The organism is Antribacter sp. NEAU-D49 (genome assembly GCF_057158775.1).
On the sequence record NZ_JBXTSN010000019.1, the window covers coordinates 57,672 to 113,135 of the forward strand.

General features: G+C 73.0%; 50 protein-coding genes and 1 tRNA gene (1 of these 51 cut by a window edge). 22 read left to right on the plus strand and 29 right to left on the minus strand.

The genetic code is table 11. From position 1 onward, the window contains the following. Positions 1–1,615, minus strand: the 5' portion of a protein-coding gene (locus AC060K_RS15165) for a restriction system modified-DNA reader domain-containing protein (RefSeq protein WP_483766235.1). It extends 878 nt beyond the left edge of the window; the window shows 1,615 of its 2,493 coding nt (coding positions 1–1,615); it begins with the start codon at positions 1,613–1,615; the stop codon falls past the left edge of the window. Positions 1,616–1,788: 173 nt separating this feature from the next. Between AC060K_RS15165 and AC060K_RS15170 the strand changes: the two genes are divergently transcribed. Then, on the plus strand, positions 1,789–2,439 hold the full coding sequence (locus AC060K_RS15170; protein WP_483766236.1) for a LysE family transporter: 651 nt from the start codon (positions 1,789–1,791) through the stop codon (positions 2,437–2,439). 52 nt (positions 2,440–2,491) lie between these two features. Here AC060K_RS15170 and AC060K_RS15175 read toward each other — a convergent pair whose 3' ends face one another. Continuing rightward, the gene (locus AC060K_RS15175; protein WP_483766237.1) at positions 2,492–2,815 is read right to left on the minus strand and encodes a thiamine-binding protein; all 324 of its coding nucleotides are present in this window, start codon (positions 2,813–2,815) and stop codon (positions 2,492–2,494) included. 30 nt (positions 2,816–2,845) lie between these two features. Here AC060K_RS15175 and cofD point away from each other — a divergent pair, with 30 nt between their 5' ends. After that, on the plus strand, positions 2,846–3,772 hold the full coding sequence (cofD, locus tag AC060K_RS15180; RefSeq protein ID WP_483766238.1) for a 2-phospho-L-lactate transferase: 927 nt from the start codon (positions 2,846–2,848) through the stop codon (positions 3,770–3,772). Next, on the plus strand, positions 3,769–4,506 hold the full coding sequence (locus AC060K_RS15185) for a 2-phospho-L-lactate guanylyltransferase (protein ID WP_483766239.1): 738 nt from the start codon (positions 3,769–3,771) through the stop codon (positions 4,504–4,506). The genes cofD and AC060K_RS15185 overlap by 4 nt, the downstream gene beginning before the upstream one ends. A 236-nt stretch (positions 4,507–4,742) precedes the next feature. Here the strand turns inward: AC060K_RS15185 and AC060K_RS15190 are convergent, their stop codons facing one another. Together AC060K_RS15190 and AC060K_RS15195 are read right to left on the minus strand one after the other, a co-directional pair. Beyond that, positions 4,743–5,357, minus strand: coding sequence for a nitroreductase family protein (locus AC060K_RS15190; RefSeq protein WP_483766240.1), 615 nt, complete (start codon positions 5,355–5,357; stop codon positions 4,743–4,745). Positions 5,358–5,376: 19 nt separating this feature from the next. Beyond that, a complete protein-coding gene (locus AC060K_RS15195; protein WP_483766241.1) occupies positions 5,377–6,351 on the minus strand; it encodes an aldo/keto reductase in 975 nt (324 codons plus the stop codon). An 88-nt stretch (positions 6,352–6,439) separates the two neighbouring features. On the opposite strand from AC060K_RS15195, the gene pdxR reads away from it, so the two are divergent. The 3 genes from pdxR to AC060K_RS15210 all read left to right on the plus strand — a co-directional run bounded on the left by pdxR (position 6,440) and on the right by AC060K_RS15210 (position 10,500). Further along, positions 6,440–7,918 (plus strand): MocR-like pyridoxine biosynthesis transcription factor PdxR, encoded by a 1,479-nt coding sequence (gene pdxR / locus AC060K_RS15200; RefSeq protein WP_483766242.1) that lies wholly within the window; start codon positions 6,440–6,442, stop codon positions 7,916–7,918. A 93-nt stretch (positions 7,919–8,011) separates the two neighbouring features. Further along, positions 8,012–9,307 (plus strand): serine hydrolase domain-containing protein, encoded by a 1,296-nt coding sequence (locus tag AC060K_RS15205; protein ID WP_483766243.1) that lies wholly within the window; start codon positions 8,012–8,014, stop codon positions 9,305–9,307. 146 nt (positions 9,308–9,453) lie between these two features. After that, a complete protein-coding gene (locus AC060K_RS15210) occupies positions 9,454–10,500 on the plus strand; it encodes a PDDEXK nuclease domain-containing protein (RefSeq protein WP_483766244.1) in 1,047 nt (348 codons plus the stop codon). 59 nt (positions 10,501–10,559) lie between these two features. Here the strand turns inward: AC060K_RS15210 and AC060K_RS15215 are convergent, their stop codons facing one another. Beyond that, positions 10,560–13,481: an FAD-binding and (Fe-S)-binding domain-containing protein gene (locus tag AC060K_RS15215; RefSeq protein ID WP_483766281.1), complete on the minus strand. Its 2,922-nt coding sequence runs from the start codon at positions 13,479–13,481 to the stop codon at positions 10,560–10,562. Between the two features lie 280 nt (positions 13,482–13,761). Then, the gene (locus AC060K_RS15220; protein WP_483766245.1) at positions 13,762–17,067 is read right to left on the minus strand and encodes a S8 family peptidase; all 3,306 of its coding nucleotides are present in this window, start codon (positions 17,065–17,067) and stop codon (positions 13,762–13,764) included. A gap of 213 nt (positions 17,068–17,280) precedes the next feature. On the opposite strand from AC060K_RS15220, the gene AC060K_RS15225 reads away from it, so the two are divergent. Further along, entirely contained in the window at positions 17,281–17,724 is a 444-nt protein-coding gene (locus AC060K_RS15225) for an OsmC family peroxiredoxin (protein ID WP_483766246.1), read from the plus strand. Between the two features lie 66 nt (positions 17,725–17,790). Here the strand turns inward: AC060K_RS15225 and AC060K_RS15230 are convergent, their stop codons facing one another. Both AC060K_RS15230 and AC060K_RS15235 read right to left on the minus strand, forming a co-directional pair. Next, a complete protein-coding gene (locus AC060K_RS15230) occupies positions 17,791–19,287 on the minus strand; it encodes a hypothetical protein (RefSeq protein ID WP_483766247.1) in 1,497 nt (498 codons plus the stop codon). A gap of 106 nt (positions 19,288–19,393) precedes the next feature. Continuing rightward, entirely contained in the window at positions 19,394–19,981 is a 588-nt protein-coding gene (locus AC060K_RS15235; protein ID WP_483766248.1) for an RNA polymerase sigma factor, read from the minus strand. Positions 19,982–20,229: 248 nt separating this feature from the next. Here AC060K_RS15235 and AC060K_RS15240 point away from each other — a divergent pair, with 248 nt between their 5' ends. Next, positions 20,230–21,702: an endo-1,4-beta-xylanase gene (locus AC060K_RS15240; protein WP_483766249.1), complete on the plus strand. Its 1,473-nt coding sequence runs from the start codon at positions 20,230–20,232 to the stop codon at positions 21,700–21,702. Between the two features lie 86 nt (positions 21,703–21,788). On the opposite strand, the gene AC060K_RS15245 is transcribed toward AC060K_RS15240, so the two are convergent. The 11 genes from AC060K_RS15245 to AC060K_RS15295 all read right to left on the minus strand — a co-directional run bounded on the left by AC060K_RS15245 (position 21,789) and on the right by AC060K_RS15295 (position 35,408). After that, complete coding sequence (locus AC060K_RS15245) at positions 21,789–23,759, minus strand: glycosyl hydrolase family 18 protein (protein ID WP_483766250.1); 1,971 nt, start codon at positions 23,757–23,759, stop codon at positions 21,789–21,791. 109 nt (positions 23,760–23,868) lie between these two features. Further along, positions 23,869–26,490: a glycosyl hydrolase family 18 protein gene (locus AC060K_RS15250; protein WP_483766251.1), complete on the minus strand. Its 2,622-nt coding sequence runs from the start codon at positions 26,488–26,490 to the stop codon at positions 23,869–23,871. Positions 26,491–26,627: 137 nt separating this feature from the next. Further along, positions 26,628–28,901 carry a LuxR C-terminal-related transcriptional regulator gene (locus AC060K_RS15255; protein ID WP_483766252.1) on the minus strand — a complete coding sequence of 758 codons (2,274 nt, stop codon included), beginning with the start codon at positions 28,899–28,901 and terminating at the stop codon, positions 26,628–26,630. A 168-nt stretch (positions 28,902–29,069) separates the two neighbouring features. Then, positions 29,070–29,495, minus strand: a complete 426-nt coding sequence (gene dtd / locus AC060K_RS15260; protein ID WP_483766253.1) for a D-aminoacyl-tRNA deacylase — start codon at positions 29,493–29,495, stop codon at positions 29,070–29,072. Next, positions 29,492–30,601 (minus strand): asparaginase, encoded by a 1,110-nt coding sequence (locus AC060K_RS15265; protein ID WP_483766254.1) that lies wholly within the window; start codon positions 30,599–30,601, stop codon positions 29,492–29,494. The genes dtd and AC060K_RS15265 overlap by 4 nt, the downstream gene beginning before the upstream one ends. Positions 30,602–30,603: 2 nt before the next feature. After that, entirely contained in the window at positions 30,604–30,930 is a 327-nt protein-coding gene (locus AC060K_RS15270; protein ID WP_483766255.1) for a DUF2516 family protein, read from the minus strand. Positions 30,931–30,945: 15 nt separating this feature from the next. Next, positions 30,946–31,923, minus strand: a complete 978-nt coding sequence (locus AC060K_RS15275; protein WP_483766256.1) for a permease prefix domain 1-containing protein — start codon at positions 31,921–31,923, stop codon at positions 30,946–30,948. Continuing rightward, entirely contained in the window at positions 31,923–32,330 is a 408-nt protein-coding gene (locus tag AC060K_RS15280; protein ID WP_483766257.1) for a PadR family transcriptional regulator, read from the minus strand. Before AC060K_RS15280 ends, AC060K_RS15275 begins: the two co-directional genes overlap by 1 nt. Positions 32,331–32,394: 64 nt before the next feature. Continuing rightward, positions 32,395–33,513: an FUSC family protein gene (locus AC060K_RS15285; protein ID WP_483766258.1), complete on the minus strand. Its 1,119-nt coding sequence runs from the start codon at positions 33,511–33,513 to the stop codon at positions 32,395–32,397. Between the two features lie 64 nt (positions 33,514–33,577). Next, on the minus strand, positions 33,578–34,738 hold the full coding sequence (ygfZ, locus tag AC060K_RS15290) for a CAF17-like 4Fe-4S cluster assembly/insertion protein YgfZ (protein ID WP_483766259.1): 1,161 nt from the start codon (positions 34,736–34,738) through the stop codon (positions 33,578–33,580). Positions 34,739–34,793: 55 nt separating this feature from the next. Next, positions 34,794–35,408, minus strand: a complete 615-nt coding sequence (locus AC060K_RS15295) for a heme-binding beta-barrel domain-containing protein (RefSeq protein ID WP_483766260.1) — start codon at positions 35,406–35,408, stop codon at positions 34,794–34,796. A 147-nt stretch (positions 35,409–35,555) separates the two neighbouring features. On the opposite strand from AC060K_RS15295, the gene AC060K_RS15300 reads away from it, so the two are divergent. After that, entirely contained in the window at positions 35,556–35,927 is a 372-nt protein-coding gene (locus AC060K_RS15300) for a DsrE family protein (protein WP_483766261.1), read from the plus strand. Here AC060K_RS15300 and AC060K_RS15305 read toward each other — a convergent pair. Both AC060K_RS15305 and AC060K_RS15310 read right to left on the minus strand, forming a co-directional pair. Further along, entirely contained in the window at positions 35,921–36,397 is a 477-nt protein-coding gene (locus tag AC060K_RS15305) for a DUF4395 domain-containing protein (protein WP_483766262.1), read from the minus strand. The genes AC060K_RS15300 and AC060K_RS15305 overlap by 7 nt on opposite strands. After that, a complete protein-coding gene (locus AC060K_RS15310; RefSeq protein WP_483766263.1) occupies positions 36,394–36,852 on the minus strand; it encodes a thioredoxin family protein in 459 nt (152 codons plus the stop codon). The genes AC060K_RS15305 and AC060K_RS15310 overlap by 4 nt, the downstream gene beginning before the upstream one ends. Before the next feature lie 178 nt (positions 36,853–37,030). On the opposite strand from AC060K_RS15310, the gene AC060K_RS15315 reads away from it, so the two are divergent. Continuing rightward, positions 37,031–37,690 (plus strand): YceI family protein, encoded by a 660-nt coding sequence (locus AC060K_RS15315; protein ID WP_483766264.1) that lies wholly within the window; start codon positions 37,031–37,033, stop codon positions 37,688–37,690. Between the two features lie 7 nt (positions 37,691–37,697). On the opposite strand, the gene AC060K_RS15320 is transcribed toward AC060K_RS15315, so the two are convergent. Continuing rightward, positions 37,698–38,432, minus strand: a complete 735-nt coding sequence (locus AC060K_RS15320; RefSeq protein ID WP_483766265.1) for a hypothetical protein — start codon at positions 38,430–38,432, stop codon at positions 37,698–37,700. Between the two features lie 291 nt (positions 38,433–38,723). Between AC060K_RS15320 and AC060K_RS15325 the strand changes: the two genes are divergently transcribed. Together AC060K_RS15325 and AC060K_RS15330 are read left to right on the plus strand one after the other, a co-directional pair. Beyond that, complete coding sequence (locus tag AC060K_RS15325; RefSeq protein ID WP_483766266.1) at positions 38,724–39,527, plus strand: winged helix-turn-helix transcriptional regulator; 804 nt, start codon at positions 38,724–38,726, stop codon at positions 39,525–39,527. A 140-nt stretch (positions 39,528–39,667) separates the two neighbouring features. Beyond that, positions 39,668–40,582: an alpha/beta fold hydrolase gene (locus tag AC060K_RS15330; protein WP_483766282.1), complete on the plus strand. Its 915-nt coding sequence runs from the start codon at positions 39,668–39,670 to the stop codon at positions 40,580–40,582. Here the strand turns inward: AC060K_RS15330 and nth are convergent. Beyond that, positions 40,533–41,381: an endonuclease III gene (gene nth / locus AC060K_RS15335; protein WP_483766267.1), complete on the minus strand. Its 849-nt coding sequence runs from the start codon at positions 41,379–41,381 to the stop codon at positions 40,533–40,535. The genes AC060K_RS15330 and nth overlap by 50 nt on opposite strands. Positions 41,382–41,465: 84 nt before the next feature. On the opposite strand from nth, the gene AC060K_RS15340 reads away from it, so the two are divergent. The 5 genes from AC060K_RS15340 (at position 41,466) to AC060K_RS15360 (ending at position 46,669) form a co-directional block, all read left to right on the plus strand. Next, entirely contained in the window at positions 41,466–42,155 is a 690-nt protein-coding gene (locus AC060K_RS15340; RefSeq protein WP_483766268.1) for a GntR family transcriptional regulator, read from the plus strand. A 30-nt stretch (positions 42,156–42,185) separates the two neighbouring features. Beyond that, positions 42,186–43,718: an MmgE/PrpD family protein gene (locus AC060K_RS15345; RefSeq protein ID WP_483766269.1), complete on the plus strand. Its 1,533-nt coding sequence runs from the start codon at positions 42,186–42,188 to the stop codon at positions 43,716–43,718. Continuing rightward, positions 43,718–44,623 carry a methylisocitrate lyase gene (gene prpB / locus AC060K_RS15350; protein ID WP_483766283.1) on the plus strand — a complete coding sequence of 302 codons (906 nt, stop codon included), beginning with the start codon at positions 43,718–43,720 and terminating at the stop codon, positions 44,621–44,623. Before AC060K_RS15345 ends, prpB begins: the two co-directional genes overlap by 1 nt. 60 nt (positions 44,624–44,683) lie before the next feature. Beyond that, on the plus strand, positions 44,684–45,808 hold the full coding sequence (locus tag AC060K_RS15355; RefSeq protein ID WP_483766270.1) for a bifunctional 2-methylcitrate synthase/citrate synthase: 1,125 nt from the start codon (positions 44,684–44,686) through the stop codon (positions 45,806–45,808). A gap of 183 nt (positions 45,809–45,991) precedes the next feature. Then, positions 45,992–46,669, plus strand: coding sequence for a Crp/Fnr family transcriptional regulator (locus AC060K_RS15360; protein ID WP_125776348.1), 678 nt, complete (start codon positions 45,992–45,994; stop codon positions 46,667–46,669). Between the two features lie 76 nt (positions 46,670–46,745). Here AC060K_RS15360 and AC060K_RS15365 read toward each other — a convergent pair whose 3' ends face one another. The 3 genes from AC060K_RS15365 to sp36 are packed head-to-tail and all read right to left on the minus strand — an operon-like array spanning position 46,746 to position 47,579. Then, positions 46,746–46,910 (minus strand): hypothetical protein, encoded by a 165-nt coding sequence (locus AC060K_RS15365; protein ID WP_483766271.1) that lies wholly within the window; start codon positions 46,908–46,910, stop codon positions 46,746–46,748. Between the two features lie 28 nt (positions 46,911–46,938). Beyond that, on the minus strand, positions 46,939–47,406 hold the full coding sequence (locus AC060K_RS15370; RefSeq protein ID WP_483766272.1) for a RidA family protein: 468 nt from the start codon (positions 47,404–47,406) through the stop codon (positions 46,939–46,941). 5 nt (positions 47,407–47,411) lie between these two features. Then, positions 47,412–47,579 carry a Sp36 family protein gene (gene sp36 / locus AC060K_RS15375; protein WP_483766273.1) on the minus strand — a complete coding sequence of 56 codons (168 nt, stop codon included), beginning with the start codon at positions 47,577–47,579 and terminating at the stop codon, positions 47,412–47,414. 96 nt (positions 47,580–47,675) lie between these two features. Here sp36 and AC060K_RS15380 point away from each other — a divergent pair, with 96 nt between their 5' ends. The 3 genes from AC060K_RS15380 (at position 47,676) to AC060K_RS15390 (ending at position 51,172) form a co-directional block, all read left to right on the plus strand. Continuing rightward, the gene (locus AC060K_RS15380) at positions 47,676–50,042 is read left to right on the plus strand and encodes a transglycosylase domain-containing protein (protein WP_483766274.1); all 2,367 of its coding nucleotides are present in this window, start codon (positions 47,676–47,678) and stop codon (positions 50,040–50,042) included. Next, positions 50,039–50,974: a metallophosphoesterase gene (locus AC060K_RS15385; RefSeq protein WP_483766284.1), complete on the plus strand. Its 936-nt coding sequence runs from the start codon at positions 50,039–50,041 to the stop codon at positions 50,972–50,974. Before AC060K_RS15380 ends, AC060K_RS15385 begins: the two co-directional genes overlap by 4 nt. A 121-nt stretch (positions 50,975–51,095) precedes the next feature. Beyond that, positions 51,096–51,172: transfer RNA gene (locus tag AC060K_RS15390), tRNA-Pro, on the plus strand. Between the two features lie 110 nt (positions 51,173–51,282). Here the strand turns inward: AC060K_RS15390 and AC060K_RS15395 are convergent. Then, positions 51,283–52,605, minus strand: a complete 1,323-nt coding sequence (locus tag AC060K_RS15395; RefSeq protein WP_483766275.1) for a serine hydrolase domain-containing protein — start codon at positions 52,603–52,605, stop codon at positions 51,283–51,285. 277 nt (positions 52,606–52,882) lie between these two features. On the opposite strand from AC060K_RS15395, the gene AC060K_RS15400 reads away from it, so the two are divergent. Then, positions 52,883–54,019, plus strand: coding sequence for a sensor histidine kinase (locus AC060K_RS15400; protein ID WP_483766276.1), 1,137 nt, complete (start codon positions 52,883–52,885; stop codon positions 54,017–54,019). Next, positions 54,016–54,696 (plus strand): response regulator, encoded by a 681-nt coding sequence (locus AC060K_RS15405; protein ID WP_483766277.1) that lies wholly within the window; start codon positions 54,016–54,018, stop codon positions 54,694–54,696. The genes AC060K_RS15400 and AC060K_RS15405 overlap by 4 nt, the downstream gene beginning before the upstream one ends. On the opposite strand, the gene AC060K_RS15410 is transcribed toward AC060K_RS15405, so the two are convergent. Further along, on the minus strand, positions 54,693–55,166 hold the full coding sequence (locus tag AC060K_RS15410) for an IS5 family transposase (RefSeq protein ID WP_483766285.1): 474 nt from the start codon (positions 55,164–55,166) through the stop codon (positions 54,693–54,695). The genes AC060K_RS15405 and AC060K_RS15410 overlap by 4 nt on opposite strands. After that, on the minus strand, positions 55,163–55,464 hold a 302-nt coding region (locus AC060K_RS15415), incomplete at its 5' end, for a transposase (RefSeq protein ID WP_483764950.1). The genes AC060K_RS15415 and AC060K_RS15410, both read right to left, overlap by 4 nt.

Below are 55,464 nucleotides of genomic sequence, written 5' to 3' on the forward strand. Positions count from 1 at the left end.
CGGGCGCAGGGGGAACCTGGTCCACGAGCGGAGGCGGCGGCACCGGGGCATGCTGCACGGCGGCGGGCGGCGGGACGACCGAGTCGAACGGCTCGGGCGACGCGAATCCGCCCGACGGCGTGTCGGACGATCCCGAGAACCGGTCCGAGCGCGACCGGCGGCGCGGTGCGGGCTCCGGCTGCGGCTCCACCGCCCGGGCAGGCGGGGCGGGGCGCGGCTCGAGCGCGGGGCGCGGTTCGACTGCCGGGCGCGGTTCGGGGGCGGGCGGGCTCGGGATGGTCGGGATCGCCTCGCTCACCTCCGACCGGCGGGTCGACAGCGCCGGCCTGCCGCTGATGGGCTCGGGCGCCGCAGGCTGCGGCACGGGCTCCGCAGCCGTGCGGCTCGCCTCCTGAGCCGCCGCGCGCGCCCGTCGGCCGGCCCGGGTCCCGGCCCCTGCAGCCGGCGCCGCCGACGCCTCCGCGAGCTGCGCGTCCGGCACCCCCGGCGCCGCGGCTGCGGCGGCTGCCGCCGCGGTGGCTGCACCGCCCGCACCACTCGCCTCGAGGCTGGCACGCATGCCGGCCACGGACCTGCCACCGTGACCGTCCGAGACGTCGGCGGCCGCCACCTCCCCGGTGGCGAGCGCCGCTCGCGCCACGGCCCCCCGGGTCATGCCCGCCCGGGAGGCGCGCGTCGCGCCGGCGCGCGGCGAGCTCTCCGCCGGGAGGGCGGGGCGGTCCACCGGAGCCGCGGGGGAAGCCGGCGCGTCGGAGTCCGCGGCCGAGCGCCGGAGCCCGGCCCGCAGGCTCGCGACCGTCGGCGCGGGCGCGGCCGCGACCGTCTCGGCGCCCGGGGTGCGGCGGTCTGCGGGCGTGCGCTCCGCCGTCGTGCCGCGCTGCTGCGGGGCCTGGGCGATCACGGGCATCTTGCCGGTCAGGGCGTACCCCACCTTGACGCCCTCGGCAAAGGCCTCCTGGGCCTGGCCTCCCGTCGTGGCCGCCGCTGCCGGGCGCGGCGGCACCGCCGCCGCCTGCTTGCCCTTGGGCATGGGGAGCCCGGGCGGGAGGTGGATGACGAGCGGAGAGACGTCGAGGAAGCGGCGGCCGTCGGCCGAGTGGACCACGCCCATCTTCAGCACCTCGACGGGCATGGACGGCTGCCGCAGGAAGTCCACCGCGTTGAGGATCTCCTGGGGCGCCTCCTGGCAGATGATAATGAGGCGCGCGCCGCTGCCCTTGCTGTGCTGCGACCGCGTGACCGGGACGCTGTCGTAGAACTCCGCGACGTCGTGCGGGAAGGCCTGCGGGCCGCCGTGGTACCGCTCGGCGAGCTCGCCGCGGGTGAGGCGCCCGGCGGCGCCGGCGTGGTCGAGCGCCTTGGTGAGGTTCTCCTTGTCGAGCTCCGCGACCAGCTCGACCACCACCGGGGACCCGGCCGCGTCGAGCGCGAGGAGGTGGGGCTCGTCGGGGCTCGTGCCCTGCGCGATCGGGAACACCTGCTCGCCGAGCAGGCCGTCGATGTGCGACTCCACCACCCTGTGGGCCGTCGTGTGGACACCGGGCTCGCCGCCCGCGCCACCGCGCGCGGACTGCACGAGGAGGGGCCGTGTGGCGTCGACCTCGAACAGTGGCATAGGGGAAGCTCCCGGGGTCCTGACCTGTAGCCCCCGTGGCCACGGTCCGGCATAGCCTACAAGGCGGTGCTGAGGGGTCCCGAAACGCCCGGGACCACCCAGATCGTGATACTTGTCTACCGGCAGGAAGGCACTCATACTGCCCTCATGCCCCGCCCTGCCGCCACACGCTGATGGACCTGGTGCCCATCCTGTGGGCGGGCATCGTGGCCGGGTACGCCGTGGCGCTGCCGGTCGGGGCCGTCGCCACGTACCTCGTGGGCGTCGCGGCCCGGCATCCCTGGCGGGTCGGCGCCGCGGGAGCGCTGGGCATCGCGACGGTCGACGGCGTCTACGCCCTCCTCGCCGGCCTGTTCGGGGCGGCCGTCACGCGCCTCGTGGAACCGGTGGCGCTGCAGCTCCAGATCGCCTCCGCGGTCGTCCTGGTGGGCATCGCCGTCCACGGGGCAGCCGGTGCGGTCCGAGCCTGGCGCGACCGCGACCCCGTTCGCTCTCCGCGCACCGCGCCGGCGGACCTCACCGTCCCGCGAGCGTTCGCACGGTTCGTCGCCATCACCGCCGTCAACCCCGCGACCGTGCTGTTCTTCGCGGTGGTGGTGGCGGGTGGTGCCGCACCAGGACTGCTCGGGCCAGGGCTGGGGCTCCTCGGGGCGGTGGCGTTCGGGGCCGCAGCCTGGGTCGCCTCGGCGTCGTGGCAGCTGGCGCTCGCCCTCGGCGGGACGCTGCTGGGCCGCGCCCTGTCCGGACCGCGCGGCCGGCTGACGACGGCCCTCGTCTCGTCGGCCCTGATGGTGGCGCTGGCGGTCGTGATGCTCGTGCCGTGATGGCGGTGTCGTGATGGCGGCGTCGGCCGAGCCCGGCCGGGCGCCGGGCGGGTCAGCTGTGGCCGGTCTCGGCCTCGTCGTCGGCGAGCCGCTCCTCCACGCGGGCGATCTTGCCGTCGAGCTCACCGGTGCGGCCGTCGGGCCGGAGATCGGCCTTGACCACGAGGGACGTGCGGTAGCCCGCGCGGACGATGGTCTCGGTGGCTCGCTGGATCACCGGCATCACCTCGTCCCAGGTTCCCTCGATCTCGGTGAACATCGACGTGGTCCGGTTCGGGAGGCCCGACTCCCGGACGATGCGGACAGCCTCGGCGACGTGCTCGGCGACGGACTCGCCGGCGGTCATGGGGGCGACGGAGAACGCGAAGACGGCCATGGCACCCATCGTGGCACGTAGGCTCAGGACGTGACACGAGTGACCCTCCTCGCCGGCGGCGTCGGTGGCGCCCGTCTGGCCCACGGCCTCGACCTCGCGCTCGGTGACGACGACCTGACGGTGGTCGTGAACGTCGGCGACGACACCGAGCTGCACGGCCTGGCCATCTCCCCCGACATCGACACCGTCGTCTACACCCTCGCCGGCCTGAACGACGAAGAGCGCGGCTGGGGGCTCCGCGGGGAGACCTACGCAACGCTCGACGCGATGTCCCGGCTCGGCGAGGACACGTGGTTCACGCTCGGCGACCGCGACCTCGCCACGCACATCGTGCGGACGGCCCGGCGACGCCGCGGTGAGCCCTTGTCGGCGGTGACCGCTGCGATCGCGTCCTCGCTCGGCGTCCGCCCCCGGGTGCTGCCCGTCACGGACGACCCGCTCGCCACCCTCGTGGACACCCCCTCCGGCCGCCTCGGGTTCCAGGAGTACTTCGTCGGCAGGCGGCACGCCGACGCCGTCCTTGGCCTCACCTACCAGGGGGCCGACGACGCCCGCCCCGCCCCCGGCGTGCTGCCCGCCCTCACCGGGGCCGACCTCGTGGTGCTCGCCCCGTCGAACCCGTTCCTCTCGATCCACCCTCTCCTCGCGGTGCCCGGCGTGCGGGACGCGCTCGCGGGGACGACCGGTCGCCGCGTCGCGGTGAGCCCGATCGTCGGGGGCCAGGCCATCAAGGGCCCGGCCGCGCAGATCCTCGAGACCCTGGGGCACGAGGTGTCGGCCCTCGGCGTCGCCCGCCTCTACGCCGGGCTCGTCGACGTGATGTGCATCGACACCGCCGACGCAGCACTCGCCGGCCCCATCGAGGCGCTCGGGCTCGACGTGCTCGTGACGGACACGATCATGGGCGGCCCGGCGGGCCGCGAACGCCTGGCGCGCGACCTCCTGGCCCTCGCGTGAGCCTGGCGGCTGGTGGCCTGGCGGCTGGTGGCTCGGGGGCTGGTGGCACCGTGGTCGCGGTGGTCCCGCTGCGCGACGGCGTCTCGGGCAAGTCGCGGCTCGCGTCGGTGCTGGACCCGGCGTCCCGGACCCGGCTGGTCGCCGTCCTGGCCCGGCACGTGGTGACGACGCTGGTGGGGGTCGGGGCGGTCGAGCGCGTGGTGGTCGTGACGGCGGACCCGGAGTTCGCCCGTGCGACCCTCGCCGGGATCGACGGGTTCGAGGTGCTCCCCCAGCCCGTCGACCGGCCCGGGCTGAACGCTGCCCTTGACGTCGCGCGGGAGCACCTGCGCGGCCCGGCCGGCCCGGGCGGCCCGGGCGGCCCGGGCGAGCCTGGCGGCGCCAGCCGGTTGCCGCGGCTGCTCGTGGCGCACGCCGACCTCCCGGCGCTCCGCGGCGACGACGTCGCCGCCCTCCTCGCCGAGGAGGCGGACGTGGTGGTGGCGACGGACCGGCTGGGTACGGGCACCAATCTGCTGTCCCTCCCCGGGACGACCGGCTTCCGGTTCCGCTTCGGGCCGGGGAGCCGGGCCGCGCACGAGGCCGAGGCCGCGCGCCTGGGGCTGCGCCACGTCACGGTCAGCCGGCCGGGCACGGCGGTCGACCTCGACACCATGGACGACTGGGACGAGCTGCCGGACTCGGTGCGGGCCGCCGTCGGGCAGGACGTGCCGCGCCTCGGCGCGACCCGCTGAGGCGGGAGCCGCGGGAGTGGCCGCCACAGAGACAGTAGGTGTGCTGGTGTTGTCACTCTCCGTACACAGAGTGGACGGAGAGTGACATCGCCAGGGGCGCAGGTGTCCTGACGTCGCCCGCCTTCGGCGCGGGCGGCCCGACGTCCATGAAGCGGCCCGCGGCCGGGGAACGGGACGCCGGCCTCCCCGGCACGATGGGCCGGGTCGCCCCGCCGGTCTCGCAGGAGCCCTGAGGCTCAGCCGCGCGCGGTCCAGCCGCCGCGGTGCACCACCTCGTCCAGGGGGCGCCGGGTGCGGCGGGCCGGGGAGCCGGCCGACCCGCCGTCCGCCGGGTGCCCGACGGCGACCACCCCGGTGATCTCGAACTCGTCCGGGATGCCGAGCTCGGCGCGGACGGCCGGGACCTCGTCCGGCGCCACCCCGAAGAAGCACGCCCCGAGGCCTTCGTCCACCGCGGTCTGCAGGATGAGCAGCGACGCCATGCCCACGTCGACGTGCCAGAACGGCACCGGCCAGCGCCCTTCGTCCTGGTCGGTCCAGCCCTTGTCCCCCTCGGCGTACCGCCGCAGGTAGGCGGCCTTCGACGCGAGCGCCAGGATCAGCACGGGCGCCGTCGACATCCCCGCGAGCCAGGAGGACAGGTCCCGGCCCGACGCCGGTGAGGCCGCCCGCCAGAACCGGCCCGTGTCCTCCGGCCGGTCGAGCACCACGAACGCCCACCCCTGCGAGAAGCCGGCGCTGGGCGCACGCACTGCGTTGCGGACCATGCGGTCCACCGCCTCCTCAGGCACGGGCTCAGCGGTGAAACGGCGGTGCATCCGGCGCTTGCGCACCACGTCCTGGAACTCCATGCGGCCATCCTGCCCCAGGTCACGCGGCGTCGAGCCGCGCTCGCACCTCCTCGTCGAGCACCAGGTCCGCCGCGCCGAGGATCTCGTCGAGCTGCGCCACCGTGCTCGCGCCCACCACCGGGATCACCGGGTGCTCGCCACCGAGCAGCCACGCCAGCGCCACCTGGTTGGGCGTCGCGCCGACCTCTGCCGCCACCTGGCGCAGCAGCGTCACGCGCTCGCGGGAGCTCGGGTGGTCGGCACCCCGGGCCAACGGCTTGTCGTCACGCGCGAAGGCCCCCTGGTGCAGTGGCGAGTACGCCGCCACCGCAAGCCCCGGCCGGCCGTCCACGCCCGTGGACGCCGCGTAGCCGAGGAGCTCCGACGTGGCCCAGTCGGTCCGCACCGGCAGGGGCCGCGGGTAGACGTAGCTGTGCGACTGCTGCACCACCCCGTACGGCGCCACGCCGAGCCGGGCCTGCGTCTCTCGCGCCTCCACGACCCGCCACACGGCCACGTTCGAGATGCCGGGGATGCCCACCACTCCCTCGTCGACCAGCTTGCCGAACGCCCCCACCGTCTCCTCGAGCGGAGTCTCCAGGTCGTCCACGTGCCCGTAGAGCACGTCGATGCGGTCGATCCCCAGGTGGCGCAGGCTCTCGTGCGCCTCGCGCCCGATCACCTCGGCCGAGAGCCCCTGGAAGTTGGCGGGCGAGAACGGCAGCGCCGGGTCCTTCTTCGCCGCCCCCAGCTTGGTGGCGATGCGCAGGGCGTCCCGGTTGCCGCGCGCCGCCATCCAGCGCCCGAGCAGGTCCTCCGAGTCGCGCCCGTACCCGCCGTTCCAGACGGCATAGTTGTTCGCGGTGTCGATGAACGTTCCCCCGGCCTCGACGAACCGGTCGAGGATCGCGAACGACGTCTCCTCGTCGGTGGTGGTGCCCATGTTCATCGCGCCGAGGCACAGCGTCGACACCTCGAACGACGTGTGCCCGTTGTCCAGCGTGCGGTACTGCATCGATATCTCCTTCGTGCGTCGTGCGGGCCAGCCCCGCGCGGCACCTCAACGCTAGGGACGGATCGGTCCGGTAGTACGGTCCAATCCCATGAGCAGGAACCAGACCAATCCCGCCGAGGCCGACGTGCTGCTCGCCCTCGCCACCGGCCCCGGCACGCTCCGGAACCGGCTCGAGCGCGGCATCATCGACGCCGTCACCTCCGGCCGGCTCCCACCGGGCACCGCCCTCCCGCCGAGCCGCACGCTCGCCGACGCGCTCGGCATCTCCCGCTGGGTCGTCACCGAGGTCTACGGGCACCTCGTCGGCAAAGGCTTTCTCGAGGCGCGCACCGGATCGGCCACCCGCGTGGCGGCGAGCGCCGCCGTCGGCCCGCCGACCGCCACCACCGCGGACCGGCGCAAGGCCGCCGCACGAACCGGGCGAGCCGTGCCCGCACCGCTCGAGAGCGCCGTCGCCCGCGCGCCCTACGACCTCGCCCCCGGCGTGCCCGACCTGCGCCACGTACCCCGCGAGGCCTGGCTCCGCGCCGCACGCGAGGCGCTCGCCGAGGCGAGCAACGACGACCTCGCGGGCCAGCCGTGGAGCGGCCACCCGCGGGCACGGGCCGCGGTCGCGGGGCACCTGCGCCGCGCGCGGATGGCCGGCGGGCCCGAGGACGCGGTGGTCCTCACGCGCGGCGCCGCCGACGGCATGGACCGGGTCGCGACCGCGCTCGCCCGGGCGGGGCACACGCACCTCCTGGTCGAGGACCCGAGCTGGGCGCCGCTGCGCGACGTCGCCGCGGCCCGCGGCCTCACGCCGGTCCCCGTCCCGGTGGACGACGACGGCGTCGACGTGAGCGCGCTCGTCGACGCCGCGGCCCGCACCGGCGCACGTGCCGCGCTCGTGACCCCGGCGCACCAGTTCCCCACCGGGTCCGCGTTGTCCGACGAACGCCGGGCCGCGCTGCTCGCCTGGGCGTCCGACGTGGACGGCGTCGTGGTCGAGGACGACTACGACGCCGAGTTCCGCTACGACCGCCGCCCCGTCGCCGCTCTCCAGGGGCTGGACCCTGACCGCGTGCTCCTCCTGGGGTCGGTCAGCAAGACGCTCGCTCCCGCGTTCCGCCTCGGCTGGGCGGTGGTCCCGGCCCGGTGGCGGGCGGCGGTCGCCGCCGCGAGCGGCCCGACGCCGGCGCCCTCCACCCTGGACCAGCTCGCCTTCGCGCGGCTCCTGTCGGGCGGCTCGTACGGGCGGCACCTGCGCGCGGCCCGGACCCGGTACGGGCGCCGGCGGGACGCGCTGGTCGCCGCGCTCGGGCGGGAGCTGCCGGGCGTCCGGGTGCGGGGGATCGCGGCGGGGCTGCACGCGGTGGTGGACCTCGGAGCCGGGCCCGATGCGGCAGACGTGGTGCGCGAGGCGGCCGCGCGCGGCGTGTCGGTCGCGGACCTGCGGCGCTACCAGGCCGCCCCGGCTGCCCGCTCCACGGTGCTGGTGCTCGGCTACGGCAACCTGGCGGACGCCCGCCTGGAGCAGGCGGTGCGGAGGCTGGCGGAGGCGGTCGAGGCGGCCCTCCGTCTCGCGTAGGACCCTGACCTGCGCGGACTCGTCCTTCTGGCTGATCCGCACGGCCCGCTCGGCCGACAGGATGGAGTCACGTCGAGACGAAGGAGGATCCCCATGGATCGCACGACCCGTCGTACGAGGATCGCCGCCACGGCGGTGGTGGCCCTGGCCCTGCCGCTCGCGGCCGCAGGCGCCGCGCAGGCGCAGACCGACCCCGCGACCCCGGTCGCCGACAGCCCCAGCAGCATCGCGGCGCTCGTGGCCGACGCCGCGGAGCGGGCGTCCGCGCAGGCGTCGGCGCCGGGCCTCCGCGCCCAGTCCGAGCCCCGTCCCGACGGCTCCGCCCACCTCGACCTCGACCAGGCGCTGGACGCCCTGGTGGCCGACGGCGCCGTGGCTGTCTCCGCGCGCGTGGAGACACCGGGCAGCACCTGGGCAGGGGCGGCCGGGACCCGCGAGCGGGGCGGCCGGGCTCCCGCTCGCCCCCAGGACCGCTTCCGCGTGGGGAGCATCACCAAGCCCATGGTGGCCACCCTGGTGATGCAGGAGGTCGAGAAGGGCACGTGGTCCCTCGACACCCGGGTGGAGGAGGTGCTGCCCGGGGTCGTGCCGCCCGAGGTGACGATCGAGCAGCTGCTGAGCCACCGGTCCGGGGCCCCGACAGGGACGGACTGGCTGGTCGCGCTGCGCATGACCGACCCGAACTCGGTGGACGAGTACTTCGAGGTGGTGGGGCAGGAGTTCACGGAGGCCGACCACCTCGGCGTGCTCCGCACGGCACCGTGGGTGCTCGAGCCCGGGACCGGGTACTCCTACTCCAACGCCGGCTACGTGGTGCTGGGACTGATGCTGGAGCGGGTGACCGGCGACGACATCGACGACCTGCTCGAGGACCGGGTCTTCGCCCCGGCGCGGATGCGGCAGAGCGACCTCGCGGAGGAGCCCGGGACCCGCGGCCCGTTCCTCGAGGAGTACGCGTACACCGGGTCGGAGGGGGCCGGCTGGTACGCGCTGGAGCACTTCGACCCGAGCCTCTTCCGTGCGGCGGGTGCGGTCACGAGCACCACGGAGGACCTCGCCGACTTCACCACCGCGCTCGTGACGGGCGGCCTCGTCTCCGAGGAGGCCACGGCCGGCATGCTGACCCCGCGGACCGTCGACGACTACCCCAACCCCGACTACGGCCTGGGTGTCTACCGGGTCCCGGACCCGTGCGTCCCGGGCGAGTTCCTCTACGGGCACGACGGCGCCACGTACGGCACCCTGGCGGTCGCCCTGACGTCGGCGGACGGTTCCCGCACGGTCACGCTCGGCGTCACCGGGCGGGACGTCGCCTTCCCGTTCTGGTCCGACGAGCCGCTGTACGACCTCAACGCGGTCCTGGTCCCGATGCTGCTGGCGACCTGCTGATCGACTCTGACGCGGGGTCGGCCGGTACACCGGCCGACCCCGCGAGCGTTCAGGCCGTTGCGCATATGCAACGAGTTATCCACAAAAGTAGGCCGTTACGGCAGTTTGATGAGCACGAGATCGGCTCTTGTGGTCTCATCGGCAGCATGACCTCAACTCAACTAGATGTGGATGTCGAGCCCGAGGGCTTCGCCGAGCTGCTCGACCAGATCAAGGGTCGTGTCCGGGGTAGCCAGATCCGGGCGATGCTTGCGGCCAACACGGAGATGCTTCGTCTTTACTGGTCGATCGGGAAGGACATCCTGGACCGGCAGGAACACCACGGTTGGGGTGCCAAGGTGGTCGAACGGCTGGCAACCCGCCTGCGAGAAGAGTTCCCTGATCAGCGGGGGTGGTCCCGGCGCAACCTCCACTACATGCGAAAGCTCGCCGAGACGTGGCCGAGTGAACGGCTGTTTGTGCAGCAGCCTGCTGCACAATTGCCGTTCACCCATGTGCACCTGCTACTCGACCGTCTCAGCACGATCGAGGAGCGCGAGTGGTACGCCGCCCGGGCCGTCTCCGAGGGCTGGTCCCGAGCCGTTCTCCGGCACCAGATCGACTCCGACCTCCGGTCGCGGGTGGGGTCCGCCCCGACGAACTTCCAAGCTGTGCTGACGGACCATGACTCGGATCTGGCTCAGCAACTGATTCGTGACCCATATGTCTTCGAGCATGTGTCGCTCGCGAAGAAGGCCCGAGAGCGAGAGCTCGAGGAGGCACTCATCGACCGCGTGCAGGAGACGCTCCTCGCCTTCGGAAAGGGGGTTGCCTTCGTCGGGCGCCAGGTGCGGTTCGACATCGACGGGGACGAGCTCTTCGTCGATCTGCTCCTGTTCCACGTCGAACAGTTGCGCTACATCGTCGTCGAGCTGAAGGTGACGCCCTACGAGCCTGCCTTCCTCGGTCAGCTCGGCACCTACGTTGCCGTCGTCGACGACCTGCTCCGCCGGGAGGTGCATGCGCCGACAGTGGGCATCCTCCTGTGCACCGGGCGCAACGACCGCATGGTCGGTTATGGTCTGGCCGGTGCGGCAGCTCCGATCGCGGTCAGCACCTACTCGACCCTGACGGCCGAGGAGCGAGCAGCCCTTCCCTCCCCGGAGGAACTGGAGCTCGTGGTCGCCGCAGAGCTCGCACAGCACCAGGCGTGACGCGGCCCGGCGGTGAGGCGTCAGACGGTCGCGCACGCCAGGTCAGCGACACGCCCCCGCTACAGCCGCTCCGCCAGGAGCTCCACCAGCGCCTTGCCCTGCACCCCGGCGAGCTGGTCGGCCTGCGTGCGGCAGGAGAACCCGTCGGCGAGGTACACGTCGCCCGGCGCCGCCTCCCGCAGGGCGGGGAGCAGCGCGTTCTCCGCCACAGCCACGGACACCTCGTAGTGGCCCTTCTGCATGCCGAAGTTCCCCGCGAGCCCGCAGCAGCCCGAGAGCACCTTGATCGTGGCCCCCGCCGACTCCAGCAACGCCCGGTCGGCCCCGTACCCCATGACGGAGTACTGGTGGCAGTGGGGCTGGACCACCGCCGTGACGTCGGACAGGTCGGGCATGGTCCACCCGGACTCCGCCGAGGGCGCCGTCTCCGGCCGGGTGAGCAGCTCGGCCAGGGTGACCGTCGCGTCGCGCACGGCCACCGCCCGCGGGTCCTCCGGGAACAGGTCGACCAGGTCGGAGCGCAGCACGGCCGTGCACGACGGCTCCAGGCCCAGGATCGGGATGCCGTTCACGGCGTACGGACCCAGCGCGGACAGCAGCCCTTCGAGCCGGCGGCGGGCTCCGTCGAGCTGGCCCGTGGAGATCCAGGTGAGGCCGCAGCAGGCGCTCTCGTCGGGCACGATCACGTCGTATCCGGCGGCCGTCAGGACGCTCACCGCAGCCTGCGGGACGCTGGGCGCGAGGGAGTCGCTGAACGAGTCCGTCCACAGCACCACCTTGGGCCGGCGGGCCAGCTCGGCCTCGTTGTGGGCGGCACGGCCCGGCGTCCCGAGGATGCGGAGCCCGGGCACGCCGTGGGTGGCGCCCCCGCGCTTCCACCAGGTGCGGAACGGCACCTCGGCGAACTGGGGCACCGACCGGCGCGTGTCCATGCCACCCGCCCACAGCACGGCCTTGGCGATCCCCGGCACGCCGAGCACCTTGTTGAGGAACCGCGGCATGGCGCCCGCGAGGCGGGCCCAGCGCGGCAGCCAGCCGAGCGCGTAGTGGTCCACGGGTCGCAGCCGGCCCTTGTAGGTGCGGTGCAGGACCTCCGACTTGTACTGCGCCATGTCCACGCCCGCCGGGCAGTCGGACGAGCACGCCTTGCACGACAGGCACAGGTCGAGCGACTCGCGCAGCTCGGGCGCGCTCAGCCCGCCCACGAGCGTGCCGTTCAGCGCGTCCTGGAGCACGCGCGCGCGGCCGCGCGTGACGTCCTTCTCGTCGCGCGTCGCCGTGTACGACGGGCACATGAACTGCCCCGGCTCCACGGACCGGCACTTGCCCACGCCCACGCACCGGTGGGCGGCCGTGGTGAGGTCGTGGTGGTCGTGACGGAACGAGAAGCCCGCGTACCCGGCGCGCTTCGCGACGCCGCGCAGCTTTCCCTCCCCCGCCCCGCCCGGGACGGGACCGGTCGAGACGATCGGCAGGCGCGAGGGCACGGCCCGCGCCGCGGGCCGGCGCAGGTCCTCGTCCACGGCCCGGGGCCGGACGACGACACCCGGGTTCAGCAGGTCGTCCGGGTCGAACAACGCCTTGAACTGCTCGAGCAGGCGAATCGCGTCCGGCGAGTAGATGAGCGGCAGCAGCTCCGAGCGGGCGCGCCCGTCACCGTGCTCGCCCGACAGCGACCCGCCGTACTTGGCGACCAGCTCGGCGGCCTCGGTCATGAACGTGCGCAGCACCGAGCCCGACGTCTCCAGCGGGATGTCGATCCGGAGGTGCACGCACCCGTCGCCGAAGTGCCCGTACGGCAGGCCGTCCACGCCGTACCGCGCCATGAGCGCGTCGAGGTCGCGCAGGTAGTCGCCCAGCCGCTCGGGCGGCACCGCGGAGTCCTCCCAGCCCGGCCACGCCTGCTCGCCCGACGGCGTACGGCCCGCGAGCCCGGCGCCGTCGGCCCGGATCTTCCACATCTTGGTGGCGTCCGGCCCGGCGGGAAGCACCTCGGCCGCGGAGGTCGACGCCGCCGCGACGATGGCCCGGGCCCGCCCGAGGGCCTCGTCCTGCGTCTCGCCGCCCACCTCGATCATGAGCCAGCCGCCGCCGTCGGGCAGCGGGGGCACGGAGGCGGGCCCGTGCGCACGGCGCACCACGTCCACCAGGCGCGCGTCGAGCCCCTCGATGGCGAGGGGCTTGTGCGCGAGGAGCGCCGGGACGTCGTCGGCCGCCGTGGCCATGTCCGGGTAGCCGAGGACGACGAGCGTGGGGGCGCCCGCGACCGGCACGAGCCGGAGCGTGGCCTCCAGGACGGTGACGACGGTGCCCTCGGTGCCCACGAGGGCCTTGGCGAGGTCGGACCCGTTCTCCGGCAGCAGGTGCTCCAGCGAGTAGCCCGACACCTGCCGGCCGAACCGCCCGAACTCCGTCCGGATGAGCGCGAGGTTGTCGCGCACGAGGTCGGCGAGGCCCGGGACGGCGGCGAACGTCGGATCGCCCGCACCGGCGGTGAACCGGCGGCCCCGCCCGTCCACGACGTCGAGCGACACCACGTTGTCCGCGGTGCGGCCGTAGGCCACGGCGTGCGGCCCGCAGGCGTTGTTGCCGATCATGCCGCCGAGGGTGGCCCGGTTCTGGGTGGACGGGTCGGGCCCGAAGCGCAGCCCGTGGGGTGCCGCCGCCTTCTGCAGGGTCGACATGACCGTGCCGGGCTGGACGCGCGCCGTGCGCGCCTCGGGGTCGATCGCGAGCACCGAGCCGAGCCGGCGGGAGAAGTCGAGCACCACGCCCGGTCCGACGGCGTTGCCGGCCACCGACGTGCCGGCGCCGCGCGCGGTCACGGGGACCTTGAGCTCGCGCAGCACCTCGAGGGCGGCGACGACGTCGTCGGCCGACTCGGGGAACACGACCGCCTCAGGCACCACCCGGTAGTTCGACGCGTCGGTCGAGTACTCGGCCCGGCGGCGGGTCGACGTGTCCACGCCGCAGCCCACCACGGTCCGCAGCGCCGTGGCGACCGCCTCGCGCGCGGCGTCCGCCGCGCGGCGCGCCTCGGCCTGCGCGGCCTCGCGCTCCGGTTCCCTGGTCCCGACGGCCGTCCCCTCGGCCTCGGCGGGGCGCTTCGTGGCGTCGTAGGTCTGGGAAGGCACGTCGCGATTCTCGCACCATGCCAGGCCGCACGCCCGTGCCGTCCGCAGGCCAGAAGGGCCGAGGGCCCCGCCGCAGCGCGACGGGGCCCTCGGATGCTGCTGGTGCTGCTGGTCCTGCGTCAGGAGGTCAGCGGCGGCGCTTGACCTCGGCGTCGACGACCTCGTACCGCTCCGACGCCTTCTCGTTGTGGAAGTGCAGGAGGAGCAGCTTGGACTTCCCGGCGTCGGCGGCCTTGTGGACCGTCAGCTCCGTGTCGTCGTCGGCGGCGTAGACGAACTCGCCCTCGCCGCCGAACCAGTACGCCGGGGCGTACGGGTCGGCGGAGAACGGCTCGGTCGCGTCGACCGTGCCGCCCGCGTAGTACGACGACGTGGCGACCTGGAACGTCGGGGTCGACTCCGCGGTGATGCCGAGCGGGCCCAGCGGCACCGGGATGGCGACCACGTTGTTGTCGAAGATCGACGTGTCGACGTCGCCGAAGGCGCCGTTGACGTAGTCGAGCCAGATGTTCTCCCCGGTGGCCAGGTCGAACACGGCCGAGACGGTGACGTCCGTGTAGTCGGTGGTCTGGAACTTCAGCACGTCCACCTCGTACTCGGGCACGCCGTCACCCTCCACGTCCACGAGGACGTAGGGAACCGGGTCGAGGCCGAGCGTGGCCCACTCGCCCTGCATGGCCACACCGACGACGGCGTAGCCGTCCGCCGGGTCGAGACCCGCGGCCGCGTACTGCGGGGCGGTCGACGAGAAGCCGACGGCGCGGATGTCACCGGCCTGGATCGCCGACCTGGACGTGCCCTCCCAGGCGGACGCGGGGAGCGCCGGGCTGGTGGCCTTGAGCTCGAACGGCGCGACGAGCGACGTCCAGCCACCGCTGTTCACGCCCTCGCCGTCCAGCTCGAGCGTGGCGGTCGTGGCACCGCGCGGGAACGAGACGTCGTCGCCCTCGAGGTCGGCGACCAGCTTGGGCGCGGCCTGGACGGGAACCCGCAGGTCCGAGCCGCCGGTCGAGCCGGTCGGGCTCAGCACCACGCGGCCGGTGACCATCGAGACGTAGTCACGGGGCACGCCGAGCGTCGGGTCGATCGCCTCGGACGTCGGGTCGAGCTCCTTGGCGAGCGTGCGCGGGTCGGCGCGGAAGGTGACCTTGACGGTCGCCGTGCGGCCCGGCTTGACCGTCACGGTGGACGGCGAGACGGACACCGAGGCGCCGCCCGACGTGGAGGACTGCGCGAACGACACGTCGTACGTCGCGGTGGACGAGCCCGTGTTCTCCACGGTGACCTTCTTGGTCAGGGCGGTGCGCTCGTCGACCTTGACCACGCCGAAGCTCACGGAGACCAGCTCCGGGTCCTCGGCCGAGTAGGCGAGCACGCCGGTGTCGACGGCCTGCCGGGCGTCGACGCGGCCGGAACCGACCCGCTCCGGGCCGAACGCGACACCGGTGCCGCTGGGGCCCGTGTACACGTCGTGCGTGGCGGTGTTCATGACCGCGGCCTTGAGCTCGGCCGGGGTCCAGTCGGGGTGCAGCTCCTTGACCAGGGCCGTGATGCCCGCGACGTGCGGGGTGGCCATGGACGTGCCCGACATGGTGACCGGGTCGGCGCCGTGACCGGCCATCGCCGAGGAGATGCCGGTGCCCGGGGCGGCGACGTCAGGCTTCACCACACCGAGCGAGCCGTGCACGCCGCGGGACGAGCCGGAGTTCAGCGTGTCACCGATGCTGGGGATCGACACGAACTCGGCGCTCGCGTACGAGGGGCCCAGCTTCAGGACGAGCGTGCCGGCCTGGATCGCGGGCAGCAGCGCGTCGTGCGCCGGGCCCGTGAGCTGGCCGCCCGGGATGCCGGTGTTGCCGGCGATGCCCGCGCTGAACACCTCGAGCTCCGAGGAGAGCACCACGCCGACCGCACCTGCGGCCTGGGCGTTGTTGAACCGCACGCCGGAGCCGCACTGCAGGGCGGCGTCGTTCCAGTAGAGGTACGCGATCTTGCCCGCGACGAGCGCGGCCTGCTCCGGCGTGAACGGCGAGCAGCCCGAGAAGTCGGCGGACACGAAGGCGACGGGCGCCTCGACGTCGCCACCGGTGTAGTTCACCGAGTTCTGGAACGGGTACGTCCCGACGAGCTCGGCGGGCGCCACGGCCTCGACCGCGTCGAACGTCTGGGTGTTGCCCACGGAGTTCGCGACGGTCAGCGAGGTCGCCGAGTTGCCCGGCGAGCCGCCGATGTCGGTGACGTCACCGGCGTTGCCGGAGGCCACGACCGAGAGCGTGCCGATCGCGGCCAGCTCGTCCATGAAGACGTTCTCGGGGTCGTCGGCCGGCGAGCCGTCCGAGCCCAGGGAGAGGTTCACGATGTCCAGGTGGTCGGACACGTCGCCGTCGCCGTTCGGGTCGGCCGCCCAGTCCAGCGCGTTGACCACCACGCCGGTGGAGCCGCTCAGGTCGCCGAAGACCTTGAGGGCGTAGATCCCGGCCTCGGGCGCCGAGCCCGGGCCCACCCGGAAGTCGGAGATGTCGGTGAGCGTGGAGTAGTCGCCCGTGAAGGTGGTGCCCTCGGCGGTGACGCCATAGCCCGCCGTCGTGCCCGCGACGTGGGTGCCGTGCCCGCCGCCCAGGTCGTACGAGTCGATGGGGTTCGCGTCCGGGACGGGGACCAGCTGCTCGCCCTCGCCGCCCGCGTCGTACAGGTGACCAGCGAAGTCGTACCCGCCCAGGAACTTGGCCGGGTCGTACGTGCCCGCGGGGATCGGCGCGGCGCCGTTCTCGGCGGCTGCCGCGGCGAACGCCTCGGGCGTGCCCGGGCCGCCGAACGACGCGTGCGTGTAGTCGAGACCGGTGTCGATGATCCCGACGCGCACGCCCTCGCCCGTGAGGCCGGTGGCCTGCCACGTCTCGAGCGCCCGGGTGAAGACATCGGTGCCCTTGTTGGACGGCGTCTTCGGGGTGATCCGGTAGACCTTGACGACCGACGGGTCGTCCGCCAGCGCGCGGACCTGCTCCGCGTCACCCACCACCGTGAAGCCGGCCACCACGTTGCTGGTGACCGAGGTGCGGGTGAGGCCAGGGCCGGCGGCACGCAGGTTGCCCCGGTCCGGGACCACGGTCGCAGCCAGGTCGGCCACGTGCTTCTTGCCCTGCTGGACCTCGGCCTTCGACTTGCCCTGCGCGTCGAGCTCGATGGCCGACGGCGCGTCGAGCTGGACGAAAGCCGTGACGGAGCCCTCGGCCCCGGCCAGGCCCGGCGACACCTTCGTGGTGCTGCCGTAGACCGGCTTGAGCTGGGACGTGTCGATGTCGAGGGAGTCGACGGCACCCAGCGGGCTGTCGCCGAACGGGTCCGTCGGCGCGGCCGACGCGCTCATGCCCGCCGCGACCACACAGGCCACGGAGAGCGCCGAAACGCTCGTCAGGAGGATAGGACGCTTCATGACACTCTTTTCCCCGGGCCTGTCACCCGGTGCGTCAGTGGGGGATTCCCGGAAGATACACCTCAGATGTGACATGAGACTCACTCCTCCGACACATCCGACGTAACCGGCACCCCGGTCCCGCGTGTCGCGCGCGGGTCGCCTCCGGTAGCGTCGGTGGAGTCCGCGGGGTAGTCACCGCGACACCCCCTGAGCACTTGTCGAGGAGCCATCATGGTCGTCCGCACAGCCCGCACCGCCTGGAACGGAACCCTCCCCGAGGGGTCGGGTCAGGTGGAGCTCACCAGCTCCGGCACCGGCACGTTCGACGTGTCCTGGCCCCGCCGGTCCGGCGACGACGCCAACGGCGTCACCAGCCCTGAGGAACTCATCGCCGCAGCCCACTCGTCCTGCTTCGCCATGGCGTTCTCGGGCGAGCTGGCCGGTGCCGGCGCCACCCCGATCTCGCACGAGATCACCGCCGACGTCACCTTCGGGCCCGACCCGGCCGGCGGGTTCCAGATCGCCTCCATCGCGCTCACCGTGCGCGGCGAGGCCGAGGGCATCGACGCCGCCGGCTACCAGGAGGCTGCCGAGAAGGCCAAGGCCGGCTGCCCCGTCTCGAAGGCGCTCGCGTCCGTCCCGGAGATCACGCTGGACGTCACCTTCGAGTCCTGAGCAGCGGCACGACGACGGGGTCACCTCCCAGCCGGGAGGTGACCCCGTCGTCGTGCGCCGGCGTGCTTACGGGGCGAAGTCCAGCGACTCGTCCGCGACGGCCAGGACCGACCAGCTGCTGCCCTCCGCGTCCCGCAGCTCGTACGAGGGCAGAAGGAGCGTGGTGCCGTTCCCCGCGTTGTGCCGGGCGAGGCCGAGCCGCGCGGACGTGATCGTCACGTCGGTCACCGGCCACCCGATGGCGTCGCCGGGCTTCGGCGCGGGCGGGACGGTCGGCTCCGCGGCCTCCGGGTACTCACCGGCCAGGTCCTCCCGGGCGACGTCAACGACCGCAGCGCTGAATCCCCCTGTGGCACCGAACCGCGGGTCGCCGAGGCGCTCGACGGCCTCCGCCGCGCTGATCACGGGGTACTCGCCCAGCTCCACCAGCGGGGCGAGGAACCCGTACAGGCCCGAGATGCCCTTCTCGGTCACAGAGCCGTTCCAGACCAGCCCCGTGCGCTGCCCGTCCCGGACGTGGTGGGCCGTGACGTAGCGGAACGGGTCGCCCTCGTAGCTCTCGCCGGTCTCGATCTCGAACTGGGCCAGGTCCACGCCCAGGCGCTGCAGCATGTCCCGGAACGCCACGACAGCGGTCTCCGTGTCGGGGGCGGCGGGGGTGCTGTTCCCGTCCGGGCACTCCGGGACCGGCATGAGGCCGGGCTCGGCGGCGCCCTCCTCGCTCGACGAGCTCTCGGAGCCGTCGGAACCGGAGCCGGAAGAGCCGCCGTCGGCCGGAGCAGGGCAGAACCAGGGCTCCTTGGTGGGGTCCCAGTACTGGAAGCCCGCGTCGCCGTCGGCCATCACGGTGACCGTGGGGCCGCTGCCGTCGGCCGGGCCCACCACCCAGCCCCACTCCTTGCGGGGCTCACCGGAGACCCCGAGGACCTCGGCGGCGCGGGCCGCCGCCTCCGCGGTGGCCGCCTGCTGGGCGTCGAGGCCGTACGCGGGCGCGTCGCCCGCGTCCCCGGCCAGCCCCGGACCCGCGTGGAACACGAGGCGGCCCCAGAGTCCGGCGGGGTATGCCACGTCTGCGGCGGCCTGCTGGCCGCTCGTCGCGCGGTTCATGGCCATCGGCGCCTGGGCTGCCGACTCCTCGGCGGCGCCCGCCTCGGCCCGATCACCCTGGGTGACGTCCCCCAGCGTGATCGGCGGTGCGGCGGTGCTCGCCACGACGACCGGCCCGCCGGTCCCGGCCCCCGCGACGTAGCCACCACCGCCCGCCACGATCACCGCGCCGGCCGCGGCGACGGCGAGCCACCGGGACCGACGACGACGGCGCGCGGCCAGCTCGTCCCCCGGGGCGGCGGGAGGGCCGCCGGGTGCGACACCGTCGGACGTCGTGGCCGTGCTGTCGGCCGCCGTGCCCTCCGCCGCGTCGCCGCCGACCAGGGCGTCGACGCGTGCGCGCAGCACCCCAGCGACGGGTTCCGGCGCCGACGTCGCCGGGTCTGCCGCCGCGAGACGCTCGAACGCCTCGTCCGGCACGGCTCCCTCAGGGGTCTCCCGCTCGTTGTTGTCCATCGTCGTCCTCCGTGTCGCGAACTGTGGTCATCCCCTGCCGGGCGCCCACACCCCTTCTGTGTCGCGGCACGGGCCCGGCTTGCGCACCGGCTCACGGCGGCACCGCTCAGCGTGCCGACGCCCTCTCCGTGCCCTCGCCCTCGTCCTGGGCCCACAGCTCGCGCAGCCGGGCACGGGCACGGGACAGGGCGGCGTCGGCCCCTCCGCGCGAGACGCCCAGCACCTGTGCGAGCTCGTCGCCCGACAGACCGTCCCACGCGACGAGGAGCAGGATCCGCCGGTCGCGGGGGGCGAGCCGCCCGAGCACGCGCCGGACCGTGTCGTCGGCCAGGGCGAGCGTCTCGGGGTCGGCGTCGTCCGGCTCGTCGGGCACCACGGCGACCGGGAGGGCACGCAGCTTGCGGCGATGGTTGGCCAGGACGAAACCGGCGGTCCGGTAGAGCCAGGGCAGCTCCGCGCCGTCGGGTACGTCCTCCCGTCGGCGCCAGGCCGTGGCGAGCACCTCGGCGGCGAGGTCCTCGGCGTCGGCCGTACGGCCTGCCGCGGGCAGCCGTCGCACGAAGTACCGGTAGAGCACGGTGGCGTGCGCGGAGAAGAGCTCGGCGAACCAGGCGTCCTCCCCTGGGCGCGCGGCGGCCGCACCCGGGATCGATGGCGCGTCGTCGGGGGTGCTGGGTCTGCGGGGGCCCTCCATGCCCTCACTGTGTCGCGGGCCACTCGCATCTTGCACGACCGCCGCACCCGCGTGGTCGAGGGAGGTGCGCAGCCCGCGAGACGGGCCCCGGCCACACCCGCGCAACACCCGGACAAACCTAAACGTTTCAACCTCGATCACCGTTCGAAAACGTTTAGCGTTAACCCTTGACACACCCCGGGCTGCTTCGAAATCCTTTTCGGTGTCCGACGGGCCAACGAAGGCACGTCCCGAACGAAGGATCGACGATGACCCGATCATTGAATCCGCGAGGTCGCGGGCTCACGCTTCGAGCAGTCTCGCTCGCCACGCTGACCGCCGTGGTCCTCACCGCAGGCGTCGCGGTGACCTCCGCCCAGGCCGCCGGCAGCACCCTCCAGGCTGCGGCCGCGGAGTCGGGCCGGTACTTCGGTACGGCCATCGCCGCGAACAAGCTGAGCGACTCGCAGTACACGACCATCGCGAACCGTGAGTTCAACATGATCACGGCCGAGAACGAGATGAAGATGGACGCGACGGAGCCGTCGCAGAACCAGTTCAACTACTCCAGCGGCGACCGCATCGTGAGCTGGGCCCGCAGCAACGGCAAGCAGGTCCGTGGCCACGCGCTGGCCTGGCACTCCCAGCAGCCGGGCTGGATGCAGAACATGAGCGGCACCGCGCTGCGCAACGCCATGCTCAACCACGTCACCCAGGTCGCCACGCACTACCGCGGCCAGATCCACTCCTGGGACGTGGTGAACGAGGCCTTCGCCGACGGCTCGACCGGCGCCCGCCGCGACTCGAACCTGCAGCGCACCGGCAACGACTGGATCGAGGCCGCGTTCCGCGCCGCCCGCGCCGCCGACCCGGGCGCCAAGCTCTGCTACAACGACTACAACACGGACAACTGGTCGCACGCCAAGACCCAGGCCGTGTACAACATGGTCCGCGACTTCAAGGCCCGCGGTGTGCCCATCGACTGCGTCGGCTTCCAGGCCCACTTCAACAGCGGCAACCCGGTCCCGAGCAACTACCACACCACGCTGTCGAACTTCGCCGCCCTGGGCGTCGACGTCCAGATCACCGAGCTCGACATCGAGGGCTCCGGCACCTCGCAGGCGGAGCAGTACCGCGGCATCGTCCAGGCCTGCCTCTCCGTCGCCCGCTGCACCGGCATCACCGTGTGGGGCGTGCGCGACACCGACTCGTGGCGTGCCAGCGGCACCCCGCTCCTCTTCGACGGCAGCGGCAACAAGAAGGCCGCGTACAACTACACGCTCGACGCGCTGAACGCGGGCGGCACCGGTACGCCGACCACGCCGCCGCCCACCACGACCCCGCCGCCCACGACGAACCCGCCCACGGGCACCGTCACGCGCCTGCAGAACACCCAGTACGGCAAGTGCCTGGACGTTCCGGGCGGCAACACCGCCAACGGCACCCAGCTGCAGACCTACTCCTGCTGGCAGACCGACAACCAGCGGTTCACGTTCGGCTCGGACGGAACGCTGAAGGTCCTGGGCAAGTGCGTCGACGCGCCCTCGGGCAGCAACGGGACCCGCGTGCAGATCTACACCTGCAGCGGTGCCAACAACCAGAAGTGGACCCAGAACTCGAACGGTGAGATCCGGAACGTCCAGTACGGCGTCTGCATCGACATCTACAGCGGCAGCGACGGCGCGGCCGTCCAGCTGTACAGCTGCTCGGGCGGGAACAACCAGAAGTGGGCCCGTGTCTGACGACACCCACGTCTGACCGATACGAGGGAGGACCCCCGCAGCCGAGGCTGCGGGGGTCCTCCTGCGTCAGGCAGGCAGGGCGTGCGTCAGCACGCGCCCTGGTCCTCCCACGGGCCCCACTGGCCGGCACCCGGGGTGTCGCCCTGCGTCCACCACTTCGCCCGCCAGGTGTGCCCGGCGTAGCTCACCACGGCGCTGCCGGAGTATGCGGTCGTCGAGACCCACGCGGCGGCGGAGCAGCCGGTCGGCGCCGTCGGGCTCGCGGTCGGCGAGGCCGTCGGCGAGGCCGTGGGCGACGACGTCGGCGTGGAGCCGGCGCACGCGCCCTGGTCCAGCCAGACGGCGTTGGTGCCGGGCGTGTCGCCCTGCGTCCACCACTGAGCCTTGTACGTGCGGCCGTTGTGGCTCACGAGCTTGCCGCCCGTGTAGACGGTCGACGCGCTCCACGCGGCGGCCGAGCAGGTGCCCGGCGTCGGCGAGGCGGTCGGCGAGGCGGTCGGCGAGACGGTCGGCGACGCCGTCGGGGATGCCGTCGGCGAGGCGGTGGGCGACGCCGTCGGCGACGGGTTCACCACGCCGCCACCGGTCACCGGGCCGCGAGCGCCCGACCCGAGGACGCCGTGCAGCACGTCGGTCAGGTCGCCCTGCTCGTCACCGGAGAGGTCCCACCACATGGCACCGCCGAGGCCGAGCGAGCGGATGTACGCGCCCTTGGCCGACACGGAGCGGGGGCTGTCGTAGCTCCACCACTGGGTGCCGTCGTAGCGCCAGGCGGAGACGGTCGTGGCGTCGTAGTAGTCGGTGCCGCGGGTCTTGAGGAGGTCGTAGTCCTCGTTGCCCGCCTCCCACGTGCCGGGGGCCGCGCCGGTGGCGGGTCCCCACGGCTGCGCCGACGTCGCGCCGGTCCAGCCGCGGCCGTACATCGCGAGGCCGAGGCCGAGCTGCTGCGGGTTCACGCCGTTCTGCGTGTAGTAGCGGATCGCCTTGTCGGCGCTGAACTGCCGGTTCGCCGGACGGGTGTCGCGCGGGTCGTCGTACAGGTTGCCCTGGTGGCCGGTGAGGGCCGGGTCCCACGCGCCGTGCAGGTCGTAGCCCTGCACGTTGCCGTAGTCGAGGTAGTTGAAGATGGCCGGGTCGTTCCAGCCGCCCGAGTCCACGTCGGCGGGGTTGGCCGGGAGGAACGCGGAGAGCAGGTAGTCCTTGCCGGTCTGCTGGCCGTAGGCGTCGAGCTGGCGGCGGAACTCCGCGAGGAGCGCCTTGAAGTTGGCGCGGTCGTTGGCGACGTCGACGTGGTTGCCGACCTCACCGTTGAGCGAGCCGGGCCACTCCCAGTCGATGTCGATGCCGTCGAACACGCCGGCCGCGGCGCCGGGACCGCCGCGCCCGTCGATGACGGGCAGGTTGCCCTTGATGTAGATGTTGATGCAGGACTCGACGAACTTCTGGCGCGACTGCGGGGTGGCCGCCGCGAGCGAGAAGTTCTTCGACCAGGTCCAGCCACCGAGGGAGATCAGCGCACGCAGCTGCGGGTGCTTGGCCTTGAGCTGCTTGATCTGGTTGAACGAGCCGGCGAGCGGCTGGTCCCAGGAGTCGGCCACGCCGGCCACGGAGTTGGCGGCGGTGTAGCCCATGCCGAAGTCGGCCCAGGCGTCGCCGGCGCCGTCGGACCCGTTGGGGCCGGTGCCCTGCGCCTTGTTGGCGATGAAGCACTCGAGCGTCTGGTGGTGGATGTTGCCGAACGAGTAGTTCAGGTGCGTGAGGTTCTGCGCCACGCCCGAGTCGTCGACGTCCTTGATGGTGTAGCCGCGGCCGTACACGCCCCACTGGGCGAAGTAGCCCACGTTGCGGAAGCCGTTGATCTGCGAGTCGCCCGTCTGGACGGCGGCAGCGGTGGTGTCGGTGGCGGCGTTGGCTGCGGTCGAGGCGGCGATGCCCGTGATCGCGGCGGTGCCGGCCATGGCGAGGGTCGCCACGGCGGCGGCGACACCCTTCCAGGGGCGCGTGCGCCCCTTCTTGCGGCCGTCGTTGCCCGACGGCGGCACGTACGTCTCGTACATGTCGTTCCCTTTCGTTGGGGCGGGGTGGGGGTCGTGAGGCTGGTGCTGCGGGTGCAGTCGCGCCCGCCGGGAGGGGCGGCGCCCGGCGGGCGCGACGTCTGGGGAGGGCCTAGCAGGCGCCCTGGTCGGTCCAGACGGCGTTGGTGCCGGGCGTGTCGCCCTGCGTCCACCACTGGGCCCGGTAGGTGCGGCCGCTGTGGCTCACCAGGTTGCCGCCGGTGTAGACCGAGGTGGGGCTCCAGGCCGCGGCGGTGCAGGTGCCGCCGCCCGGGCCGCCCGGGGTGGACGGCGACGGGGAGGGCGAGGGCTGGGCGGACGGGGCGCCGACGACGGTGACACCGCGCGGGTTGTCGTACGTCGTCGCGTACTTCACGCCGTCGATGGTGACCACCACGTTGGAGAACTGCGCGACGGGCAGGGCCCACTTGAGCTGGTTCGTGATGGATCCGCCGGCGGGGATGCCGCCCGTGGGGACCGTGAACGTCGCCGTGTGGAAGTCAGCCCCGAGCCCGCCCACGTTGGGGCCGGTGCGGCCGGGCGTGGTGGTGGTGCCGTAGCCGCTCCAGTCAGACATCTCGCCGGTGTCGGTGGTCGAGTACTGGAAGGTCACCTTGGCGCCGGCGGGGACCGTCGTCGTGCCGTTGTTGCGGAACACGACCTTCGGGGCGATCGGGTAGTTGTTGTCGCCGAGCGCGAACTCCGTGTACTCGAGGTCGATGTCCAGGGCCTTGGTGGGCCCGGCGGTCTCGGCCTTCGACGCGCCGTACGCCGAGGTGGCGGAGAGCTTCGAGTGGAGCAGGTCCACCATCGTGGAGCCCATCTCGTACTGGCCCTTGGCGGCGTTGAGCTCGTAGTCGCCCGCGAGCTCCCATATCATGACGCCGCCCAGGCCCTCGTTCGCCACGTAGTCGGCCTTCTGGCCGATGGCCCAGGCGCTGTCGCCCGAGAGGAACGTCCTCGTGGAGGCGTTCCACCACCACTCGTTCTTGGTGACGGGGTCCGTGTGGTGCGTGTAGGTGCCGGTCAGGGTGGAGGGCACGCCGTACTCGTCGGTGTAGTCGCCCGCCACGCCCTTCTGCAGGTTGAGCGCGTGCCAGATCGGGTTCACGCCGGCGGGGATCGCGTTGCCCATGGGGTCGGAGTCGAACCACAGGTTGTCGATGCCTGCCGCGCCGTGGCCGCACTTGCCGTTGGTCCCGGCAGGGCAGGTGTAGCCCGCCGGCGGAACCGCGGTGCCGCCCATGCCGTTGGTCCCGCCCGTGACCCCGGTGAAGCCGCGGGTGTAGAACGGCACCCCGAGGTTGATCCGGCCGGCCTGCATGGCGCCGCGGAAGTAGTGCGCCGCCCAGTCACCGTTGAGGTAGCCGATGCCCTTGTACGCCGTGTACGTGCCGCCGGCGGCCAGCTCGGGGTCCTTGCCGTCGTCGAACAGGGCGCCGTTGCCGCCCACGTACTGGTTCCAGGAGCCGTGCAGGTCGTAGGTCATCATGTTGACGAAGTCGACGTACTCGGTGACCTGGTAGACCTCCATGCCGCGGAGCAGCCACCCGGACGACGGGGTCGCCGTGGTGAGGAGGTAGTACTCGCCGTCCTCGGCGCCCGCACGGTCGAGGTGCTCGCGCAGGGTCTTCATGAGGGCCACGTAGCCGTCGAAGAGCTGGGCGCGGCGCGCGTCCGAGATCGCGAAGTCGTCGGGGTTGCCGGCCTGGGCGTTCGACGTCGGGTACTCGTAGTCGATGTCGATGCCGTCGAAGCCGTACTCCCGGATGAAGTCGACCGCCGACCGCGCGAACGTGTCCATGCGGGCCTGCGACTCGGTCATCGTGTAGAAGCCGCCCGACGCCACCCGGTTGCCCGACGCGTCGAAATAGCCGCCGGTCTCGGCCCAGCCACCCACCGCGGGGATGACCTTCACGCCCGGGTTCTGCTCCTTGTACTTCGCGAGGAGGTTGAAGTGGCCCGTGTACGGCAGGCTCGGGTCCATCTCGGCGCCCGCGACGCCCGGCCACGTCATGTCGGTGGCGGCGTTGCCGGGGGCGTCCTCGTTGACGGAGATCTTGTCGTCCGGGCCGATGTGCGCGAACGCGTAGTTGATGTGGCTGAGGCTGCCCCACGGGATGTCGCTCGCCAGGTACGAGGGCTGGCCGTTCTTCCCGGTGCGCCAGCTCGTGAAGTAGCCGATGACGCGGCGGCCCAGCCCGTTCGGCAGGATCTCGCGGCCGTTGGCGTCGTAGACGTCGCAGTACGGCGTGTTGACGCCCTCTGTGGGCTGCATGCCGTCGGGACGGCACACCTCGTCCGGGTTGCCCCCGGTCGGCGGCGTCGACGGCGTGGGGGTGGGCGACGGGGTCGGCGTCGGCGTGGGGGTGGGCTTCGGCGTCGGGCTGGTGCTCGGCGTCGGCGTGGGGGTCGGCGTGGGCGTCACGCTCGGGGTGGGGCTGGGCGTCGCGCCCGGTCCGCACGCACCCTGCGACTCCCAGGCACCCCACTGCTGGGACCCCGGGGTCTCGCCCTGCGTCCACCACTTCGCGCGCCAGTTCTGGCCGCCGTAGGACGCCTGGTTGTTCTGCGTGTAGGTCGCGGTGGACGACCAGGCCGGCGCGCACTCGGCGGCCGCGGCGCTGGACGCGGCCCACGTGCCGACCGCTGCTGAGGCGACGGTCGCGCCCACCAGCGCGAGCGTCGTCGTCAGCGCGGTCAGGCGCCGCCGGCGGCGAGGGAGAGCTCCCATGATCTTGCCTCTCGTCGGGAAGAACGGTATTCCGAGACGAAAGTAAGGACAGGTTCCTATCTAATGAATCAGTGTTCCCCACATCATGAATGCGGATCTTGGGCCCGCGTACGGGTAAACCCGTAGGTGACGGATCGTCACGCCCGGTGGGCGAGCACCACGAGCTCCGTCCGCGACCGGACGCCCAGCTTTCGGAACACCCTCCCCAGGTGCACCTCGACCGTCCGCACCGAGACGTACAGCGTCTCGGCCACCTCCCGGTTCGCCTTCCCCTGCACCACCAGACGGGCCACGTCGAGCTCCCGCTCGGTGAGCACGTCGGCCCACGCGGCGCAGGCCGCCTCGGCTGCGGGAGCGGCCTCCCGCCCACCCGGCACGACGGCGGACGCCAGGTCCGCCGGCGCCTCACCGCGTCGCTCCCCTGGGCCGGGCACGACCGGGTCGGCAGGGCCCGGCCGCTGCGCGGGCTGGGCGAGGGCGCGCTCGGCGACCGCCGACCAGACGCCGGCGCCCGACTCGCCGAAGAGCTCTCGGGCGGCCAGCAGGTGCGAGGCCGCCTCCTCGGCAGCGCCGAGCCGCGCGTAGGCCCGGCCCGCGACGAGCTCGGTCATGCCCCGTTCCAGCGTGGAGCCCACCAGGAGCGAGACGCTGACGGCCCGTTCGCAGGCCCGGGAGAGACCGGCCGCGTCTGCGAGCACCACCTCGGCACGGGCGACGTCGAGGGTCCTGCGGAGCACGCCACGCTGCCGGGGCGAGGTCCCGCCGGGCGCTCCGGTGGTGGCGGGCGCTCCGGTGTCTGCCGGGATCGAGCGGGCGCCGTCGGGCAGCGTGGCCCCGCGGCCGCCCGGGCCGCCCAGCTGGGCGAGGCTGCCCCGGAGCCGCGCGAGCACCTGGGCCGCGGCGCGGCGCTGACCGGCGAGGACGTAGAGCTCGACGGGGTCCGGCGTGGGGAGCCAGAGGGCTCGCAGGTCCTCGCCGCCGCGCTCGGCGGCGAGCGTCAGGAGGGTCGCCGCCTGCGCGTGACGGCCCGCGTACGCGGACACCAGCGCCCGGTCGCCCAGGATCGCGGCACGCACCGGCGGGGCGACCGTGCCGGGCACGGACGCCTCGAGCGCCGTCGCCACCACGCCGACCTCTCCTCGCCGCACCAGGTCGAGCCGGCGGGCGAGCGCCACCCCGAGCCCGCCGAAGGCGAGGGCGACGGGGACCGTGTCGGCGGCCTCCTCGAGAAGCTCGGCGGCGTGGCCGGCGTCCCCCGACCGGAGCGCGAGCATCACCTGCGCCACCCGCAGGTGCGCCTCGGCGAGCGGGGTCATGGCGGCGTCGGGGCCGTCGAACCAGCAGCCCGACCGCCTCGCCGGACTCAGCGAGGCCTCCGTCCGGGCGAGCAGAGCCCCCGCCTCGCCGGGAGCGTCGTGAGCGAGGAGCAGGGCACGCCGCGCAGCGTCGAGGGCGGCCCGGTCGGCCTCCGGCTCGGCAGCCGCGAGCAGCGGAGCCGCCAGCGTGGCGAGGTGGTGCGGTCCCGCGGACGGCGTCGGCGCGTCGAGGACCGCCAGCGCGGCTGCCAGCGGGCCGGCGTCGCTCGGCTCGCGCCCGGTCCGGCCGGCCGCGAGGTGCGGGGCGGCGCCGCGCGGTGCCTGGGCCCCGCGCGGTCCCCCTCCGGTGCCGGGGTCGGCGGCCCGGCGCAACCACGTGACGGCGTCGTGCACCTGACCGGCCCAGAGCGCCGCGCGTCCCGCGACGGCGAAGGCGCGCGCTCGTACGGGGCCCGTGCCATGGCTCGCCGCCTCGCGCGCGACCTCGTGCGCCCGCCGCACGTCGCCGCGCGCCAGGTGCTGCTCCGCGACCTCGACGAGGCCGTCGGCGAGCAGCGCGTCGCCGGCGATCGTGCTCAGCGCCGTGTGCCACAGGGCGGTCATCGGCTCCCCCGCGGCCCGGTGGACCCGGGCGAGCGCGGCGTGCACAGCGGTCCGCGACGCAAGGTCGGCATCGCCGTGGACGACCGACCTGATCCGCAGGTCACGGAAGGCGAAACGACCGGCGGCGAGGGTGAGGTGGGGGGCCGCGGGGCCGCTGAGCAGGGCGTCGATGCTGGTTCCCGACGCCGCGAGGAGCACCTCGGTGCGGTCCACCACGGCGATCGCGGCGACGACGAGCAGGCGGCGCGCCTCGTCGTCCAGCACCAGCGGCTCCACGGCCGCCCGGACCGCCGGCACGACCGGGAGCGGGTCGGGAAGCATCGCCGTGCCCGCGAGGTGCTCGGGGGTGAGGACCGCGGCGGTCTCGATCAGGCAGGCGGGGTCGTGCCCCACGAGGCGCGTCAGCTGGGCAGCCACATGGGGCGCCACGGGATGGCGACACTCCGCCGTGAGCAGGGCGAGCGCCTCCGCCTCACGTGCCAGGTCAGTCATCGTCGAGCCTCCCGGATTCGTTCACGGTGCTCGCAAGTATCACGACCGAACGTTTCACGCGCATGACCGACCCACCTTTGGACCGGTCCGTACCGCGTGCTGAACACCTGTACCGGACGGATCTTGACACGGGTGTCAAGCCGGCCCGGGCCCTGCCGGGACTCAGGCTCACGCCTCCAGGAGGATCGTGACCGGTCCGTCGTTGACGAGCTCGACCGCCATGTCGGCCCCGAAACGGCCGGTCGCGACCTCGAGGCCGCGGGCGCGCAGGTCCGCCACGACCGCCTCGACGAGCGGCTCCGCCACCGGGCCGGGGGCGGCGGCGTTCCACGTGGGACGACGGCCTTTGCGCGCATCGCCGTAGAGCGTGAACTGGCTGACGACCAGGACGGGAGCGCCCGCCTCCGACGCCGACCGCTCGTCGCGCAGGATGCGCAGCTCGGCGACCTTGCGGGCGATGGTCTCGACCTGGGCGCGCCCGTCGTCGTGGGTGACGCCCACGAGCACCAGGAGACCCGGCCGGTCGATCGCGCCCACGACCTCGCCGCCGACCGAGACGCTCGCCCGCGTCACACGCTGGACCACGGCCCTCATCGCGGCTGCTGGTCCTGCGGGTCCGCGGCCTCCGGACGGAGGTCGCCGACGCCGAACGCCGCGCGCACCTCGCCCACCGGCTGCCCGCCGCCCAGGACGTGAACGCGCCCGAGTGCGTCGAGCCCGCCGGGGTACGCGCCCGGGAGCCGGGTCGCACCGGCCGCACGCAGGGCGGCGGCGAGCACCGCCGGACGGGGGCGCTTGTCGCCGTCGAGGACCTTGAACGCGAGCGCCGTGCCGTCGGCCAGACCGGCCGCGTAGACGCCGTCGGCGCCGTCCTTGGCGACGAGGCCCGGCACCGCCTGCATCGCGAGGGTGACGTCACGACCCGTGCCGCCCACCATCTCCGGGTAGGCCGACACGGCGCGCGCCGCACGGCCCTCCGGCGACGCCGGGTCCTGCGACGCCGCCGAGGCGATGTCGGCGAAGGCCCGCGCCAGCCCCGTGACGGACGTGGAGAACAGCGGGGCGCCGCACCCGTCCACGGTGAGGTGCAGCGACTCGGGCGCGTCGCCGGTCAGCTCGAGGATGGTGCTCCGGATCACCTGCTGCAGCGGGTGCTCGGGGTTGAGGTAGTCGGTGGTGTCCCAGCCGGCGACCACGCACGTCGCGAGCATCGCCGCGTGCTTGCCCGAGCAGTTCTGCGTGAGCGACGCGGGCCCCTCACGCCCCTCGCGCAGCTCCTCGACCTGCCACGCCAGCGCGGCGGGCGGATAGAGGGGCAGGTCGGGCGTGTTGCGGAGGTGCGCGAACGTGAGCCCGGCCGACGCGAGGATCTCGCGGACCCCGTCCAGGTGCACGGCCTCCCCGTTGTGGCTCGCCGCCGCCAGGGCGAGCAGCCGGTCCGGGAGGTCCAGGCCGCAGCGCAGCATCGCGACGAGCTGCAGCGGCTTCACGGACGACCGCGGCCAGATGATCGCGCCGGGGTTGCCCACCGTCAGCAGCGGCTCGCCCGCCGGGTCGAGAACCACCAGGTGCCCCAGGTGGACCGACTCGACCAGGTCGCCCCGCACCACCTCGGCAAGGGGCGCGGCCCCGTCGAGGACGGTCCCCGGCACGACGGCCAGCGGCAGGTCCAGCGCCTCGTCCACAGTGGACTCGGACACTCTCACCACCCGCCCCGCGAGCCGCCGCTACCGCGGCCGGGGCCGTACTCCTTGAGACGCGGCCGCACGTCGACCCAGTAGATGATCGCCGGGACGACCGCGAGGACGTTGAGGAACGAGCTGGACGTGTAGCCGGCCGGTGGCAGCCCGAGGAGGCCGAAGGCCGCGGCCACACCCAGGATGATCAGCCAGATCGGCTTGGTGAGCTTGCCCTCCGCCTCGAATCCTCGGGCGGGACGCCGTACGGCGTCGACGAGAGCCACCACCTGCACGACGAAGACCACGATGGCGAGGACGATGAACACGAGCTGCTGCAGGGCTCCGAACACGGCTCAGAGCCTACGTCACCCTCGCTCGGCGTTCTGCCCCTGGGCGCCTCGCCCGAAGAGCATCGTCGCGAGCATCAGCATGAAGACGACCCACCCGGCCACCCCCGGGAGCCACACCCACTGCCAGCCGACCGTGCTCCCCACGACCACGGCGGTGACGCCCGTGAGGGTCCACGTGACGGCTGTGTAGATGCCGAAGCGTGCGGCAGCCGCGGGGTCGCGCTCGAACCGGTTGCCCAGGTCCATGTGCTCCGCCTCGAGGCGGAGGACCCAGGGCTTGCGCCGGTTGGTCGAGGTGGCGACGGAGTGCACGAGCACCAGGACGCCGACCACGACGAGGGCGACGACGACCACTCCCGAGCCCACCGCACCGAGCTCTGCCAGCGGCCACGGGGCGTCGTCGAAGGCGATCCGGACGTAGGCGAGCAGGGCCCCGAACAGCACGATCGCCCAGCCCGTGCCGAACAGCACCGCACGGCGCCGAGGCATCGGAAAGTTGCGGGACGTCTCCTGCGCGAGGGACGAGGACACGATCCAGCCGAGCGCGACGGCCGCGACGGCCGCGACCGCCAGGGCCAACCAGGGGCCGGCGTCGCGCACCGACGCCAGTCCTGCGGAGAGGAGCACCGTCGCGACCGACCCGGCCAGGACGAAGGCCGCGACGACGGTCCCGAGCACGAACGCCGGCCGGGGCCGGACGCGGTTGCGCGCGATCTCGGCCGCGACGTCGGCCCCGGCGCTCTGCGCGGGGCGCCGGTCCTGGGGGCCCGCGCCGGTGCTCTCGCTCTCCACGAGCGACCGGACGTCGCCCAGCTCGTCGACCGCGCGCCGCGCCGCCTCCTCGCCCGTGAGGCCGTCAGCCTGCAGCTCCGCCACCCGGGCGACGAGGTTGGCCCGGATCTCCTCCTTCAGGTCCTGCGTGTCGGGCGTCATCGGGAGGCCGGAGAAGGCCTCGTCGAGAAGCCTGTGGACGGACGTGCTCTGCGAAGTCATCAGCGCGCACCTTTCTGGTCGAGGAGGGAGTCGATGATGCCGCGGGTGGCAACCCAGGCGGCGACGTTCTGGCGGTACACGGCACGGCCGGCGTCGGTGATCCGGTAGTACTTGCGGCGGCCGCCCTGCGACTCGTCGCCCCAGTAGGCCTCCACCAGACCGTCCTTCACGAGGCGGCGGTAGGTGGCGTAGAGAGTGGCTTCCTTGATCTCGTACCGGCCGCCGGTCGCCTCGCGGATGGCCTTGTAGATCTCGAAGCCGTAGCGGTCCCCCGAGCGCAGGGAGCCGAGCACGATCGTGTCGGTGTGGCCCCGCAGGAGGTCGGCGGCGAAGGCGTCGGCGAGCGCGCGTTCGACGGTGGTGACGGGTGGTCCCCCGTCCGGGCTGGTCTCGCGTCGTTCGATCACGACAGGTACTGTATCTGATCAAGTACCTGACCACAACGGTCTCCGCCGGATCCCGCGGAGGGGGCTACAGCTCGGGCAGGGCGTCCCGCGCCGCGCCCGGGGACGCCCCTGCGGCTTCAAGGACGTCGACCAGCGGAGAACGGAGGAGCATGACCAGCGACTGGACCTGCCAGTCCCCCTCGCCCACGCCCCGCGGGTCGGCGTGCGCGGCGGCCTCCGTGAGGAGGCGTCGCGCGGGCGCCGCGTCGCCGTTCGTGGCGACGGCGGACGCGAGCAGCCGCACGCCCGCCGCGAACCGCTCGACCAGGTCCGCGACAGGACCCAGGTCGTGCGTACCGGCGCGCACCACAGGCTGCGCCCGGCGGGCCAGGACACGCACGCTGCGCATCGCCCGGTCGCCCAGCACCGCCTGCACCTCGAGCCGGGCGAGCTCGGTGCGGTGCACCCGGCCCACGCTCACCCGGGCAAGCTCGCGCGCTCCCTGGGACGCCTCGAGCCACTCGTCCAGGACCGGCTCCGAGGCCCGCCCGCGCACGAGCGCCGCCGCCACGTCGTCCTCGTCGCGGGAGCGCAGCCCGCGGGCGAGCGTCTCAAGGGTCTGCGCCAGCTCGACGAGCGCACGCTCACCCAGCGCCCGCGGCCGGCGACGCGTGTCACCAGGGGTCAGCACGGCGACGAGCAGGGCGAAGGCGCCACCCACGAGGGCGTCGGTCCAGCGGCCCACCGGACCCCCGGAGACGGCCGGGAGGCCTACCACGATGATCGCCTGTGCCCCCGCCTGGGTGACCAGCAGGGCGCCACGGTCGATGAACCGGGCGACGAGCGCCGAGAAGAACAGGACGACCGTGAGCTGCCACCAGCCGGACCCGATCAGGTGCACCACCAGGTCGCCCATGCCCACGCCGACGGCGACGCCCACAGCCAGCTCCGCCACGCGCCGCACGTCGCGCTGGGCCGTGAAACCGAGGCAGATCCAGGCGGCGACCGGGGCGAAGAACGGCATCGGGTGGCCCAGCACGTGGACCGCCACGGCATACGCCGCGCCGGCGGCCAGGGCCGCCTGCCCGATAGGCACGAGCCCGGCACGCGTCCGCGTCCAGCCCTGGCGCGCCCGGGTCCGCAGCACGAGGGACCGCATGGCGCGGCGGAGCACGTCGTCGGCCGGACCGGGGAGCGCACTCACACGAGCATCCTTGCGGGCCCAGGCACCGCAGGCCACACGACGTGCGTCACAGCCCGGCCCGGGCTCAGATCAGGCTGCCGGGTCCCCGCAGGCCAGGGGTGACGGGGCCTCGCGGCTGCGGCCGGTCCACCGACACACCGTCGCCCGGGACCACCACCTCCTGCGCGGCCGCGACCTGCAGGGGCGAGCCCCCGGCGTCGGACAGCACGAGCAGCTCCGCGTCCTCCGGGACGCTGCGCTTGACCACCGCGAGGCCGATGGGGCCCAGCTCGTGGTGGCGCGCCATCGACGTCAGCGTCCCCACCACCTTGCCCGACGCCGGGTCGTCGCCCTCTGCACGGAGCCGCACCTCCGCACCGGGCTCGGGCATCAGGTGCCCCGAGCCGTCGAGGTGGAGCATCACCAGGCGGCGGGGCGGGCGGCCGAGGTTGTGCACCCGGGCCACGGTCTCCTGGCCGCGGTAGCAGCCCTTGTGCAGGTGGACCGCGGTGCGCAGCCAGTCGAGCTCGTGCGGGATGGACCGGTGGTCCACGTCGCGCGCCAGCCGGGGGCGCCAGGCCTCGACGCGGAGCGCCTCCGTGGCCCAGGTCCCGGCGAGCCGCCAGCCGGTCGCCTCCCGCTCGGCGACGGCGGCCTCCAGCCGGTCGCGCGGGACCAGGACGAGGCGCCACGGGCGCTGCATGCCCGGGTGCTCGGACTCGGCGGGCCCGTACCGGGTGCCGCCCCCCGTGACCCGCGGCCAGCTGTCGCGCCAGGTGACCGGCTCGCCCTCGGCACCCTCGGCGTCGACGGCCTCACCGATCGCCGCGTACTCGGCGGTCACGTCGGCGATCTCGACCTGCATCATGAACTTCATGCGCTGCAGCCAGGCAGCCAGCTCGGGCGCGTGCGAGGGCTCCGTGACGAGCCAGGTGGCCTCGCCGTCGTCGACCACCGACGCGGCGTGCTCGAGGTGGCCCTGCGGCGACAGCACGAGCAGCTCGGTGGACTGCCGGGGGCGCAGGTCCGCGAGGTCCTGCGAGGTGATCGAGTGCAGCCAGCCCAGGCGGTCGGGCCCCGCGACACGGACCACGCCCAGGTGAGACTGGTCCACCACCGCGCCGCCGCGCGCCAGCGCGCGCTGCTCCGCGACGGGGTCGCCGTAGTGCCAGGCGATCCCAGCGTCGGGCCCGGTCGCGGCGACTGCGCCGTGGCGGGCCAGGAGGGGGCTCGTGTAGTCGGTCATGAGGGTCACCTACCGTGCAGCGTCGGACGGGGTGCCGCCATTCCCGGCAGCCGCGTCACAGCCGGTCCAGCTCCGCCGACGCGTAGGAACGCAGGGGCTCACCGAACGCGGCCAGCTCCTCGACCCAGAGGAGCCGTCCCTCGACGAGGCCGTACAGCCGCTTGGACGCGCTCACCACCGACGCGGTCGACGTGCGGGCGATGAAGTCCGTCGCCAGGTCGATGCGGCCGTTGCCCACGGCGCCCAGGTAGAGGCTCAGCCGGCCGGAGGCGTCGGTGACGAGCACCTCGACGGCGTGCCGGTTCTCCTCCAGGCCGTCAGGGCGGTCCGTGGAGACGCGCCAGTAACCGGTCTCGGTGGACCACACCGTCCCCGCGTCGTTCGGCGTGGGCGCCACCGGAGCGGCGTCGTCGCCGTCCGTCGGGTCGGCCACGGGCTCCGGCCACTCGCCGTCGGCGGGGACCCGCTCCGGCACCTCGGCGTCCAGCACGCGCAGCGTCGACTCGAAGCGCAGGTAGGGACCGCCGTCGTGGTCGAAGACCAGGTCCTGCACGAACGTGCGCCGGTCGATGCCGGGGTACTCGATCACGCCCTCGCCCCGCCAGCTACCGACGAGCCACGCGAGGGGGTAGACCTCCGGCGCGAGGCCCTCCGGGAACGTGAAAGGCATCAGCGCTGGCCGGAGAACAGCTTGTAGACGACGTACCCGGCGAACCAGGTGATCGTCAGCGTCGCCGCGATCAGGAGGCCGATGAAGACAGCTTCGAGCGTGTGGTACATGACGACGATCCTAACCGCCAGTGCCTACGCTTCCGCCATGACCAGCACCCCTCGTTCCCTGGTGATCAAGACCACATTGGGCCTCGACCGGCCCGAGGCCACCAACCAGGCCTTCACCGTCGCGGCCGCCGCCGCCGTCGCCGGCGCGGAGGTCAGCCTGTGGCTCACCGGCGAGTCCGCGTGGTTCGCCGTGCCCGGCCGGGCAGCCGACCTCGCGCTCGAGCACGCCGCCCCGCTGCCCGACCTGCTCGCGACGATCCTCGAGGCCGGCACCGTCACGCTGTGCACCCAGTGCGCCGCCCGGCGGCAGCTCACCGAGGCCGACGTGCTGCCCGGCATCCGGATCGCCGGAGCCGCGGTCTTCGCGGAGGAGATCCTCCGCGAAGGGGCCCAGGCGATCGTCTACTGAGCGCCGCCCGGCCTGGAGCCGGGCCGCACCCGGCGCAGCAGCAGGTACAGCTCGCACCCGAGGCAGAGCCCGACGACGGCGTTGAGCGCCGCCGCGACGAACGCGACAGCGGCCGCGATCGGCACGGCGACGAGAACCCCGGACAGCCCGAGCACGACGCCCACGCCCGTCACGAGCAGGCCCACCCCCTGCGCGAAGCGGGGCGGCCGACGGTCCTCCACCTCGCTGGAGGGTGCGAGCCGCGGTCGCACGAACCGGCGAAAGACCCACCCCTGCCAGGTCCCCTCCGCCCCGCGGAGCGTGCCCAGCAGGAACCCGGCGGCCACGACCGCCAGGAGCACCAGTCCTGCCGTGCTCGCGCCGAGCAGCACCACGACGGCCAGCAGGGCAGCCGTCACTCCCGCGCCGAACCGCGGCCCGCGGGGGTCGATCCCCAGCGCCGTACCGTCCGCCGTACCCGTCCGCGTCACCTGCGCGTCCTTCCGTGATCCATCGTCAGGTCGTCCATCGTCAGGTCGTCCACCGTGCTGAGCGCCTCCACCGCCTGCCTGCGAGAGACTGCGCCGCTCATCCGCGCCACCTCGCGGCCCGAAGGGTCGAGCACGAGCACCGTGGGCGTGCGCAGCACGCCGAGCTCCCGCACCAGGTCGAGGTCCTCGTCCACGTCGAGCTCCCGGTGCGTGACACCGGCGTGGCCGTCCGCGAGCTCGCCGAGCACGCGGGCCGTCGCACGGCAGGGGGCGCACACCGCGGCGGAGAGCTGGAGGAAGGTGGCCCGGGCGCCCAGGACGACGCCCTGGTCCGTCCAGTCGCGGGCGGTCGCGGCGGGCCGCGCCCGCACCGCTCCTTGGCGACGCGACCACCACACGCCGATCGCCGCCGTGATCACCATCACCACCGCGAGCATCACCAATCCGTCTGCCATACCTCTCCCCCTGGACGTCCTGCCACGTCAGCGGCCCGGCCGCCGCACCATTCTGGCCCACTCCACGCCCCTGGCGGCGCACGGCCCGCCGCGGTCGAGATCTGAACGGCTTTCAACTATCTCGATCGTGCGTGATACGTTGCCCGAGCGAAATATCTTCTGGGGGGAATGTGTGGTAATGGACGATTTTCCCACCAGGTCCTGGAACGGACTGGTGATCCCCGCCCCTGGCGTCTACACCCTGGACCCCGCGCACAAGAGACTCGGCTTCCTGGCCATGCACATGATGGTCAGCCCGGTCCGCGGCGAGTTCGGTGACGGGTCGGCCACGGTGCACGTGACGGAGGACCCGCTCTCCTCGCAGATCAGCGCGACCATCGTCGCCTCGACGATCAACACGCTGAACCCCGAGCGGGACGCCCACCTGGCGAGCCCCGACTTCCTGGACGTGGCGGAGCACCCCACCATCGAGTTCCGCAGCACCGGCATGAAGCTCAAGGACCAGGTGGACCCGATCTTCTCCTGGGCTCGGCTCAAGGCGAACGCCTCCGGCCACCGCCCGGCGAACCTCGGTGAGCCCGACCACGCCACCGGCCGTTTCGTCGTCCCCGGCGAGCTGACCATCAAGGGCGTCACGCGCCCGGTCGAGCTCGAGCTCCAGTACGGGGGCGCCCGGCGCGACCCCTACGGACGCGACATCTTCGGGTTCAGCGCCACCTGCGAGATCGACCGCGAGGACTACGGCCTGCTCTGGAACGTCGCCCTCGAGACCGGCGGTGTGCTGGTCGCCAAGAAGGTCCGGATCGAGATCGCCGGCGAGGCGATCCGTCAGGCCTGACGCGGCCTCAGCCCACGACCATCCGGCCCACGACGAACACGAGGATGCCGCCCACCGCCACGGGCAGAGCGCTCGCGGACAGGCTGGGAAGCCGGCGCCGCAGTGCGGGCAGCTGCTCGAGCAGCAGGTGCAGCGCCCCGACCACCAGGCCGGCCACCACGCCGGACCAGAGCCCGCTCACCGTGTCGATGTTCGGCAGGACGGTCCCGACCGCCCCGCCCGCGACGACCGCCCCGCCGAGGGTGACCGCGAGCCTGGCCCAGCCCTTGAGCGGTACCGCGGACAGCGCCGCGGCGAGGGCGATCGCGGCGGCGCTCGTCACCACGAGCGCCGCACCGGCCTCGGACCGGCCTGCCGCCACCCAGCCCGCGCACGCAAGAGCGACCACCACCCCGGCGACGGAGCCGGAGACCGACTCCACCAGCCGGGGACGCCCGCCCCGGCGCATCATCTCGGAGAGGAACGCGAGCACCATGCCGGCAGCCAGCACCATGGGCAGGTACCTCAGCACGGGCTCCCCCGGCGTCGCGTACGCGACGGCGACCGAACCGATGCCGGCGAGCATCACGACGAGGCGGGTGCCACCTTCGGCCGGCAGCCGCAGGAGGCCTGGCCATCCCAGCGCGAGCAGGACGACGAGGGCGACGGCGGCTCCGGCGAGCGCCAGCGTGCTGACGTAGGCCGCGGCGGCCACGCCGGCGGCGAGCGCGGCGGTGACGACGGCACGGGTTGAGACGGACACGACCCCGAGTGTCCCAGATCGGGCGGGCGCCATCGCTCCCCCACGCCCCTTCCAGGGTCTGGCAAGGCCCCGCACAGGGCCCGGACACCCCTCATGACGACCATGTCACAACCAACTCACGCGGCTCTGACCAGCACCGTGGTAGGAAGGAAAAGGGCGTGTAACATGCACGCAACAAGCAACAAGGCAGACTTCCGGAAGCCACGGAGGCTACGGGGCGACGTCGCTCGCGCGGATGTTGTCGAGCCGGGACGGTTGCATGGCGCCGGTCCGAGAGGAGGTGCGTCGAGTATGGCTGAGCTGTTGATCCTCACTCCCGCGACGGGGGGCTCGGCCGAGGTGCTTCCAGCACTGGGGCTTCTGTCCCATCGTGTCCGGGTCCTGCCCATGGAGCCGTCGGCCCTCGTCGACGCCCCTGACGCAGACGTCGTCCTCCTCGACGCCCGCCGCGACCTGGTCGCGGCGCGCACCACCTGCCGACTCCTCCACGCCACGGGCCTCACCGTCCCGCTCGTGCTGGTGCTCACGGAGGGTGGCCTCACGGTCGTCACGCACGAGTGGGGCGCTGACGACCTCCTCCTCGAGAACGCGTCCCCCGCCGAGGTCGAGGCGCGCCTCCGCCTGGTGGTGGAGCGCTCCGCCAGGGGCCCCGCCGAGGAGAGCCAGCAGGAGATCTCCGCCGGCGAGCTCGCCATCGACGCCGGCGGTTACACCGCCCGCCTCCGCGGCCGCCCCATCGACCTGACCTACAAGGAGTTCGAGCTCCTCAAGTACCTGGTCCAGCACCCGGGCCGCGTCTTCACGCGCGCCCAGCTGCTGCAGGAGGTCTGGGGCTACGACTACTACGGCGGCACCCGCACCGTCGACGTCCACGTGCGTCGCCTGCGCGCCAAGCTCGGCCCGGAGCACGAGCAGCTCATCGGCACGGTCCGCAACGTCGGCTATCGCTTCGACCCGCCCAAGGAGCAGCGAGCGGCCGACGACGGAGCCTCCTCCGGCGCACCCGGCACCTCGGGCACGGGCTCCGGTCCGGGGACTCCCGCCGGTCCCACCACGACCGCCGAGACAGCGGCTCCAGCCCCTGCAGGTGGCTGACCCCTCCGCGCGCCGGTGGCCGACCCCGCCGGATGCCGCGTAGGTTCGTTCCCGTGACGGCAGTCGACAGCGCCACCGCGCGCACTGACGCGGACCCGAATCGTTCCGCGCCCGCACGGCAGCCGGTGACCTCGGCCACGATGAGCGACTACACCTCCGCCCTGGTCGACGGACCGTGGCGGCACGAGTTCGTGCCCGCCAACGGATCGCGGTTCCACGTCGCGCTCACCGGCCCGGACGACCGGAGCGCGCCGCTGGTCGTCCTGCTGCACGGCTTCCCGCAGTTCTGGTGGACCTGGCGGCACCAGATGCCGGCCCTCGCCGACGCCGGGTACCGGGTCGCGGCGATGGACCTGCGAGGCACCGGCGCGTCGGACAAGCCGCCGTGGGGCTACGACGCACCGACCCGGACCAGCGACGTCGCGGGGGTCATCCGGTCGCTGGGCCGGGAGCGGGCGGTCGTCGTCGGCCACGGTCAGGGCGGGACGCTCGCCTGGGCCATGGCCGCGCTGCAGCCCGACGTGACCGCTGCGGTGGCCGCGCTCGCGGCGCCGCACCCCAGCGGCGTGCGCGTGTCGCCGTACTCGCTCCTCACGCCGGTCGCGCGCCGGCAGCTCGCCTTCTACCAGGTGCCGACGCTCCCGGAGCGGGCGCTCGTCCGCGCCGACCTCGTGGACCGCGTGCTGGCCTCGGGCGCCGCGTCACCCTTCGACAAGGACGTCGTGGCGAGCTATCGCGACGTGGTCCGCATCCCGTTCGCCGCACACACCGCGATGGAGGCCCTGCGCTGGTCCGTCCGGTCCCGGTCGCGCCCGGCCGGCCGCCGGTACCTCGCCGCGCTCCGCCGGCCCGTCGTCGTCCCGGCCCTGCAGGTGCACGGGGCGCAGGACGGCCTGCTGCGCCGGGACGTCGCCGACGCCGACGCCGCCGTGCTCGCGCGAGACTTCCGCTTCGAGCTGGTGCGTGGCGCCGGGCACTTCCTTCCCGAGGAGGCGCCCGACGCCGTCACGCAGATCCTGCTGGACTGGCTCCCTCGGGCGGCTGCGGAGCAGTGACGACGTCCGTGAGCCGGTCCGGGACGGGCCGCACCGGGCTGGTCTTCACCATGAGCTCCGCCTTCGCGGGATCCACCTCGCCGATGCCGTAGGACGGGCACCACTTCCGCACCGTGCACGCCCCGCAGGCCGGGCGCCGCGCGAAGCAGACCCGGCGGCCGTGCCACACGAGCCGCTGGCTGAGGTCGGTCCACTCGCGGCGCGGGATGAGCTCGCCCACCTCGGCCTCGACCTTCACGGGGTCCTCGGCGGTGGTCCAGCCGAGGCGCCGGGCCAACCTCCCGAAATGCGTGTCCACGGTGATGCCCGGTACGCCGAAGGCGTTCCCCAGCACCACGTTGGCCGTCTTGCGCCCGACGCCGGGGAGCGTCACGAGGTCGGCGAGCCGGGGCGGTACCTGGCCGTCGAACCGCTCGACGAGGGCCGTACCGAGCCCCATCAGCGCCTTGGCCTTGGCGCGGTAGAAGCCGAGCGGCTTGAGGAGCTGCTCGAGCTCGTCCGGGTCGGCTGACGCGTACGCCTCGGCGTCCGGGTAGCGGGCGAAGAGGGTGGGGGTCGTCGCGTTCACCCGGACATCGGTGGTCTGGGCGCTCAGGACCGTGGCGACCAGCAGCTCGAGCGGCGTGCTGAAGTCGAGCTCGGCCCTCGCGTCCGGGTACGTGAGACCGAGCTCCCGGTTGATGCGCCGGGCCCGGCGCACGAGCGCCAGCCGGCTCTCCCCCGCGAACCGGCGCGCGCCGTCGGGCGCCGGGGCCTTCTCGGTACCCGGCCTGGTCGCGGTCGTCCCGTCCTCCGTCATGTCCGACAGGCTAGCCACGGCCACCCACACCCGCGCCGCCCGCGGGGTTGTATACAAGTGCACAACGGTGCGAGAGTGAACACCATGACGACGCCGCAGCAGGTCCTCCCCGGACCTGCGCCCCGCAGGCAGTCCGGCGCCCGGGCTGTCTACGAGCTGCTCCGCGAGCGCATCATCGCCGGCGCGCTGGCCCCGGGCGAGCGTCTCACCGAGCCGCTGCTCAGCGGCAGCCTCGGCGTCTCCCGCACCCCGCTCCGCGAGGCGCTCCGCCTGCTCCAGGCCGAGGGCCTCGTCGACGAGCTCCCGACCGGCGGCGTGCGGGTGGCGCCGCTGGACCTGGCGGACGCCCGGCGGGTGTCGGCCGTGCGCGCCCGGCTGGAGGGCCTGCTCACCGCCGAGGCGTGCGAACGGGCCACGCCGGACGACGTCGAGCGGCTCCATCGCCTCGTCGACCTCATGGCGGCCGTCCGCGGCCACGAGGACGAGGTGCTGCGCCTCGGCGCGCAGTTCCACGGCGAGATCGAGCGCATCGCCGACAACGCCTGGTGCTCGGCCCTGCTGCGCCAGATCCGAGGGCACGTGGACCGGTACCGCCTGCTCGCCGCGCGGCGCAGGGCGGGTACCACGGACCACGTCGACGAGCACCGGGCGGTCGCCGCCGCCGTCGAGCGCGGTGACCCCGCCGCCGCCGAGGCCGCCATGCGCGCCCACATCGAGCGCAGCGCCGAGATGACCGAGCAGGCCCTGACCGACCGGACCTCCACGACCCCCTGACCGGGGACAGCACCCGAGAAGAGAGCACCGATGCCGCACTCCCACCACCTCCGCGTCTACAAGAGCGCCGAGAACCTCGACCGCAAGGACCAGCTGGCCTGGAAGCTGGCGGAGCTTGCCACCGACCCGGTGGAGCCCACGCCCGAGGTCGTCGACATGGTGATCAACCGCGTGATCGACAACGCCGCGGTGGCCGCGGCGAGCCTGACCCGAGGGCCCGCCGTCGCGTCCCGGGCCCAGGCCCAGGCGCACCCGTACCGGCCCGGCGCCACCGTGTTCGGCCTCGCCCCCGAGGCGACGAGCAGCCCTGAGTGGGCCGCGTGGGCCAACGGCGTGGCGGTGCGCGAGCTCGACTTCCACGACACGTTCCTCGCCGCCGAGTACTCCCACCCCGGCGACAACATCCCGCCGATCCTGGCCGTGGCCCAGCACGCCGGCTGCGACGGCCGTGCCCTCGTGCGGGGCATCGTCACGGGCTACGAGATCCAGGTGGACCTGGTGAAGGCGATCAGCCTGCACAAGCACAAGATCGACCACGTGGCCCACCTCGGGCCGAGCGCGGCGGCGGGCATCGGCACGCTCCTGGGCCTGGACACCGAGACGGTGTTCCAGGCGATCGGCCAGGCTCTGCACACCACGACCGCGACCCGCCAGTCCCGCAAGGGCCAGATCTCCACGTGGAAGGCCCACGCCCCCGCCTTCGCCGGCAAGGTCGCCGTCGAGGCCGTGGACCGCGCCATGCGCGGCCAGACGTCCCCTGAGCCCGTCTACGAGGGCGAGGACGGGGTGGTCGCCTGGCTGCTCGACGGCCCGGACGCCGCGTACGACGTCGTCCTGCCCTCCCCGGGCGAGCCGCGCACCGGCATCCTGGACACGTACACGAAGGAGCACAGCGCCGAGTACCAGGCGCAGGCCATCATCGACCTGGCCCGTGCCCTGGGCTCCGAGCGGCCCGAGCTCTGCGACCCCGCCACCGTTGCGAGCATCGTGCTGCACACCAGCCACCACACCCACTACGTGATCGGCTCGGGCGCGAACGACCCTCAGAAGTACGACCCCACGGCGTCCCGCGAGACCCTCGACCACTCGGTGCCGTACATCTTCACCGTCGCGCTGCAGGACGGCGGGTGGCACCACGTCGACTCCTACGCCCCCGAGCGCGCGCAGCGCCCCGACACGGTCGAGCTGTGGCGCAAGGTCACCACCGCCGAGGACCCGGAGTGGACCCGGCGCTACCACTCGACGGACCCGGCCGAGAAGGCGTTCGGCGGCCGTGTCGAGATCACGCTGACGAGCGGCGAGGTGGTCACGCGCGAGATCGCCGTGGCCGACGCCCACCCGCTCGGCGCCCGGCCCTTCGCCCGCGCGCAGTACGTCGCGAAGTTCCGCACGCTGGCGGCGGGCGTCCTCGAGGACGCGGAGATCGAGCGCTTCCTCGCCCTCGCCGAGCGGCTGCCGGAGCTCACCGCGGCCGAGGTCCGCGAGCTGACGATCGTCGCCCGGCCCGGCCTCCTCGAGTCGGCCGGGTCGCCGCGCGGCCTCTTCGATCTCGGGGTCGCGTGATGCTGTTCAGCCGGACCACCCCCGCCGCGAAGCGGCGCGCGTTCCGCGAGCGCCTCGCGGCTGGCGAGATCCTGCGCTTCCCCGGCGCCTTCAACCCGTTGTCCGCACGTCTGATCCAGGACAAGGGCTTCGACGGCGTCTACGTCTCGGGGGCGGTGCTGTCGGCGGACCTGGGGCTGCCCGACATCGGCCTGACGACGCTGACCGAGGTCGCGGGCCGGGCGGGGCAGATCGCCCGCGTCACGGATCTCCCGGCCCTGGTCGACGCCGACACCGGCTTCGGCGAGCCGATGAACATGGCCCGTACCGTGCAGACCATGGAGGACGCCGGAGTGGCCGGCATCCACGTCGAGGACCAGGTCAACCCGAAGCGCTGCGGGCACCTCGACGGCAAGGAGGTGGTGGGCCTGGCCGACGCCGTCCGGCGCGTCCGGGCCGCCGTCGACGGCCGCCGCGACCCCGACTTCCTCATCATGGCGCGCACGGACGTGCGCGGTACCGAGCCGGGCGAGCGCGGCCTGCGGCTCGCGATCGACCGCGCCAAGGCCCTGGCCGACGCCGGGGCGGACGCGATCTTCCCGGAGGCCATGGCGGACCTGTCGGAGTTCGAGGCCGTGGCGTCCGCCCTGGACGTCCCCGTGCTCGCCAACATGACGGAGTTCGGCAAGTCCGAGCTGTTCACCGCGCAGCAGCTCGCCGACGCCGGTGCCCGCATCGTCATCTACCCGGTGACCCTGCTGCGGATCGCCATGGGGGCCGCGGAGCGCGCCCTCGACGAGATCGCGTCGTCGGGCACGCAGGAGGCCCTGGTGCCGCAGATGCAGACCCGGGCCCGCCTGTACGAGCTCGTCGACTACGCGGGCTACAACCACTTCGACGACCAGGTCTTCACCTACCGACCCTGACCACCCGCTCGACCAGCACCACCCCCGCCGACACCGAGCCGCTCACGAAGGAGTGACCGCATGACGATCACCGAACCCACCCCCGAGATCCGCAAGGGCCTTGCCGGCGTGGTCGCCGACACCACGTCCGTCTCGAAGATCGACCAGGAGTCCAACTCGCTGCTCTACCGGGGCTACCCGGTCCAGGACCTCGCGGCCCGCACGTCGTTCGAGGAGGTCGCGTACCTCCTGTGGCACGGCGAGCTGCCGACCCCGGCCCAGCTCGCCGACCAGACCTCCGTCGAGCGGGCGCACCGCGCGCTGACGCCGGAGGTCCGCGCGGCGATCGAGGCGCTGCCCCTCGACTGCCACCCCATGGACGTCTGCCGCACAGCGGTCTCCGTCCTGGGCGCCCATGACCCGCAGGCCGAGGACTCGTCCCCGGAGGCCGAGCTCGCCAAGGCGCTGCGGCTCTTCGCCGTGCTCCCCGCCGTGGTGGCCTTCGACCAGCGCCGCCGCCGCGGCCAGGACCTCGTCGAGCCGCGCGACGACCTGGGCTACGCCCAGAACTTCCTGTGGATGGCGTTCGGCGAGGAGGCCGACCCCACCGTGGTCAAGGGCTTCGAGGTGTCGATGGTGCTCTACGCCGAGCACTCGTTCAACGCGTCGACGTTCACCGCGCGCGTGATCACGTCCACGCTCGCCGACCTCCACTCGGCCGTCACCGGCGCGATCGGCGCGCTCAAGGGCCCGCTGCACGGCGGCGCGAACGAGGCGGTCATGGCCACGTTCGAGGAGATCGGCTCGGCGGACCGCGCCGAGGCGTGGCTCGACGACGCGCTGGCCCAGAAGAAGAAGATCATGGGCTTCGGTCACCGCGTCTACAAGCACGGCGACTCCCGGGTGCCCACGATGCGCGGCGTGCTCGAGGACCTCGCGGCCCACTACGACCGCCCGGACCTCCTGGACCTGTACCGGTCGCTCGAGGCGGCCATGACCGAGCGCAAGAACATCCTGCCGAACCTGGACTACCCGGCCGGACCCGCGTACCACCTCATGGGTTTCGACACGAACATCTTCACGCCGCTGTTCGTCGCGTCCCGGGTGACCGGGTGGACGGCGCACGTCATGGAGCAGCGCGCCGCCAACGCGCTGATCCGGCCGGTGTGCGCCTACGTCGGCCCGGAGCGCCGGGACGTCCCGTAGCCGGGAGCGTGGTGGCCGGAGCGTCGTGGCCGGACCAGGCCACGCGAAGGCGACATAACCGCCCAACCCGGGCTCCGGCGTCGGCCCGCGGCGCCTAATGCCCGGCAAACTCGCCAAGGTAAGGCAGACTGGTTGGTGGAAACCTTTATGGACGAAAGTCCCCGACACGTGAGGACACCCCTGGTGGACGACGACGTCGTACTCTCTGCCCCCCTCTTCGCGGACATGGACCGCGAGGAGACCCGTGCGCTCTTCGACTCCATGGTTCCCGTGGAGCTGGTCCGAGGCGACGTCCTCTTCCGCGAGGGCGAGCCGGGCGACCGGCTCTATGTCATCGCGCAGGGCAAGATCAAGCTGGGCCGCCGCTCCACGGACGGCCGCGAGAACCTGCTGTCGATCCTCGGTCCCGGGGAGATGTTCGGCGAGCTGTCGCTGTTCGACCCGGGCCCCCGCACGGCGTCCGCGTCGTCCGTGTCCGACGCGATGGTCTACGAGCTGCGCCACGACGCGCTGGTGAAGTGGGTCGCGGAGCACCCGAACGTGGCCATGCGCCTGCTCGGCGCGCTCGCGCGCCGGCTGCGCCGCACGAACGACTCGCTCGCGGACCTCGTGTTCTCCGACGTCCCCGGCCGCGTCGCGAAGGCGCTGCTGGACCTCTCGACCCGCTTCGGCGAGCCCAACGACGACGGCATCCGCGTAGCCCACGACCTCACGCAGGAGGAGCTGGCCCAGCTGGTCGGCGCCTCGCGCGAGACGGTGAACAAGGCCCTGGCCGACTTCGCGACCCGCGGCTGGGTCCGGCGCGAGGGCCGCGCGGTGGTCCTGCTGGACCTGGACCGGCTGGAGCGCCGCGCGCGGTAAGCACGGCTGGCCCGACGACGACGAAGCCCGCCTCCCGTACGGAAGGCGGGCTTCGCTGTCGGCTGGCATCGGTGACCTAGATGGTGCCACCGCCCCCAAGTGCATCCCCGAGCGCATCCATGAACCAGTAGAACAGTGCGATGGCTGCGATCACCACGACGCCGAAGACAGCGAGCACGACCGCACCGAAGACCTGCTTCTTGTCCATGGACGCCTTCCACTGCGAGTCCGGTTCAGCCATCCTGGGTCGCTCAGAAGACGAAGGACAGTCACGCCAGCTCGACGATCACTTCCACCTCGACCGGGGCGTCGAGCGGCAGCGCCGCGACGCCCACGGCGCTGCGGGCGTGCACCCCGGCGTCTCCGAAGATCTCGCCCAGGACGTTGCTCGCGCCGTTGATCACCGCGGGCTGCCCCGTGAACGACGGGTCGCTCGCCACGAACCCGACGACCTTGACCACCCGGGCCACCGCATCGAGGCTGCCCGTCACCGACCGGACCGCGGCGAGCGCGTTCAGCGCGCAGGTCCGGGCGTAGGTCGCGGCGTCCTCCGGGGTCACCAGGCCGTCACCGAGCCCGACCTTGCCCGCCTCGGGCAGGGCGCCGTCGACGAAGGGCAGCTGCCCGGAGGTGAAGACCAGGTTGCCGGTGCGCACCGCGGGGACGTAGGCCGCGACGGGCGCCGCCACGTCGGGCAGCGTGATGCCCAGCTCGGCGAGACGTGCCTCGTGACCCATCCCGGTCAGCCCTGTCCGCCGGTCGGGCGCTTCAGGTAGGCGACGAGGCCGGTGCCGTCGGGGCCCGGGACCACCTGGACGAGCTCCCAGCCGTCGGAGCCCCACTGGTCGAGGATCGCCTTGGTGTTGTGGATGAGGAGGGGGATCGTCGCGTACTCCCACGTGGTTGCCATGTGGCTGATGCTAGCCCGCGATCCCCCACACGACCTGCACAGGCCGACAGGCCGCTCGCGGCGCACCTGAAGGGCCGAAACCCGTAACCTAGGCACATGGCCAACCCCCGCGAGCCACGTCGGATCACGCGTACCCTCCCCGCCACCCAGCTCATCGCGCTGCTGCTGGCGTTCGTCCTCACCGCAGGCGTCGGCGGCGTCCTCGCCGCAGGTCTGGTGATCCCGCTCGCCGCGGGCGCCGACGCCACGACGGACACCGCCGTGAAGCTGTTCGACGAGGTCCCGGAAGAGCTGGTGCGCGCACCCCTGTCGGAGCAGTCCCGTGTGTACGCGAGCGACGGCACCACGCTGCTGGCCACCTTCTACGCGCAGAACCGGATCGTGGTGCCCCTCGACCAGGTATCGCAGGCCATGAAGGAAGCGGCCATCGCCATCGAGGACCGCCGCTTCTACGAGCACGGCGGTGTGGACCCCGAGGGCATCATGCGTGCGGCCGTGCGGAACGCGGGCGGTACCGAGGGGACGCAGGGCGCGTCGACGCTGACCCAGCAGTACGTGAAGAACGTGCTGATCGAGGAGGCGGACAAGGCCGACGACGCCTTCGGCGTCATGAAGGCCCGCGAGGACTCGCTCGAGCGCAAGCTGCGGGAGGCCAAGCTCGCGATCGCGCTCGAGAAGACGATGACCAAGGACCAGATCCTCGAGGGCTACCTCAACATCGCGCAGTTCGGCAAGAACCTGTACGGCGTCGAGACGGCAGCCCGCTACTACTTCAGCAAGCACGCGTCCGAGCTCTCCCAGCTCGAGGCGGCGACCATCGCCGGCATCACCAAGGCGCCCACGGAGTTCGACCCGCTGACGAACCCCGAAGAGGCCCAGAAGCGTCGCAACCTTGTGCTGCACACGATGTGGGAAGAGGGCTACATCGCGAACACCGCCGACTACGAGGCGATGAAGGCCACGCCGATCGCCGACACCCTCCGGGTGACGCCGGTCGACCTGGGCTGCCAGACCGCGGGCGGTGCCGCGTTCTTCTGCGAGTACGTCATCAAGGAGATCATCCTCAGCCCCGAGTTCGGGGAGACCCCGGCCGACCGGCAGGCGCTGCTGTACCGCGGCGGTCTGGACATCATCACCACCCTGGACATGGGCAAGCAGGCGGCGGCTGAGGCCGCCGTCAACGGCGCTGTCCCGGCCAACGACCAGAGCGGCCTCGAGGCCGCGATGGCCTCTGTGGAGCCGGGGACGGGCAAGATCCTTGCCATGGCGCAGAACGTGCCGTTCGACGCGAGCGAGGAGCCCGCGCCGCGTACCACCGCCGTGAATTACGCGGCGGACGCCGCCCACGGTGGCTCCCGCGGCTTCCAGGTGGGCTCGAACTTCAAGCCGTTCGTGCTCGCCGAGTGGCTCCGCTCCGGACACCGCCTCTACGACACGGTCAACGCCAACAAGGTCGATCGCGTCGTGAGCTCCTTCAAGACGCCGTGCGTGGGCAGCCTGGGCCGGGACACGTGGTCGCCCGCCAACTCCGACGGCAACGGCGGCGGCACCATGAGCGTCATCGAGGCCACGTACAACTCCGTGAACACGGCCTACGCGAGCATGGGACACCAGCTCGACCTCTGCGCCCTGCGCACCACCGCGTGGAACATGGGCTTCCGGCCCACCAACTCGAACCAGGGCAACCCGCACGCGGTCTACGACCCGGTCGAGACGGACATCGACGTGCGCGCCCCGATGATCATCGGCACCCAGGAGTCGTCCCCGCTGCACCAGGCCGCCGCGTACGCGACGATCGCCAGTGGCGGCACCTACTGCGAGCCCGTCGCGATCCTGAAGGTCACGAACACGGACGGCGCGGAGCTCCCGGTTCCCTCGGCGAACTGCAACCCGAACGCCCTGCCGGCGAACATCGCCCACACGATGACGTTCGCGATGCAGAACGTGTTCACCAAGGGCACCGCGATCGGCAAGGGACCGGAGGGCGGCCGTCCCGCCGCTGGCAAGACCGGTACCACCCAGTACTCGTGGCACACATGGTTCACCGGCTACACCGCCCAGCTCGCCACCTCGGTCTGGGTGGGCGACGTCGAAGGTCTGGTCCGTCACGAGAACATGCGGGTCAACGGGAAGTACTGGCGGGGCTTCATGTACGGAAGCTACGTGGCCGCGCCGATCTGGCAGCAGTACACCAACGCCGCGAGCGTGGGCATGCCGCACGTCGGCTTCGGCGCCCCCGACCCCAACCTGATCGGTCAGCCCGCGGCCCCGCCGCCGCCTCCCGCACCGGAGCCCGGCAACCCAGGCGGTGGCGGTGGCAACCCCGGCGGCGGTGACGGGGGTGGCGGAGACGGCGGTGGTGACGGCGGTGACGGTGGCGATGGCGGCGGCGTCGTCATCCTCCCGCCGCCGGGTGGTGGCGGCGACAACGGCGGCGGCAACGGTAACGGCGGCCAGCCCTGAACGGCGTGGGAGTCCTGAAGGCGCTCGGGATCGCCGGCGGCATCGCCGCCGGCGGTCTGGCGTACGCGCACCTCGAGAGCAAGCTCTTCACCGTCCGCCGCGCCACGCTGCCGATCCTGCCGCGTGGTGAGCGCCCGGTCCGGGTGCTGCACATCAGCGACCTGCACCTGACGCCCGGCCAGCGGTCCAAGCAGGCCTGGGTCCGGTCGCTCGCCGACCTGCGGCCCGACGTCGTGGTGAACACGGGCGACAACTTCGGTCACCGGCAGGCTCTGGCCCCGCTGCTCGACTCGCTGGGTCCGCTCCTCGGCGTGCCGGGCGCGTTCGTCATGGGGTCGAACGACTACTTCGCCCCCACGTTCAAGAACCCGGCCCGCTACCTGCTGCCGGACGCGCGGGTGGACCCGGTTGCCCCCGAGGCCCTGCCGACCGAGGCGCTGGCGACAGCCTTCACTCGTGCCGGATGGAAGGACCTGACCAACCGGCGCGACGTCGTGGAGCTGGCGGACGGCCGGCTCCTGGGGCTCGTCGGGATGGACGACCCGCACCTCGACCGGGACCGGATGCCGGCCCCGGGCCGCGCACCCGGCGAGGACGAGGCGGTGCTGCGGCTCGGCGTGGTGCACGCGCCGTACATCCGCGCGCTCGACGCCCTGCGGGACGACGACGTGGACGCGATCATCGCGGGCCACACGCACGGCGGCCAGCTGCGTGTCCCCTACTTCGGTGCCCTCGTGACCAACTGCGACCTGGACCGTCGCAGGGCGAGCGGCCTGCACGGCTGGCCCGGGCCCCGGCCCGACCGGGACGGCGGCGAGGGCTCGACGTGGCTCCACGTCTCCGCAGGAGCCGGCACGTCGCCGTACTGGCAGATCCGCTTCGCGTGCCGGCCTGAAGCCACCCTCCTGACCCTCGTCGCGTCGTCGGTCTGAGCACCGCCCGGAGCCGTGATCCTGCCCACGGGCTTTCGGTTTCCGTTCCGGTCCGTCCGTGGGCTATTCTGGGCACGCTTCCGCAGCATGGGTTCACGCCCTGACGGCGAGAGTGATCCCTCGGGGTGTGGCGCAGCTTGGTAGCGCGCTTCGTTCGGGACGAAGAGGTCGCAGGTTCAAATCCTGTCACCCCGACCATGTGAAAGGCCCTCTGACCAGCGGAAACGCATGGTCGGAGGGCCTTTCGCCTTGCCGGAACACCGGCGTGCGGAACCGACGGTGGTCCGCTGTGGGCAGGTGGCCGCCGTCTACGGACGACTGCGTTCTGCCGCCTTCCTCATGAGGCGGGTCAGCCGAGCGACGGTGAGCAGGCCGACCGCAGACGCCACCACCAGTACGGCGATGACCGGGATCGGTGCTCCTGCGAACAGGACCGGCCAGGTCGCAGCGCGCCCCAGGATCATGGAGCCCCACACCGGAATCGTGAAAAGCGCCGTCACGGCGACAGCGCTGCATCCGAGTACGAGAGCTGCTCGGACCTTTCCGCCGCGCCGTGCCCAGCGACGGCTCCGCCATACTCCGCGCACGCACAGGGCGAGGAGAGCGAAGGCAGCGACGGTGATGAGGAGGTCGCGGCTCGGGCCAGGCGCGGACGGCGCGGTTCCGAGTGCTCCGGTGGCGGATCCCTCGTACAGGGCGGCGGCGATCTCGTACGGATCGGGGCCGGTGCTTGCCTGCAGCACTGCTACGCCGACCTCGTCCGGGAAAAGTCCCTGGTAGGCGCCGGTTCCGGCACCGACGCCGGAATGCGAGACCCGTTCGACGCCGCCGTCGGCCGGTGGCCCGCTGTACCAGCCCAGCGCGTAGAGGCCTCCCTCCGGCGCTTGACGGCGGTGCATCTCGTCCCGCATCGCGGTGGACTGCACATCCTCGCCGTCGGGCAGGGCGCCGTGCTGGAACCGGAGCCAGATGCCCAGGTCGTGAGCCGTGGAGGTCACACCGCCCGCACCGGCGACCCACGCGTCAGGACCGGAGACCCGGACGGGCATCCCGTACACCTGGGCATGTCCGGGAGCCCCCTGGACCTGGTGGCCCGTGGAAGCGCTCGTGGTCTCCGACATTCCCAGCGGATCGAGGACCTTCTGCTGCAGATAGGTATCGAACGTGGTGCCCGAGACCTCTTCGACGAGCCACGCGCAGATCCAGTAGTTCGGGTTCGAATAGGCCCAGTCGGCGCCGGGCTCAGCATCCAGCCGGCTGCGTGACAGCAGCTGGCTTACGTCGCGCGAGGACCGCGGCCCCGCCGCGTATTGGTCGAATCCGAGGGCCGCGTCGGTGATCCCGCTCGACTGATTCAGGAGCTGCCGTACCGTGATGGACTCGGCACGCTCGTCGCCGAGCCGCAGGGCTGGCAGATAGTCCATGACCGGGGCATCGAGGTCCACGTGTCCCTCCTCGACGAGCTGCAGCACCGCCGTCGCAGTGAACGACTTCGACAGCGACTCGATGCGAAACGGCGTGTGCTCATCGACCGCGCGTCCATCGACATGTCCCGCGCCGACCGCTACCTGCACGTGGTCCCCACGTGTGACGACGGCGGCGATCGCCGGGACTCCGCTCTCGTGCACCACGTTCAGCCACGCCTGGACGTCCGCTGCCGGCGGTGTCGCCGAGGCTCGCTGCACCGGCGAGAGCGCGATCTGCGCCAGGGATACGAGGACCACGCCGACGACGACGGAGCCGGTGCGGACGGATCGGGAGCGCGCCGCTGGCGCTTCTCTGCTCATGCGTCACACGCTAGGAACTCGTCGACACGCGACGGCAGGCCCGTCCGGCCCCTCGGTGGGCGGCGAGATACCCCCTGAACGGCGGGGTGCGCCGAGGTGGCGAGAACGCGAGAATGCGGACATGTTCGACGTCTTTGCCTGGGGTGGGATCCTGCTGCCCGTGGTGGTCGCCGCCGTGCTTGCGGCGCGGCTGCTGCTGTTGCGTCGGCACGAGGCAGAGCTCGGCTGGGAGCTCGCGGCGCACAAGGAGTCGCGCGCTGCGGAGACCGAGCAGCGCATCCGTTCGGAGCATGCTGCCGAGCTGTCGCGCACGATCCACGACGACCTCGGTCACCGCCTCACGCTCGCTTCGATCGAGGCCGCCGCTCTGCGCACGCGCGCAGGCGCAGACCTCGCACCGGATCTCGAACGGCTGCGTGCGTCCATCTCGGCGTGCGTCGAGGCGCTGAACCGGTCGGTCAGCGGTCTCGGCCAGGAGGCGGTGAGACCCGGGTTGGCCGAAAGCATCGAACGCATCGCCGATGACGTCCGCCGGACCGGTACCCCGGTGCGCGTCGACATCCAAGGCATGAAGGGACGTGTGGCTGGATCGACGCCGTCCTCGACCACGACCAGCACTGCGGTCTCGGTGGCGCGTGAAGGATGTACGAACGCGCTGCGCCATGCCCCCGGAGCGCCGATCGCCATCCTTCTCCGGGTCGACCGTGACGACGTCGTCATCGAGGTGAGGAACGATTCCGCGGATATCGCCGTCGATCCGACCGTCGCCCCGACCGGCGGGCATGGCCTGCGGGGGCTCGCTGCCCAGGTCAAGGAGCTCGGCGGCTCGCTGGAGGCCGGCCCCGGTGGTGATGGTTGGCACGTTCGCGCCCGCCTGCCGGTGCAGGCCACGACCGGGGTGGACGACGCTCGGCGCGTGCTCGTGGATCGGCGTCGCCGGACACGCCGGATGCTCATCGCTCTCCCCATGGCGACTGCCGCACTCCTGATCGCGATCCCTGTGGGCGCGGTGCTCGGACAGGCGGCGCTCTCCCGTCTTTCTTCCGCGGACTTCGCCGCCATCACCGTCGGGGAGCCCGAGGACAGCGCCCGTACCCGACTCCCGGTCATGGAGATGGAGGCACCACCGCAACAGCGGGGATCGGGTACCTGTCGGCACTACGAGTCGACGTTCAGTCCGTTCGAACGCACCGACGTCTATGAAGTCTGTTTCGCGAACGGGCGAGTGAGCACGGCGACGATCATCCCGGCGCCATGATGCATGCTCCGAAGGCCGACGACGGTTCGGAGCCGATCCGTGTCGCACTGATCGACGATGAGCCGCTCATCCGAGCCGGCCTGCGAACGATCCTCGAGAACGATCCACGCCTGCGCGTCGTCCTCGAGCACGGAGACGGTCTCGGCGTCGTCCCGGCGGTCCGAGGAGCCCGGTGCGACGTGGCCCTGGTGGACGTGAGGATGCCGGGGCGTTCGGGGCTCGACGCGATCGCGGATCTGCGCGCGGCAGGCACCTCGGCCCGGCTGGTCGTGCTGACCACGTTCGCCGACGCCGAGTACCTGCGCCGTGCGGTAGAGCTGTCCGTGGACGGGTACGTGACGAAGGCCAGCGCCCCGGAGGACCTCGTCAAGGCAGTGCACACTGTCCATTCCGGCGGCGCTGCGTTGTCGCCCGTCGTGGCCCGTTGGCTGCTGGAGAACGCGGCAGCACCGATGTCACGACGGGCCGAAGCCCGTGACGCGGTCGCGCGGCTCACGCCACGTCAACACGAAGTCCTCCTCGGCATCGCACGAGGTCAGGACAACGCCCAGATCGCCCGCGGACTGCACCTCTCCGAAGCGACGGTGAAAGGCTACGTCAGCGAGGTGCTCCAACGCCTCGGCGTGGAGCGTCGGGTACAGGCGGCCGTACTCGCCCATCAAGCCGGGTACAGCTAGGGCCTGTCCTGTGAATCGCGGAGCCAGAGGATGATGGCTGCGATCGTGAGTTCGGACCGGTAGTAGGCGGCTCGTTTGGTGTATCGGGTGGCCAGGGCGCGGAACTGCTTGAGGCGGTTGAAGCACCGCTCGACGACGTTGCGGCCCTTGTAGGTCTGCGGGTCGAACGCGGGCGGTCGCCCGCCGGCTCTGCCGCGGCGGAGCCGGTGGGCGGCGTGGTCCTTCTTCTCGGGGCTGGTGAACGCGATCCCGCGCCGGCGCAGCGCGCGGCGGGTCGCGGGGCTGGAGTACGCCTTGTCGGCCAGGACCCGGTCGGGCCTCTTGCGGGGCCGTCCGGGTCCGTCGCGTTTCACGCTGACCTGGTCCAGCAGGGGCAACAGCTGCGGGTTGTCCCCAGCCTGCCCCGGCGTCAGGATCACGCTCATCGGCAGGCCGCGGGCGTCGGTCGCCAGGTGGATCTTGGACGTCAGTCCGCCCCTCGACCGGCCGAGCGCCTCATCAGCGACCGCGAGGTCTTCGACCCAGCCGGCCTTGCAGCCCCCTTTTTCCGGGCACCGGCAGCGTGCTGGTGGGCCCGGACGTTGGTCGAGTCGATCGAGAAGGTCCACTCGACCTTCCCGACCGCGTCGTCCTTGACCTGCACGTGGTCCAGGATCCGTTCCCAGGTCCCGTCCGCGGTCCACCGACGCAGCCGCTCGTGCAGCGTCTTCCACGGCCCGTACTTCGCAGGCACGTCCCGCCACGGCGTCCCGGCCCGCAGCCGCCACA

What these genes read in the sequence shown, in the direction of transcription:
- AC060K_RS15170 (WP_483766236.1), top strand. Translation starts at nt 1,789, where the DNA reads ATGGACCTGGTGCCCATCCTGTGGGCGGGCATCGTGGCCGGGTACGCC.
- AC060K_RS15175 (WP_483766237.1), bottom strand. Translation starts at nt 2,815, where the DNA reads ATGGCCGTCTTCGCGTTCTCCGTCGCCCCCATGACCGCCGGCGAGTCC.
- AC060K_RS15190 (WP_483766240.1), bottom strand. Translation starts at nt 5,357, where the DNA reads ATGGAGTTCCAGGACGTGGTGCGCAAGCGCCGGATGCACCGCCGTTTC.
- AC060K_RS15195 (WP_483766241.1), bottom strand. Translation starts at nt 6,351, where the DNA reads ATGCAGTACCGCACGCTGGACAACGGGCACACGTCGTTCGAGGTGTCG.
- pdxR (WP_483766242.1), top strand. Translation starts at nt 6,440, where the DNA reads ATGAGCAGGAACCAGACCAATCCCGCCGAGGCCGACGTGCTGCTCGCC.
- AC060K_RS15205 (WP_483766243.1), top strand. Translation starts at nt 8,012, where the DNA reads ATGGATCGCACGACCCGTCGTACGAGGATCGCCGCCACGGCGGTGGTG.
- AC060K_RS15210 (WP_483766244.1), top strand. Translation starts at nt 9,454, where the DNA reads ATGACCTCAACTCAACTAGATGTGGATGTCGAGCCCGAGGGCTTCGCC.
- AC060K_RS15220 (WP_483766245.1), bottom strand. Translation starts at nt 17,067, where the DNA reads ATGAAGCGTCCTATCCTCCTGACGAGCGTTTCGGCGCTCTCCGTGGCC.
- AC060K_RS15225 (WP_483766246.1), top strand. Translation starts at nt 17,281, where the DNA reads ATGGTCGTCCGCACAGCCCGCACCGCCTGGAACGGAACCCTCCCCGAG.
- AC060K_RS15230 (WP_483766247.1), bottom strand. Translation starts at nt 19,287, where the DNA reads ATGGACAACAACGAGCGGGAGACCCCTGAGGGAGCCGTGCCGGACGAG.
- AC060K_RS15235 (WP_483766248.1), bottom strand. Translation starts at nt 19,981, where the DNA reads ATGGAGGGCCCCCGCAGACCCAGCACCCCCGACGACGCGCCATCGATC.
- AC060K_RS15240 (WP_483766249.1), top strand. Translation starts at nt 20,230, where the DNA reads ATGACCCGATCATTGAATCCGCGAGGTCGCGGGCTCACGCTTCGAGCA.
- AC060K_RS15245 (WP_483766250.1), bottom strand. Translation starts at nt 23,759, where the DNA reads ATGTACGAGACGTACGTGCCGCCGTCGGGCAACGACGGCCGCAAGAAG.
- AC060K_RS15250 (WP_483766251.1), bottom strand. Translation starts at nt 26,490, where the DNA reads ATGGGAGCTCTCCCTCGCCGCCGGCGGCGCCTGACCGCGCTGACGACG.
- AC060K_RS15255 (WP_483766252.1), bottom strand. Translation starts at nt 28,901, where the DNA reads ATGACTGACCTGGCACGTGAGGCGGAGGCGCTCGCCCTGCTCACGGCG.
- dtd (WP_483766253.1), bottom strand. Translation starts at nt 29,495, where the DNA reads ATGAGGGCCGTGGTCCAGCGTGTGACGCGGGCGAGCGTCTCGGTCGGC.
- AC060K_RS15275 (WP_483766256.1), bottom strand. Translation starts at nt 31,923, where the DNA reads ATGACTTCGCAGAGCACGTCCGTCCACAGGCTTCTCGACGAGGCCTTC.
- ygfZ (WP_483766259.1), bottom strand. Translation starts at nt 34,738, where the DNA reads ATGACCGACTACACGAGCCCCCTCCTGGCCCGCCACGGCGCAGTCGCC.
- AC060K_RS15295 (WP_483766260.1), bottom strand. Translation starts at nt 35,408, where the DNA reads ATGCCTTTCACGTTCCCGGAGGGCCTCGCGCCGGAGGTCTACCCCCTC.
- AC060K_RS15300 (WP_483766261.1), top strand. Translation starts at nt 35,556, where the DNA reads ATGACCAGCACCCCTCGTTCCCTGGTGATCAAGACCACATTGGGCCTC.
- AC060K_RS15310 (WP_483766263.1), bottom strand. Translation starts at nt 36,852, where the DNA reads ATGGCAGACGGATTGGTGATGCTCGCGGTGGTGATGGTGATCACGGCG.
- AC060K_RS15315 (WP_483766264.1), top strand. Translation starts at nt 37,031, where the DNA reads ATGGACGATTTTCCCACCAGGTCCTGGAACGGACTGGTGATCCCCGCC.
- AC060K_RS15325 (WP_483766266.1), top strand. Translation starts at nt 38,724, where the DNA reads ATGGCTGAGCTGTTGATCCTCACTCCCGCGACGGGGGGCTCGGCCGAG.
- AC060K_RS15330 (WP_483766282.1), top strand. Translation starts at nt 39,668, where the DNA reads ATGAGCGACTACACCTCCGCCCTGGTCGACGGACCGTGGCGGCACGAG.
- nth (WP_483766267.1), bottom strand. Translation starts at nt 41,381, where the DNA reads ATGACGGAGGACGGGACGACCGCGACCAGGCCGGGTACCGAGAAGGCC.
- AC060K_RS15340 (WP_483766268.1), top strand. Translation starts at nt 41,466, where the DNA reads ATGACGACGCCGCAGCAGGTCCTCCCCGGACCTGCGCCCCGCAGGCAG.
- AC060K_RS15345 (WP_483766269.1), top strand. Translation starts at nt 42,186, where the DNA reads ATGCCGCACTCCCACCACCTCCGCGTCTACAAGAGCGCCGAGAACCTC.
- prpB (WP_483766283.1), top strand. Translation starts at nt 43,718, where the DNA reads ATGCTGTTCAGCCGGACCACCCCCGCCGCGAAGCGGCGCGCGTTCCGC.
- AC060K_RS15355 (WP_483766270.1), top strand. Translation starts at nt 44,684, where the DNA reads ATGACGATCACCGAACCCACCCCCGAGATCCGCAAGGGCCTTGCCGGC.
- AC060K_RS15365 (WP_483766271.1), bottom strand. Translation starts at nt 46,910, where the DNA reads ATGGCTGAACCGGACTCGCAGTGGAAGGCGTCCATGGACAAGAAGCAG.
- AC060K_RS15370 (WP_483766272.1), bottom strand. Translation starts at nt 47,406, where the DNA reads ATGGGTCACGAGGCACGTCTCGCCGAGCTGGGCATCACGCTGCCCGAC.
- sp36 (WP_483766273.1), bottom strand. Translation starts at nt 47,579, where the DNA reads ATGGCAACCACGTGGGAGTACGCGACGATCCCCCTCCTCATCCACAAC.
- AC060K_RS15380 (WP_483766274.1), top strand. Translation starts at nt 47,676, where the DNA reads ATGGCCAACCCCCGCGAGCCACGTCGGATCACGCGTACCCTCCCCGCC.
- AC060K_RS15400 (WP_483766276.1), top strand. Translation starts at nt 52,883, where the DNA reads ATGTTCGACGTCTTTGCCTGGGGTGGGATCCTGCTGCCCGTGGTGGTC.
- AC060K_RS15405 (WP_483766277.1), top strand. Translation starts at nt 54,016, where the DNA reads ATGATGCATGCTCCGAAGGCCGACGACGGTTCGGAGCCGATCCGTGTC.